The organism is Dehalococcoides mccartyi CG5 (genome assembly GCF_000830885.1).
Taxonomy (GTDB): domain Bacteria; phylum Chloroflexota; class Dehalococcoidia; order Dehalococcoidales; family Dehalococcoidaceae; genus Dehalococcoides; species Dehalococcoides mccartyi_B.
Map to the genome: position 1 here is coordinate 1 of NZ_CP006951.1, position 57,214 is coordinate 57,214.

The 57,214-nt window shown below is 49.2% G+C and carries 57 protein-coding genes and 2 rRNA genes (1 of these 59 cut by a window edge); 31 read left to right on the forward strand and 28 right to left on the reverse strand.

Annotation, left to right across the window (positions count from 1 at the left end):
• Positions 1 to 260: 260 nt before the first annotated feature.
• The 3 genes from dnaA (at position 261) to nadD (ending at position 3,802) form a co-directional block, all read left to right on the forward strand.
• Positions 261 to 1,595 carry a chromosomal replication initiator protein DnaA gene (gene dnaA, locus X794_RS00005; RefSeq protein ID WP_011308639.1) on the forward strand — a complete coding sequence of 445 codons (1,335 nt, stop codon included), beginning with the start codon at positions 261 to 263 and terminating at the stop codon, positions 1,593 to 1,595.
• Positions 1,596 to 1,925: 330 nt separating this feature from the next.
• Positions 1,926 to 3,200, forward strand: a complete 1,275-nt coding sequence (gene obgE / locus X794_RS00010; RefSeq protein ID WP_011308640.1) for a GTPase ObgE — start codon at positions 1,926 to 1,928, stop codon at positions 3,198 to 3,200.
• Complete coding sequence (gene nadD, locus X794_RS00015) at positions 3,188 to 3,802, forward strand: nicotinate-nucleotide adenylyltransferase (RefSeq protein ID WP_011308641.1); 615 nt, start codon at positions 3,188 to 3,190, stop codon at positions 3,800 to 3,802. The genes obgE and nadD overlap by 13 nt, the downstream gene beginning before the upstream one ends.
• Before the next feature lie 81 nt (positions 3,803 to 3,883).
• Here nadD and gyrB read toward each other — a convergent pair whose 3' ends face one another.
• Together gyrB and X794_RS00025 are read right to left on the reverse strand one after the other, a co-directional pair.
• A complete protein-coding gene (gene gyrB / locus X794_RS00020) occupies positions 3,884 to 5,812 on the reverse strand; it encodes a DNA topoisomerase (ATP-hydrolyzing) subunit B (RefSeq protein WP_011308642.1) in 1,929 nt (642 codons plus the stop codon).
• Positions 5,813 to 6,016: 204 nt separating this feature from the next.
• Positions 6,017 to 8,203, reverse strand: a complete 2,187-nt coding sequence (locus X794_RS00025) for a RelA/SpoT family protein (protein WP_034376967.1) — start codon at positions 8,201 to 8,203, stop codon at positions 6,017 to 6,019.
• Between the two features lie 127 nt (positions 8,204 to 8,330).
• Here X794_RS00025 and hisS point away from each other — a divergent pair, with 127 nt between their 5' ends.
• Together hisS and X794_RS00035 are read left to right on the forward strand one after the other, a co-directional pair.
• Positions 8,331 to 9,587 (forward strand): histidine--tRNA ligase, encoded by a 1,257-nt coding sequence (hisS, locus tag X794_RS00030; protein ID WP_034376966.1) that lies wholly within the window; start codon positions 8,331 to 8,333, stop codon positions 9,585 to 9,587.
• On the forward strand, positions 9,584 to 10,747 hold the full coding sequence (locus tag X794_RS00035; RefSeq protein ID WP_015407362.1) for a saccharopine dehydrogenase NADP-binding domain-containing protein: 1,164 nt from the start codon (positions 9,584 to 9,586) through the stop codon (positions 10,745 to 10,747). Before hisS ends, X794_RS00035 begins: the two co-directional genes overlap by 4 nt.
• Here the strand turns inward: X794_RS00035 and X794_RS00040 are convergent.
• The 5 genes from X794_RS00040 to pyrF all read right to left on the reverse strand — a co-directional run bounded on the left by X794_RS00040 (position 10,744) and on the right by pyrF (position 14,717).
• Complete coding sequence (locus X794_RS00040; RefSeq protein ID WP_080510965.1) at positions 10,744 to 11,367, reverse strand: glycerol-3-phosphate acyltransferase; 624 nt, start codon at positions 11,365 to 11,367, stop codon at positions 10,744 to 10,746. The two genes, X794_RS00035 and X794_RS00040, sit on opposite strands and share 4 nt — an antisense overlap.
• 32 nt (positions 11,368 to 11,399) lie before the next feature.
• Positions 11,400 to 12,320, reverse strand: a complete 921-nt coding sequence (locus X794_RS00045; RefSeq protein WP_011308647.1) for a branched-chain amino acid transaminase — start codon at positions 12,318 to 12,320, stop codon at positions 11,400 to 11,402.
• A gap of 153 nt (positions 12,321 to 12,473) precedes the next feature.
• Positions 12,474 to 13,646 (reverse strand): DNA polymerase IV, encoded by a 1,173-nt coding sequence (dinB, locus tag X794_RS00050; RefSeq protein WP_015407363.1) that lies wholly within the window; start codon positions 13,644 to 13,646, stop codon positions 12,474 to 12,476.
• Positions 13,646 to 13,834 (reverse strand): DUF951 domain-containing protein, encoded by a 189-nt coding sequence (locus X794_RS00055; protein ID WP_011928553.1) that lies wholly within the window; start codon positions 13,832 to 13,834, stop codon positions 13,646 to 13,648. The genes dinB and X794_RS00055 overlap by 1 nt, the downstream gene beginning before the upstream one ends.
• Before the next feature lie 70 nt (positions 13,835 to 13,904).
• Positions 13,905 to 14,717: an orotidine-5'-phosphate decarboxylase gene (gene pyrF / locus X794_RS00060; RefSeq protein ID WP_034376963.1), complete on the reverse strand. Its 813-nt coding sequence runs from the start codon at positions 14,715 to 14,717 to the stop codon at positions 13,905 to 13,907.
• Positions 14,718 to 14,864: 147 nt separating this feature from the next.
• On the opposite strand from pyrF, the gene X794_RS00065 reads away from it, so the two are divergent.
• The 3 genes from X794_RS00065 to X794_RS00075 are packed head-to-tail and all read left to right on the forward strand — an operon-like array spanning position 14,865 to position 17,755.
• Complete coding sequence (locus X794_RS00065) at positions 14,865 to 15,560, forward strand: GIN domain-containing protein (RefSeq protein ID WP_034376961.1); 696 nt, start codon at positions 14,865 to 14,867, stop codon at positions 15,558 to 15,560.
• Positions 15,561 to 15,598: 38 nt separating this feature from the next.
• Positions 15,599 to 16,393: a GIN domain-containing protein gene (locus X794_RS00070; protein WP_034376960.1), complete on the forward strand. Its 795-nt coding sequence runs from the start codon at positions 15,599 to 15,601 to the stop codon at positions 16,391 to 16,393.
• 45 nt (positions 16,394 to 16,438) lie between these two features.
• On the forward strand, positions 16,439 to 17,755 hold the full coding sequence (locus X794_RS00075; protein WP_011928557.1) for a bifunctional folylpolyglutamate synthase/dihydrofolate synthase: 1,317 nt from the start codon (positions 16,439 to 16,441) through the stop codon (positions 17,753 to 17,755).
• Here the strand turns inward: X794_RS00075 and X794_RS00080 are convergent.
• The gene (locus tag X794_RS00080) at positions 17,738 to 17,953 is read right to left on the reverse strand and encodes a hypothetical protein (protein ID WP_011928558.1); all 216 of its coding nucleotides are present in this window, start codon (positions 17,951 to 17,953) and stop codon (positions 17,738 to 17,740) included. The genes X794_RS00075 and X794_RS00080 overlap by 18 nt on opposite strands.
• 13 nt (positions 17,954 to 17,966) lie before the next feature.
• Positions 17,967 to 18,230, reverse strand: coding sequence for a hypothetical protein (locus X794_RS00085; RefSeq protein ID WP_011308655.1), 264 nt, complete (start codon positions 18,228 to 18,230; stop codon positions 17,967 to 17,969).
• A gap of 302 nt (positions 18,231 to 18,532) precedes the next feature.
• On the opposite strand from X794_RS00085, the gene dtd reads away from it, so the two are divergent.
• Both dtd and X794_RS00095 read left to right on the forward strand, forming a co-directional pair.
• Complete coding sequence (gene dtd, locus X794_RS00090) at positions 18,533 to 18,994, forward strand: D-aminoacyl-tRNA deacylase (RefSeq protein WP_011308656.1); 462 nt, start codon at positions 18,533 to 18,535, stop codon at positions 18,992 to 18,994.
• Between the two features lie 51 nt (positions 18,995 to 19,045).
• The gene (locus tag X794_RS00095; protein WP_034376958.1) at positions 19,046 to 19,474 is read left to right on the forward strand and encodes a Fur family transcriptional regulator; all 429 of its coding nucleotides are present in this window, start codon (positions 19,046 to 19,048) and stop codon (positions 19,472 to 19,474) included.
• 64 nt (positions 19,475 to 19,538) lie between these two features.
• Here the strand turns inward: X794_RS00095 and X794_RS00100 are convergent, their stop codons facing one another.
• Both X794_RS00100 and X794_RS00105 read right to left on the reverse strand, forming a co-directional pair.
• The gene (locus X794_RS00100; RefSeq protein WP_034376957.1) at positions 19,539 to 19,859 is read right to left on the reverse strand and encodes a hypothetical protein; all 321 of its coding nucleotides are present in this window, start codon (positions 19,857 to 19,859) and stop codon (positions 19,539 to 19,541) included.
• Positions 19,860 to 19,863: 4 nt separating this feature from the next.
• Positions 19,864 to 20,616, reverse strand: a complete 753-nt coding sequence (locus tag X794_RS00105; RefSeq protein WP_041344414.1) for a hypothetical protein — start codon at positions 20,614 to 20,616, stop codon at positions 19,864 to 19,866.
• A 103-nt stretch (positions 20,617 to 20,719) separates the two neighbouring features.
• Between X794_RS00105 and X794_RS00110 the strand changes: the two genes are divergently transcribed.
• Positions 20,720 to 21,106, forward strand: coding sequence for a PH domain-containing protein (locus tag X794_RS00110; RefSeq protein ID WP_041344415.1), 387 nt, complete (start codon positions 20,720 to 20,722; stop codon positions 21,104 to 21,106).
• A gap of 81 nt (positions 21,107 to 21,187) precedes the next feature.
• Here X794_RS00110 and X794_RS07360 read toward each other — a convergent pair whose 3' ends face one another.
• The 9 genes from X794_RS07360 to X794_RS00150 form a co-directional block, all read right to left on the reverse strand.
• Complete coding sequence (locus X794_RS07360; RefSeq protein WP_011308660.1) at positions 21,188 to 21,328, reverse strand: hypothetical protein; 141 nt, start codon at positions 21,326 to 21,328, stop codon at positions 21,188 to 21,190.
• A gap of 56 nt (positions 21,329 to 21,384) precedes the next feature.
• Positions 21,385 to 23,775, reverse strand: a complete 2,391-nt coding sequence (locus X794_RS00115; protein WP_041344417.1) for a DNA internalization-related competence protein ComEC/Rec2 — start codon at positions 23,773 to 23,775, stop codon at positions 21,385 to 21,387.
• On the reverse strand, positions 23,772 to 24,272 hold the full coding sequence (locus tag X794_RS00120; protein WP_011928563.1) for a helix-hairpin-helix domain-containing protein: 501 nt from the start codon (positions 24,270 to 24,272) through the stop codon (positions 23,772 to 23,774). The genes X794_RS00115 and X794_RS00120 overlap by 4 nt, the downstream gene beginning before the upstream one ends.
• Positions 24,273 to 24,449: 177 nt before the next feature.
• Positions 24,450 to 25,115: a potassium channel family protein gene (locus X794_RS00125; RefSeq protein WP_011308663.1), complete on the reverse strand. Its 666-nt coding sequence runs from the start codon at positions 25,113 to 25,115 to the stop codon at positions 24,450 to 24,452.
• A gap of 4 nt (positions 25,116 to 25,119) precedes the next feature.
• Positions 25,120 to 25,524, reverse strand: a complete 405-nt coding sequence (locus X794_RS00130; RefSeq protein ID WP_011308664.1) for a potassium channel family protein — start codon at positions 25,522 to 25,524, stop codon at positions 25,120 to 25,122.
• Between the two features lie 3 nt (positions 25,525 to 25,527).
• On the reverse strand, positions 25,528 to 25,956 hold the full coding sequence (locus X794_RS00135; protein WP_011308665.1) for a universal stress protein: 429 nt from the start codon (positions 25,954 to 25,956) through the stop codon (positions 25,528 to 25,530).
• 76 nt (positions 25,957 to 26,032) lie between these two features.
• Entirely contained in the window at positions 26,033 to 27,478 is a 1,446-nt protein-coding gene (locus X794_RS00140) for a TrkH family potassium uptake protein (protein ID WP_011308666.1), read from the reverse strand.
• Between the two features lie 3 nt (positions 27,479 to 27,481).
• A complete protein-coding gene (gene trkA, locus X794_RS00145) occupies positions 27,482 to 28,846 on the reverse strand; it encodes a Trk system potassium transporter TrkA (RefSeq protein WP_011308667.1) in 1,365 nt (454 codons plus the stop codon).
• Between the two features lie 287 nt (positions 28,847 to 29,133).
• Positions 29,134 to 30,084, reverse strand: coding sequence for a cation diffusion facilitator family transporter (locus tag X794_RS00150; RefSeq protein ID WP_011308669.1), 951 nt, complete (start codon positions 30,082 to 30,084; stop codon positions 29,134 to 29,136).
• A gap of 143 nt (positions 30,085 to 30,227) precedes the next feature.
• On the opposite strand from X794_RS00150, the gene X794_RS00155 reads away from it, so the two are divergent.
• Together X794_RS00155 and X794_RS00160 are read left to right on the forward strand one after the other, a co-directional pair.
• Positions 30,228 to 30,857: a DUF47 domain-containing protein gene (locus X794_RS00155; RefSeq protein ID WP_011308670.1), complete on the forward strand. Its 630-nt coding sequence runs from the start codon at positions 30,228 to 30,230 to the stop codon at positions 30,855 to 30,857.
• Positions 30,850 to 31,851, forward strand: coding sequence for an inorganic phosphate transporter (locus X794_RS00160; RefSeq protein ID WP_011308671.1), 1,002 nt, complete (start codon positions 30,850 to 30,852; stop codon positions 31,849 to 31,851). The genes X794_RS00155 and X794_RS00160 overlap by 8 nt, the downstream gene beginning before the upstream one ends.
• Here X794_RS00160 and X794_RS00165 read toward each other — a convergent pair.
• Together X794_RS00165 and X794_RS00170 are read right to left on the reverse strand one after the other, a co-directional pair.
• Positions 31,848 to 32,465, reverse strand: coding sequence for a guanylate kinase (locus X794_RS00165; protein WP_015406708.1), 618 nt, complete (start codon positions 32,463 to 32,465; stop codon positions 31,848 to 31,850). The genes X794_RS00160 and X794_RS00165 overlap by 4 nt on opposite strands.
• Complete coding sequence (locus X794_RS00170; protein ID WP_010935846.1) at positions 32,446 to 32,736, reverse strand: DUF370 domain-containing protein; 291 nt, start codon at positions 32,734 to 32,736, stop codon at positions 32,446 to 32,448. Before X794_RS00170 ends, X794_RS00165 begins: the two co-directional genes overlap by 20 nt.
• Before the next feature lie 208 nt (positions 32,737 to 32,944).
• Here X794_RS00170 and X794_RS00175 point away from each other — a divergent pair, with 208 nt between their 5' ends.
• Together X794_RS00175 and gltA are read left to right on the forward strand one after the other, a co-directional pair.
• Entirely contained in the window at positions 32,945 to 33,793 is an 849-nt protein-coding gene (locus tag X794_RS00175; RefSeq protein ID WP_011308673.1) for a sulfide/dihydroorotate dehydrogenase-like FAD/NAD-binding protein, read from the forward strand.
• Complete coding sequence (gene gltA / locus X794_RS00180; RefSeq protein WP_011308674.1) at positions 33,786 to 35,183, forward strand: NADPH-dependent glutamate synthase; 1,398 nt, start codon at positions 33,786 to 33,788, stop codon at positions 35,181 to 35,183. Before X794_RS00175 ends, gltA begins: the two co-directional genes overlap by 8 nt.
• Here gltA and X794_RS00185 read toward each other — a convergent pair.
• The 4 genes from X794_RS00185 to X794_RS00200 form a co-directional block, all read right to left on the reverse strand.
• Positions 35,180 to 35,392, reverse strand: a complete 213-nt coding sequence (locus X794_RS00185) for a hypothetical protein (protein ID WP_011308675.1) — start codon at positions 35,390 to 35,392, stop codon at positions 35,180 to 35,182. The genes gltA and X794_RS00185 overlap by 4 nt on opposite strands.
• A gap of 109 nt (positions 35,393 to 35,501) precedes the next feature.
• Entirely contained in the window at positions 35,502 to 36,035 is a 534-nt protein-coding gene (locus X794_RS00190) for a nuclear transport factor 2 family protein (protein ID WP_011308676.1), read from the reverse strand.
• Between the two features lie 70 nt (positions 36,036 to 36,105).
• Positions 36,106 to 36,714, reverse strand: coding sequence for a class I SAM-dependent methyltransferase (locus tag X794_RS00195; RefSeq protein ID WP_011308677.1), 609 nt, complete (start codon positions 36,712 to 36,714; stop codon positions 36,106 to 36,108).
• Positions 36,715 to 36,724: 10 nt separating this feature from the next.
• Positions 36,725 to 36,919: a superinfection immunity protein gene (locus X794_RS00200; protein ID WP_011308678.1), complete on the reverse strand. Its 195-nt coding sequence runs from the start codon at positions 36,917 to 36,919 to the stop codon at positions 36,725 to 36,727.
• Positions 36,920 to 37,060: 141 nt separating this feature from the next.
• On the opposite strand from X794_RS00200, the gene X794_RS00205 reads away from it, so the two are divergent.
• Positions 37,061 to 37,432 (forward strand): metallopeptidase family protein, encoded by a 372-nt coding sequence (locus tag X794_RS00205; RefSeq protein ID WP_034377047.1) that lies wholly within the window; start codon positions 37,061 to 37,063, stop codon positions 37,430 to 37,432.
• Positions 37,433 to 37,567: 135 nt separating this feature from the next.
• On the forward strand, positions 37,568 to 38,014 hold the full coding sequence (locus X794_RS00210; protein ID WP_011308680.1) for a C-GCAxxG-C-C family protein: 447 nt from the start codon (positions 37,568 to 37,570) through the stop codon (positions 38,012 to 38,014).
• Here the strand turns inward: X794_RS00210 and ychF are convergent.
• Together ychF and X794_RS00220 are read right to left on the reverse strand one after the other, a co-directional pair.
• Complete coding sequence (gene ychF / locus X794_RS00215) at positions 38,011 to 39,114, reverse strand: redox-regulated ATPase YchF (RefSeq protein WP_011308681.1); 1,104 nt, start codon at positions 39,112 to 39,114, stop codon at positions 38,011 to 38,013. The two genes, X794_RS00210 and ychF, sit on opposite strands and share 4 nt — an antisense overlap.
• Positions 39,115 to 39,135: 21 nt before the next feature.
• On the reverse strand, positions 39,136 to 39,378 hold the full coding sequence (locus tag X794_RS00220; protein ID WP_011308682.1) for a hypothetical protein: 243 nt from the start codon (positions 39,376 to 39,378) through the stop codon (positions 39,136 to 39,138).
• 127 nt (positions 39,379 to 39,505) lie between these two features.
• On the opposite strand from X794_RS00220, the gene holA reads away from it, so the two are divergent.
• From holA to cysS, 14 genes are all read left to right on the forward strand, one after another.
• Positions 39,506 to 40,534, forward strand: coding sequence for a DNA polymerase III subunit delta (gene holA / locus X794_RS00225; RefSeq protein WP_034377046.1), 1,029 nt, complete (start codon positions 39,506 to 39,508; stop codon positions 40,532 to 40,534).
• Between the two features lies 1 nt (position 40,535).
• Positions 40,536 to 41,147 carry a VTT domain-containing protein gene (locus X794_RS00230; protein WP_011308684.1) on the forward strand — a complete coding sequence of 204 codons (612 nt, stop codon included), beginning with the start codon at positions 40,536 to 40,538 and terminating at the stop codon, positions 41,145 to 41,147.
• Positions 41,148 to 41,181: 34 nt separating this feature from the next.
• Entirely contained in the window at positions 41,182 to 42,189 is a 1,008-nt protein-coding gene (locus tag X794_RS00235; protein ID WP_015407373.1) for an ROK family protein, read from the forward strand.
• A gap of 113 nt (positions 42,190 to 42,302) precedes the next feature.
• Positions 42,303 to 44,918 (forward strand): alanine--tRNA ligase, encoded by a 2,616-nt coding sequence (gene alaS / locus X794_RS00240; protein ID WP_034376947.1) that lies wholly within the window; start codon positions 42,303 to 42,305, stop codon positions 44,916 to 44,918.
• A gap of 40 nt (positions 44,919 to 44,958) precedes the next feature.
• On the forward strand, positions 44,959 to 45,366 hold the full coding sequence (gene ruvX / locus X794_RS00245; RefSeq protein ID WP_078983047.1) for a Holliday junction resolvase RuvX: 408 nt from the start codon (positions 44,959 to 44,961) through the stop codon (positions 45,364 to 45,366).
• 21 nt (positions 45,367 to 45,387) lie between these two features.
• Entirely contained in the window at positions 45,388 to 46,566 is a 1,179-nt protein-coding gene (gene tgt, locus X794_RS00250; RefSeq protein ID WP_034376945.1) for a tRNA guanosine(34) transglycosylase Tgt, read from the forward strand.
• Between the two features lie 94 nt (positions 46,567 to 46,660).
• Complete coding sequence (locus X794_RS00255) at positions 46,661 to 47,803, forward strand: iron-containing alcohol dehydrogenase (RefSeq protein ID WP_034377044.1); 1,143 nt, start codon at positions 46,661 to 46,663, stop codon at positions 47,801 to 47,803.
• A 264-nt stretch (positions 47,804 to 48,067) separates the two neighbouring features.
• Positions 48,068 to 51,018, forward strand: a 23S ribosomal RNA gene (locus tag X794_RS00260).
• A 100-nt stretch (positions 51,019 to 51,118) separates the two neighbouring features.
• A 5S ribosomal RNA gene (gene rrf / locus X794_RS00265) occupies positions 51,119 to 51,236 on the forward strand.
• A 179-nt stretch (positions 51,237 to 51,415) separates the two neighbouring features.
• A complete protein-coding gene (locus tag X794_RS00270; RefSeq protein WP_041344420.1) occupies positions 51,416 to 53,890 on the forward strand; it encodes an ATP-dependent Clp protease ATP-binding subunit in 2,475 nt (824 codons plus the stop codon).
• Between the two features lie 446 nt (positions 53,891 to 54,336).
• A complete protein-coding gene (radA, locus tag X794_RS00275) occupies positions 54,337 to 55,731 on the forward strand; it encodes a DNA repair protein RadA (protein WP_034376942.1) in 1,395 nt (464 codons plus the stop codon).
• Positions 55,718 to 56,401 (forward strand): 2-C-methyl-D-erythritol 4-phosphate cytidylyltransferase, encoded by a 684-nt coding sequence (locus X794_RS00280; protein WP_011308692.1) that lies wholly within the window; start codon positions 55,718 to 55,720, stop codon positions 56,399 to 56,401. Before radA ends, X794_RS00280 begins: the two co-directional genes overlap by 14 nt.
• A 5-nt stretch (positions 56,402 to 56,406) precedes the next feature.
• Positions 56,407 to 56,880, forward strand: coding sequence for a 2-C-methyl-D-erythritol 2,4-cyclodiphosphate synthase (ispF, locus tag X794_RS00285; protein ID WP_011308693.1), 474 nt, complete (start codon positions 56,407 to 56,409; stop codon positions 56,878 to 56,880).
• A gap of 3 nt (positions 56,881 to 56,883) precedes the next feature.
• Positions 56,884 to 57,214 carry the 5' portion of a cysteine--tRNA ligase gene (gene cysS / locus X794_RS00290; RefSeq protein WP_011308694.1) on the forward strand. The gene runs 1,043 nt beyond the window's last position, so only the first 331 of its 1,374 coding nucleotides appear in the window; its start codon is at positions 56,884 to 56,886; its stop codon lies off the right edge, out of view.

The following is a 57,214-nucleotide window of genomic DNA, read 5'->3' on the forward strand; positions in this document are numbered from 1 at the left end:
ACAACTTTATTTTAATTTATGTATCTAGGAGGGCTAAAAGAGGCTAAAATCAAGCCTGCCAGAGAGATTTGGAGAGTAACAGAGTGTCAAGTGACCTTCTATCCCTATCACAGGCACCTTGCTTGTTGTCAACCGCCATTGTTACTATTTATCTAGTCTTTAACAGATTGGTACTTATTCTTACAGGGGTGGATCATTTTCATGGCAGAGTGTGTACCCCCTTGATTTCAAACACGGTTTAATTACTGGGAGGGATATTTTTGTCTATTCGGCCTGCACAAGAACTATGGGAAACAGCCCTGGGGGAGATTGAACTTCAGGTAAACAAGCCCAATTTCCGTACCTGGTTTGCCAAAACTGTCGGCCTTAAATACGACGGCAGTGAATTTGTTATAGGCGTTCCCAATACTTTTGTGGCCGAATATCTGGAGCTTAATCAGCGTTCGCTGATTGAAAAAACCCTGATAAATACTACCCACAGTCCGGTAGAGCTCTGTTTTCAGCTTATCCAGTCCGGGCAGGTACCGGCTGCTGTTCCTCAGACAAACAAACAGAAACAGGAATCTCCCTTTAATCCCCGTTATACCTTTGAATCTTTCATAGTGGGGTCATGCAACCGCATGGCTCACGCTGCCTCGCTGGCAGCCGCCCAGAATCCCGGAAAGAGTTATAACCCTCTTTATATTTATGCAGAGGCTGGTTTAGGCAAAACCCATCTCCTGCAGGCCATCGGACATCTGGCAAACCTGAACCGCCGCAAGGCTCTGTATGTCAGCGGAGAACAGTTTACCACTGACTTTATATCTTCTATCCGAAACGGCCAAACTGAAGAATTCCGTTCCCGTTACCGGGATGTAGACCTATTGCTTTTGGATGATGTCCAGTTTATTGGCGGTAAGGAACAGACTGAAGAATGTTTATTCCATACCTTTAATGATCTGCATAATTCCAACCGCCAGATAGTTATTTCGGCAGATTCCCCACCCAAGTCACTGCCCCAGCTGGCCGAAAGATTACGGTCACGCTTTGAGTGGGGGCTCACTATTGAGATTGAACCGCCGGATGAAAAAACCCGTCTTGAGCTTCTGCAGCTTAAAGCTGAGCAATCCGGTACAGAACTGAATATGGATACTCTGGAATATCTGGCACAGGCAGTGAAGCACAATATCCGCGAACTGGAAGGCAGCCTTAACCGGGTGCTGGCGTATGCCCGTTTGCTAAGGGCTGCCATTACCCCCGACCTGGCTGCCAGAGCCCTTTCGGACATTGGCTCCCGTCCGGTCAGGGAAAACAGCCCCCTTCGTCCGGGTAATATAATTTCAGCCGTATCCCAGGTATTTCAGATACCGACAACCGAACTTTTGGGTGCCGCCCGTGACAAAGATACTGCTCTGGCCCGCCAGTTTGCCATGTTTATACTCAAACAACAAAATTCTGCCTCTCTGGTAGAGATAGGTCAGTCTTTAGGCGGAAGAAGTGCTTCTACCGTCAGCCATGCCTGTGATAAAATCCAGCTGGAGCTGGAAAACAGCACCTTTCTGCGTCTGAAAATGACCGAGGTTCAAAACCACCTTTCCCAACAGCGCCTTCCCTGATTCCTTTAACTGCCATTTATTCCTGACATTTCCATGGTTGTTGTTTTTTCTGTAATACTTGGTTGCCCACCGGGGGCATTTACAGGTTTTTTCTATTCCTTTTCGACAGTCTTTCTATAACTTCGGTATATTTTTCGATAACCGGACTAAATTTTAGATAACTTTAAGAAATCTCTGCTTTAAAAAATGGCTTCGTGCTTTAAAATAGCGATTTTATTCGTAAAGTCTTATTATTATTATTTCTGATATACTTAAAAATAAACAAGTTAAAGTTTAAGTGATTTCGATAACCTAAGAATTAGATAACTTTTTAGATAAGGTGTTTTAGAGATGTTTGACAGAGTAGAAATTAATATCAAGGCTGGAGACGGCGGTAGTGGCAAGGTGAGCTTCAGGCGTGAAAAATTCGTTCCTTACGGCGGGCCTGACGGGGGCGACGGCGGAGACGGCGGCAACGTATATCTGGAAGCTGATTCCGGGCTTTACAGCCTTTTAAATTTTAAGCATAAAAGAGTTCATAAAGCCTCTAACGGTGAAGGCGGTATGGGCAGCCGTTGCACTGGCCACAACGGGGCAGACCTGGTGATAAAAGTGCCGGTTGGTACGGTGGCTACTATTCTGGAGGAAAACGGCCAGAAAAGGGTTCTGGCTGATTTGGCGGCCGACGGAGACCGCACCCTGGTAGCTCACGGGGGACAGGGAGGGTTGGGTAATACCCATTTTGTTTCCTCTACCAATCAAGCCCCCATGCTGGCTCAAAAAGGCCAGCCGGGCGGCGAATATGACCTGATACTGGAACTGAAACTTATTGCCGATGTGGCTATTATCGGCTATCCGAATGTGGGCAAGTCTTCACTGCTTTCCCTGCTGACAGCGGCTAAACCCAAAGTAGCCAACTATCCTTTTACTACTCTATCACCGGTAATGGGGGTTATCGAACGTCCGGAGGGTGTCTTTGTCATGGCAGAAGTACCCGGACTTATTGAAAATGCCCATCTGGGCAAGGGTCTCGGGCACGATTTCTTACGCCATATTTCCCGCACCCGTATGGTTATCCACCTGCTGGATGGCACTTCAGAAAACCCTATAGACGATATGATAAAGGTCAACAGCGAGCTGTATCTTTACGATGCCTCTTTGTCCGAACGCCCCCAGGTGGTAGCTATAAACAAGATAGATGATGAGCTGGTACAGCTCAGGCGGGAAGAACTTAAGGAGACTTTTAAAGAAGCCGGGCTGGAGGTATTTTTTATTTCCGCCCTGACAGGCGAAGGGGTGGATGTACTGCTGGCTAAAGTAGCGGAAAAGCTGGACATTCTTAAAGCGGCGGATATATCCGAAACAGCTCCCGACCATGAAGTAAAGATTTTCCGGCCTGCCCCCAAGGGTAAAATGGGTTTTCGTATTACCCGTTTGGAAGATGGCTGGCAGGTGGAAGCCCCTGAGATTGAGCGGATTATTGAGCACTCTGATATTGAAGACCCGGAGGTCAGGCGGCAGGTAATGGTGCTTTTGAAACACCGCAGTGTCCAGCAATCTTTGATAAAGTCCGGGGCAGTTATCGGCCAAAAGATTATAACCGGCAGGATGGAATGGTATCTTTAAAAACAGGCATACTGGGGGGAACTTTTGACCCCATTCATACCGGCCACCTGATACTGGCCGATGAGGTAAAAAACAGGCTGGGGCTGGACGAGGTTATTTTTATACCCACCGGTCAGCCCTATTATAAAGCGGATAAAACTATCAGCCCGGCTGAAGACCGCCTGAATATGGTTAAGCTGGCCATATCGGACAAGCCCTATTTCAGGGTTATGGATATTGAAATAAAAAGAAGCGGTCCCACCTATACGGCTGATACCTTAAACGATCTGAAGACTATTTTGCCCGAAAAGACCGAGCTTTACTTTATGCTGGGCTGGGATAATCTGGAGGCTTTGCCGCGCTGGCACAAGGCTTCTGAAATAATACGGCTTTGCCGGCTGGTAGCCGCACCCCGCATAGGGCAGGTGAAACCGGACGTGGACGAACTGGATGATAAATTGCCCGGTTTACAGCAGAGCCTTATCCTGCTTTCCAAGCCGGAGGTTGATATATCTTCTTCTCTGGTACGGGAAAGAGTAGAAAACGGGCAGGGAGTGGAACATCTGGTGCCGGCGGCAGTTGCTTCGTATATCAAAGAGCACAACCTGTACTGCCGTAAATAAATCCGGTATTAAAACTGTCAGATAAAAATTAAGGGGCGTCTTAGACGCCCCTTAGCTGTTTTCTAAGGCTTTAATAAAGGCTTAGATATCCAGGTTCTTGACGGTGCGGGAGTGAGACTGGATAAAGGCCTTGCGGGGAGCTACTTCACCGCCCATCAGCAGGTTAAAAATCTGGTCAGCCTTGGCGGCATCTTCCACTTTTACTTCAAGCAGGGTGCGGCTGGCCGGGTCCATGGTAGTCCTCCAGAGTTGCTCGGCACTCATTTCACCCAGACCTTTATACCGCTGGATATCTACCTTGGTGCTCTTGGTCTGGGCAAGGATAGCCTCTTTTTCAGCATCATTGTATACCCAGTGCTCGGTACTGCCTATTTTTATCTTGTAGAGAGGCGGCTGGGCAATGAATAAATGGCTTTCGGTAATAAGGCGGGGCATATGGCGGAAGAAAAAGGTTAAAAGGAGTGTCCGTATATGAGAGCCGTCCACATCAGCATCTGTCATGAGTACCAGACGGTTGTAGCGCAGTTTAGAGGGGTCAAAATCATTATCTATACCGGCTGCCAGAGCGGTGATGATGGCCCTGATTTCTTCGTGAGCCAGCATCTTGTCAGGTGAAGCCTTTTCTACGTTCAAAATTTTACCCCGTAACGGGAGTATGGCCTGAAAGCGGCGGTTTCGGCCCTGTTTGGCTGAACCACCGGCTGAATCACCCTCTACCAGAAACAGTTCGCACAGCGAAGCATCACGCTCTGAGCAGTCTGCCAGCTTGCCAGGCAGGGTGCCTGTATCCAGAGCACTCTTGCGGATAATCAGGTCACGGGCCTTGCGGGCGGCTTCACGGGCCTTGGCGGCGGTTATACATTTTTCTAATATGCGTTTGGTATCATCCGGATGTTCTTCCAGATAAAGGGAAAGCTGTTCGGCAACGGCACTTTCCACAAAACTCTTTATTTCAATATTGCCCAGCTTGCCCTTGGTCTGTCCCTCAAACTGGGGTTCGGGCAGTTTGACGCTGACGATGGCTACGATGCCTTCACGTACGTCATCACCCATCAGGTTCGGGTCGGTGTCTTTAAGAAATTTGGACTTGTGGGCGTAGTCATTAAAAGCCCGGGTCAGGGCGGAACGAAAACCGGTCAGGTGGGTACCGCCGTCTACGGTATTTACACAGTTGGCAAAGGTAAGGGTGGAATCCGAGTAGCCGTCATTGTACTGGATAGCTACTTCCAGAATAGTGCTGTCGGATTTTTTGGTTATATAAATAGGCTGGCGGTGGCGTACTTCGCGGTTGCGGTTTAGATGGCGTACAAAGCCGGTAATACCACCCTCAAAGTAATAAGTACGTTCCTGATCAGATTTTTCGTCGTAAATATATACCTCAAGCCCCTTGTTGAGATAGGCTATCTCCCGCAGGCGGTCAGTCAGGGTTTCAAAGTCATATTCCGTGGTGGAAAATATTTGTGAATCAGCCATGAATATAGTGGTGGTACCGGAACCTTCTGATACTCCCACTTCTTCCAGCGGGGTGCTGGGCTTGCCGCGCAGGTAGCTTTGCTGGTAAATTTTGCCGTTGCGCCTGACCTTGACTGTAGTCCATTCGGACAGAGCGTTTACCACTGAAGCACCCACACCATGCAGACCGCCGGATACCTGATAGGTCTTGCCGCCGAATTTGGCACCGGCATGCAGGACGGTCATAACCGTTTCAAGGGCGGAAATCTTGGTAGTAGAGTGAATGTCTACCGGGATACCGCGGCCGTTATCCTCAACGCTGACACTGCCGTCTTTAAACATTATGACCTTAATCCGGTCACATACCCCGGCCATGGCTTCATCTACGCTGTTATAAACAATTTCATAAACCAGGTGATGCAACCCCCGCTGGTCTGTAGAGCCGATATACATGCCCGGCCTTTTGCGGACAGCGGCCAGACCTTCCAGTACCTGGATATCACTGGCTGTATAGGTTTCTGAATTGGCACCCGGTTTGGCTTTATTTGCATCTAACATAATTTCATTTCATCCTGCGGCTTAAAATATATAAATGATAAGAGGCTGAGACAAAGGCTCTTTAAAAAGAGACAAAAAAAGAGAGGTTTCAGAGGTAGATTTTGACAGACTCTAAAAGCTTTCATTAGATATCCAATTATAGCACAGAGGGTTAAAGGGGTAAAGAATTTAGCTATACGCCAGCTTTGGCTGGCAGAAGAAGGATTAGCCGGATCTTGAGCCGTCCGCGCCCACCCGGTTTATGCTTATTATTCCGCGTATACCTTCAAGTTTGGCCATCAATCTGGTCAGCTGGGAAAGGCTTTTTATCTGGGTAGTCATGGCCAGTGTGGTGGTTTTATCGTCATTTTCGGTTACAGTCATGGAGAGGATACTGATTTTTTCTTCAGCTACCACGGTGGAAACATCCCGTACCAGACCCACCCTGTCCCATGCCTGAATGCGGATAGATGCCGGGTAAAGTTCTTCTTTTGGCATACCCCAGTCTACGCTCACCAGTCTCTCCCTTTCTTCCTCGTGCAGAATATTGTGGCAGTCTTGGCGGTGTACCGTAACGCCCCGGTTACGGGTGACATAACCTATAATATCGTCCCCGGGTACCGGGTTGCAGCACTTGGCAATATTGGTTAAAAGAGAACCGGTGCCCATCACCGAAACACTGCTCTGGGAGGTAGGTTTGGTGGTTTGAGTGGGGGGAGTGACCACCCGCGGCTGTTCCTGCTGGCTGAGGAGTTTCATGGATACCTGATGAACTGAAACTGCCCCGTAACCTATTGCCATCAGAAATTCATCTGTGTTTTCATATTTAAAGGTTTTGGCCAAAGCATCACGGTCAACTGTTTTGATGCCGATATGCTTAAGCTCTTTTTCAAGCAGTTCCCGTCCGCGGTCCAGATTTTCGGTTCGTTCCTGCTTCTTGAACCAGGCCAGTATCTTTTCGCGGGCGTGATGGGTTTTGATATAACCCATATTGACATTCAGCCAGTCACGGCTGGGCCCGCGGTCTTTCTTGGTGGTGACTATTTCTACCACCTCGCCGTTTTTTAGCTGGTAATCCAGCGGTACCAGCCTGCCGTTAGCTTTTGCACCTATACAGCGGTTGCCCAGTTCGGTATGAATGCGGTAAGCGAAATCTATGGGGGTAGCCCCCTTGGCCAAATCCTTTATTTCTCCTTTGGGGGTAAAGACAAAGACCTGGTCATTGAAAATATCGGTCTTGACAGATTCCAGAAATTCTTCGGCACCGCGCATATCCCGGTGCCACTCTATAAGCTGTCTTAACCAGCCTATGCGGTCTTCAAAGTTTACGTCTTCTTTACCGGCGGTTTTATAACGCCAGTGGGCGGCTACGCCGTATTCGGCAATATGGTGCATCTGGTAGGTGCGTACCTGAACCTCAAGCGGGGTAGTGCCCAAGCTCATAACGGCGGTATGGAGGGATTGGTAGCCGTTTGGTTTGGGGTTGGCGATATAATCATCAAAAGCACCCGGTATGGGGTGCCACAGACTGTGGACAATGCCTACCGCATGGTAACAGTCCGGTATGTCATTTACCAGCACCCTTAGGGCGAGTACGTCATAAATATCTTCAAATTGTTTGCCCTGCGAGGCATACTTTTCCATTTTCTGATAAATGCTGTAAAGGTGTTTGGGGCGGCCGGAGACTTCAACGTTCAGTCCGTTTTTTTCAAATTCACCTTGCAGAATGGCACTTACGTGTTCAAGATAATTCTGGCGTTGGGCAAGTTTTGAATCTACCAGATTGGCTACCTGCCGGTAATGGCGGGGGTCAAGGTAACGGAAGGCCAGGTCTTCCAGTTGCCATTTCAGTTCCCAGATACCCAGACGGTGGGCCAGCGGGGCATATATCTCCATGGTTTCCTTGGCTATACTGCGGCGTTTTTCGGGTGAGAGTGCCTGAAGGGTGCGCATATTGTGAAAGCGGTCTGCCAGCTTTATAAAAACTACCCGCAAATCCTCGGCCATGGCCACCAGCATTTTACGCAGGTTTTCGGCCTGACGGAGGCTGGCATTGCCGCCGGGGCGTCGGGCATCTTCTATGGCCGGACCAAGTGCCAGTTTGCTTAGTTTGGTTACCCCGTCTACCAGTTTGGCCACATCTGCCCCGAATTTTTTGTCTATCTGCTCCAGGCTGATATTGGCATCTTCGGGTACATCATGGAGCAGGGCAGCCGAAAGTGTGGCGGCGTCCAGCTGGAGGTCAGCCAAAGTCATGGCCACGTTTAAGGGGTGTTCAATAAATGGTTCGCCGGATTTTCGCATCTGGCCGGCATGGGCTGCGGCGGCATAGTTATATGCCTCCTCCAGAAGCGTCAGTTTTTCCGGGGGGAGGTATTTGGAGGCCTTTTCTTTAAGATCGGCGAATTCCATTTTGAAATACCGCCCTTGATTTAATAACTAAAAGTATAGCGCACTGACAGCAGTGTGTACAAAATCTGGCGTCAGGCGCAACTAAGGTCTATAATAGAGACCACTTCCAGTTAAAGGAGATACCAGCTTGTACCAGTCACCCAGAGGTACAGAAGATATATTGCCTGAAGACCAGCCTTACTGGCATTTCGTCAGGCAACAAGCCGCCCGTATAGCCGCCCTGTATGGTTACCAGAGAACAGATACCCCTGTATTTGAGGATGCCGGGCTGTTTGTACGCAGTGTGGGTGAAGGGACAGATATTGTCTCCAAAGAAATGTATACGTTTGAAGACCGGGGCGGAGATAAACTGACCTTGCGCCCTGAGGGGACTGCACCTGTCTGCCGGGCGTACCTGGAGCATGGCATGCAGACCCGTACCAAGCCGGTCAAGCTTTATTACCTGAGCTCTATTTTCCGTTATGACCGCCCTCAGGCCGGGCGTTACCGCCAGCACCATCAGTTTGGTTTTGAAGCTATTGGCGAGGCTGATGCTTCGCTGGATGCCGAGATAATAGAAATGGCCTGGAGTTTTTACAATCTGCTGGGCATTACTGACCTTTCGCTGGAATTGAACAGCATAGGTTGCCGGCAGTGCCGCCCGAATTATATTTCGGCACTTAAAGATTACTACCAGCAACATTCGGGCAAACTCTGCCCTGACTGTAATACCCGTCTGGATAAAAATACTCTGCGCCTGCTGGACTGTAAACGGGCGGAATGCCAAGCTGTGGCTGGAAATGCCCCTAGAAGTGCAGATTACCTTTGCCCGGACTGCCTTGCCCACTATAGCCGCCTGAAAGAGTGTCTGACAATTTTAGACCTGCCCTTCCATGAGAATTTCCGTCTGGTAAGGGGTCTTGATTATTACAGCCGCACGGTTTTTGAAATTCAGCCCATGGCAGAGGGTGCCCAGAGCACCATTGGCGGCGGCGGACGCTATGACGGGCTGATAGAACAGCTTGGCGGAGAGGCTACCCCGGCTATGGGGTTTGCTACCGGTATTGAGCGGATTATTTTAAACCTGAAGCGTCAGGGCATTGTGCCTTCTCCCTTGCCGTCTCCCGCTGTTTTTCTGGCCTATATGGGAGAGACAGCGGCTTTGGCTTCATTTGCTTTGGCATCAGACCTGCGTAAAGCAGGCATAGGGATATACCAGACATATGCCCAGAAAAGCATCAAGGCTCAGCTCAGGCAGGCTAACAGTTTGGGGGTAGACTGGGTGGTAATACTGGGTGAAGAAGAACTGAAGCAGGGCTGTGCCGTTCTTCGGAATATGAAGGAAGCCGGGCAGGCAAATATACCTCTTGACCAACTTATATGTGAGATAAAGAAGCAGATATGACAAAAAATATATTGATTATCGGCGGTTATGGCAATGCCGGCAGTTGTATAGCTATGCTGCTGATGCAGGAAACAGATGCCCGTATATTTCTGGGCGGCAGGAGTCTGGAGAAAGCCAAATATGTGGCCGAAGGCTTAAACCGGCTGGAAAATATCCAGCGGGTGGAGGGTGTGCGGCTGAATGTAGAAGACCCCCAGAGCCTGAAAGAAGCTTTTAGCGGCATGGATATAGTAGTGGTGGCTTCCAATACACCTGAATATGCCCGCCAGATTGCCGTTGCCGCTTTGGAAGCCAAAGTGGATTATATTGATATCCAGTATTCAGACCGCAAACTTCATCAGCTGAAACTGCTCTCCCAGAAGATAAATAACGCTAATTTGTGCTTTATAACCGAGGCCGGCTCTTTACCGGGACTGCCTTCGGCGCTGGTTCATTTAGTTCATCAGGATTTCACCACTCTGGAAAGGGTTTCGGTGGGAGCCATTATCTGCCAGAACTGGAAATCAGCCATATCTGAAGAGCGTACCAACGAGGTTATGCGTCAGCTTTCTGATTACCAACCCTATGTTTACAAAAATTATCATTGGAAGCGTCTGGGCTGGTTTCACCCCGGCACTTCGCGCACTTTTAATTTCGGATCTTTCGGCCGTTTATCCTGCGGCCCTATGACCCTTGAAGAGATGCGTCCGCTGCCCGGCATGTATACTACTCTCAAAGAACTGGGTTTTTATATGGGCGGGTTTAACTGGTTTACCAACTGGATAAGCATACCCCTTTTAAACCTTGGGCTGCGCTTTTTTGGTAAAGAAGCCAAACGTTCTTTGGGTAAACTGCTTGTCTGGGGGCTTCGCAATTTTGACAACCAGCCTTATGGAATGGCGATTAAAGTTTCCGCCAGAGGCGAACGGGGTGGGATAAGGGAGAGGCAGGATATACTTCTTTCCCATAAAGATGCTTATATGTTTACGGCTATACCTCTAGTAGCCTGTTTGAAACAGTATTTAGACGGCTCTGCCCGCCGCTCCGGTTTGTATTATATGGGGCATCTGGTAGATTCAAAGCGGCTGGTGGGAGATATGGAAAAAATGGGTATGACCATCCGTTTCCAAACCCAGCTGGTGGATAAACCTCCGGTAGCGCGCCCCCGCATAGAGGATTAGCCCTTATCCGGCCGTTTCCAGTGGTCAACTATCAGGTTGCGTCGGTTAGCCGGGTCACGCAGGCTTTTCCTGTTGTCCAGTACGAACTTGCCCCCTATCATTAAAAAGAGCAAAACTGATATCAGGGTGGCAAATTCGGAATGGCTGCCGTACCAGACTAAAAAGGGCAGGCTGAAAAGGGCAATCCCGGTGGCTAGGGCTATATTTCGGGTAAGGGCTAAAGGTATAAAAACCAGCAGTGCCAGTATACCCAGCTGTTGGGGAAGACCGTAAACAGGCAGCAAGAACAGCATTGCCCCGAATGCCGGCCCCAGCCCTTTGCCGCCTTTGAAATCCAGCCAGACAGACCAGTTATGCCCGATTACGGCCATGAAACCGGTCAGAATAACCCACTGGGCATTTTGGGTAAGCAGATAATAGGAAACAGAAACTGCCAGAGCGCCTTTAACCAGATCTATAAAGGCTACGCTGATGCCTGCCCCCGTACCTACTTCACGGAAGGTATTTAATCCCCCCACATTCCCCCCGCCCATCTGGCGTATGTCCCGCCCGATAAGGCGGCGGGTGACCAGATAAGCTGAGGGGATAGAACCCAGCAAATATCCTGTCAGGAGCGACAGTAAAGTATATATAATGCCCTCCTACGGATCATTTACAGGTTATAAACCGGGGTACACCAGTTTTCATACTTGGTGATGTTGCCTTTGATGGCTTCAAAATACAAATCTTTCAGTTTAGCGGTTAACGGCCCAATCTCGCCGTTGCCCACCTTGCGGTGGTCAATTTCAGAAACAGGAGTCAGATGGGCGGCTGTGCCGGTCAGGAAACATTCTTCGGCCATATAAAGCTCCACCCGGTCAATGCTTCTTTCAACCACCTGCAGGCCAAGCTCTTTTTCGGCCAGCTCCATAACCGAGTTACGGGTAATGCCGTCCAGTATGCTGTCGCAAATGGGAGGGGTAATAAGCTTCCCCTTGCGGACCAAAAACAGGTTTTCACCGCTGCCTTCAGAGACATGCCCGTCCGGGGTCAGCATAATGCCTTCGTCAAAGCCATTTTCAACTGCTTCGGTCTTGGTAAAGGCATTATTCAGGTAAATGCCGGTGGACTTCAGCTGGGGAGGCATAACGTTGTCGTCAGGGCGGCGCCAAGTGGAAACACAGCAGTGGCAGGTATCTTTATCTATATATCTGCCCCAGGGTATGGCCACAATCAGCAAATCACATTCCAGATTGTGCAGTCTGACCCCGAAGCTCTCGGAACTTTTATAAGCTAGGGGTCGGATATATATATCCTCCTTAAAACCGCACTTGCGGACCAGCTCAATTGTAATTTTACAAAGCTCATCCACCGTGTAGGGGAGGTCCATTTTGAGCACTTTGGCACCGGAAAGCAGCCGGGTATAGTGCTCCTTCAGGCGGAATACGTACATCTGCTTCTTTTCATCATTCCAGTTGCCGCGAATGCCTTCAAATACCCCGGTACCATAGTGCAGGGCATGGGTCATTACCCCAATCTTGGCATCCTCCAGCGGTATTATCTGTTTTTTAAAGTAAGCATATGACGTTCCCATCTTGCGGACTCCTTTCTTTGAAGATAGATTATAGTCCGCCGGGTATTAAAGGACAAGCCGAGATTGGGTAGGGGATTAATCTGAAGAAGACTATTTTGGGTTAAGAGGGAGGGGGTAAGAGGTAAATGCCCAATCTTGTAAATAAAATACTGCCTAAAACATATCCTTCAGCCTGTATGTCCGCCCGGTTTGGACTGAACTGAAACCGTACTTCTGGCGGATTTTATCCAGAGAGGCGTCCAGTTTTTCCAGCCGTGCTTTGGCTGGGTCTATTTCCAGCTGTTTTTCCGGGCCGCAGAAATCGCTTATGCCTACCCCCAGCAGTCTGACGGTTTGGCGGTCTGAATCCAGTATGCCGTTCATCAGACTAAGGGCTGTCTGGAATATCTCGCGGTTGCCGGAGGCAGGTTGTCCAAGGTGCTTCTGGCGGGTCAGGGTGGTAAAGTCTGCAAAGCGTATTTTTATCTGGACTACCCGAGCCTGTTTGCCCCGTTTGCGGAGGGTGGCGGTAATTTTTTCGGAGAGATAACTTAGCTTAGCTTCCAGAAAAGTCTGGTTTCGGGTGTCTGTCTCAAAGGTGGTTTCGCGGCTGATAGACTTGGCTTCAGAGGGCATTTCAACCGGGCGGTTGTCTATTCCCATGGCGGCATTTGAAAGGTACGGGGCATATGCCCCCAAACGGCTTTTTAGAAATGAAGCAGGCAGGGCAGCCAGCTTGCCCAGAGTATCTATCCCAAGTGATTTCAGGTGCTGTTCGGTTTTTTTGCCTATACCCGGCATTACGGCTATATCCAAAGGGGCTAAAAAGGAGGCTTCTTCACCCGCAGGTACTTCGCACTGGCCATTGGGTTTGGCCCGTTCGGTAGCTATCTTGGCTGCTACTTTGGAATTGGCAATGCCGATACTGGCGTTTATACCCAGTTCGGCAGTGATGCGGCGGCGGATTTTAGAGGCCATTTCGGCAATGCTGCCGTGCAGGGATTCAAAGCCGGTTACTTCCAGATAGGCTTCATCCAGACCCATGGGTTCAAGGAAGGGTGAGAAATCTGAGAGTATAAGCATAAATTTTTCGGAATACTCACGGTAAAGCTGGTGATTGCCTTCAATAAATATAGCTTGAGGGCAGAGATTTTTGGCGGTGATAAGCGGCATGCCGGAGTGGATACCGAATTTGCGGGCTTCGTATGAGGCGGCGGCTACTACGCCCCGCCGTTCGGGTTTGCCCCCTACTATAACCGGTTTGTCTTTGAGTTCAGGGCGGACTGCCTGTTCTACCGAAACAAAAAAGGCATCCAAGTCTACGTGCATTACCCGTCTGATACTCATTACTCGCCGGGCTTTATCAGGCATTTAACCTTTTTCTCAAACAGGGGTCGGGATAGTAGCAGGTGGTGACCGCAACGCAGGCAGGTAATGCCTATATCTGACCCCGCAAAGTCCACCTTCCAGTCTGTACCGCCGCAGGGGTGGGGTTTACGCAGCTTGTATACATCTCCGGGGTTTATTTCTGGCATTTTACTTCCGTATGGCGTGTGCGTTTATCCGAAATGTGCCGGATATAAAAGCAGCAGCCTTTTCCGTATATTAAAAACGTTTTCGGTAATGGTTTATGGCGTCCCGCATCTGTTCGGCGGCTTCGGCTGCCCCTTGGGCAAATTCACTGCCGCTACGGGCGTAAAGTATGCCGCGGGAAGCGCATATAATAGCCAGTTCACCGTTGGGGTTAGTCCCGTTTTCTATGGTAGCCTTCAGGTCTCCGCCCTGAGCGCCTATACCCGGAATAAGAAAAGGTAGTTTGGGGTAGCTGAGGCGGAGTTTTTTAAGCTCTTCCTGCTGGGTAGCACCCACCACCAGCCCAATATTCTCATAACGGTTCCAAAGGGAAGCCTTGTCTGCCACCACTTCATACAGAAAGCGTTTTTGCCCCAGATATTCGGTCTTCAGCATCTGGAAATCTGTTGAGCCCTGATTGGAGGTGCGGCAGAGGATAAATATACCCTTGTCCTGATACTCAATAAAGGGTTCAAGAGAGTCATAACCCAGATACGGGCTGACAGTTACGCCATCACAATCCAGTTCGTCTAATATGGCTCTGGCATAGGCTTTTGATGTATTGCCTATATCTCCCCTTTTGGCATCCGCTATGGTTATGAGTTCACGGGGAATAAGCTCACAGGTTTCAGATAAAATTTCCCAGCCCTGTTTGCCCAAAGCTTCGTAAAAGGCCAGATTTATTTTGTATCCGCAGACAAAAGGTGCGGTGGCTTCTATAATTTCGCGGTTAAATTCCAGTGCGCTCATGCCCACCAGCATAAGTTTCGGGTCGGGGTCCAGCCCTACGCAAAGCAGGCTTTTGTTTCTGTTGCCGGCCTGTTTTAGTTTTTCTAAAAACTTCATGTGTGTAATCCTCTGGAAAGGATATTAGCAACTGTAATGCCTTCCAGTCAAGAGAATAAAATCAGGAAATATGGAGGGCAGTATATTTAAATGCTTTATTTCAGGTGGTAACATAAAGCGGGAGAATAAACATGGAGGAATGTGTCCATGAAGAAAGAATTTCCGAATAAAAATTTTCAACGGATAGAGGCCGGGCATGGTTTTGAGATAAGCCTGATACGGTCAGATAGTTTTGAAGTAACTGTAGATGCATCTGAAGACGGGTTTAGAAATATTGAAATAAAGCAGGAAGGCGACAAGCTGTGGCTGATGTATAGTCCCAGTATTTTCAGCCTGAAAAACCTGCTGCCGGGCTGGTACTTGCCCAGAGCTACCGTTAAAATGCCCCGGTTGGGCGGACTCTACATAAACGGGGCAACCAGAGCTAAACTGGAAGGTTTTGATTCGAACGGGAAACTGGAAATAAAGCTAAGCGGTGCCAGTCAGCTTGAGGGTGAAGTGAAGGCGGGGGAAGCCGAAATTAAGGCTGAAGCGGCTAGCGAGGTAAGGCTAAAAGGGGTTTTTAAGAAGCTGAAACTGGAACTGGAAAGCGGCAGCAAGGTGCAGTTGGAAGGCTGGACTGAGGAATTGGAAGCCGAGGCAAAAGGCGTAAGCCAGATTGCACTGGATAAAATGGTCTGCAAGCAGGCAAAAGTAAAACTGGAAAATGCCAGTCAGGCGGAACTCCGGGTTGAAGAAGTGCTTAACGTGAAACTGAACGGCGCTTCTGAACTGAAATATGCCGGAAGTCCCTGTTTTAATGAAGTGGAAATAAAAGGTTCTTCCAGCCTGAGCAAAAGCTGATAAAATGGTATAATCAATCCCTTTCAAGGAGGCTTCAGGTGAAAAAGGCAGTTCTTTTGTGTTTATCTATATGCTTTACGGGAATGCTTGTCCTGCTTGGAGGCGGGTGTATCCCGGGGGTTGGCGGGTTTATTACGGGCAGCGGTGAGGTAGAGAGCCAGCCTTTTGATTATGCTGATTTTAACCGGGTGGAGATATCAAATGTTATTACGGCTGACATCTCCCGTGCAGATTCTTTTGAAGTATCTGTTTCTACTAATGAAAATATTTTTGAATATCTGGAACTGGAGAAAAGCGGCCAGACCCTCAAGATTGGGTTAAAAGATAATTACAGCTTTACAAATGTAAAAATAGAGGCCAGTATTCGTCTGCCGGAGCTGGTGGGGCTGGATATTTCTGGCGCTTCCAAAGCTACAGTAAGCGGTTTTAACTCGGTAAATGATTTTACGGCTTTGGTGTCCGGTGCCAGCCGCATTACTCTTTTTAACATGAGGGTCGGGCAAACCCGTCTTTATATAAGCGGTGCCAGTTTCGCTAGCGGAGATTTGATCTGCGGAAATGCCAGTCTAGAAGTGTCCGGGGCTTCCCGTCTGGAACTTTCGGGGCAGGGCGTTGATATAGATGTATTGACTGAAGGTGCCAGTACTGTTAATCTGGAAAAGTTTTTGGCGGCAAGTGCTGAAGTTACGGCTACCGGCGTAAGCAATATCCGGGTATATACAAACGGCGATTTGTATATAACAGCCAGCGGTGTCTCTTCCGTAAAATATTTTGGCAACCCGATTATCAAAGATATAAACATTTCGGATATTTCTTCGGCAGGCAAGGGTTAGGGGGATACTCTGGAAGACAGCTACCAGCAGGCTTTAAACTACATATTGGGGCTGACAGATTATGAATCTGCTACCAGCCGGGCGGCTGCCAATTATGATCTCAGGCGGGTAGTGGAGCTTCTGATGAGGCTCAGAAACCCCCACATGGGTATTCCGGCTGTGCATCTGGCCGGTACCAAGGGCAAAGGCAGTACCGCCTCCCTGATTGCTTCGGTTATGTCTGTGGCCGGTTATCGTACCGGTCTTTATACTTCGCCCCATTTGCTGGATTTCCGCGAACGTATTTGTCTGGATGGCAAGATGATTTCCAAAGACCATCTGGTGCGGCTTATGGCTTCTATCAGGCCTTTGGTAGATGAAATGAATGCCCATGCCTATTTGGGCAAGATAACTTCGTTTGAAGTGATGACTGCTCTGGCTTTTGAATTTTTTCACCGCCAGCAGGCCACTTTTCAGGTGATTGAAACCGGGCTGGGCGGACGGCTGGATGCTACCAATGTTATTACCCCCAACCTTTCGGTGCTTACCCCCATCAGTCTGGACCATACGGAGGTCCTGGGTGACAGTCTGGACAAAATAGCCGCTGAAAAAGCCGGCATTATCAAACAGTCTGTGCCGGTGGTATCTGCCGCCCAAAGGCTGGAAGCTATGGCAGTTATCCGCGAACGTTGCCTTAAGACCCAGTCAAGGCTGATTGAGGTGAGTGACGGGTACAAGGCGGAATTTTTAGGTTATTTAGGCAATGGCCAGTTGGTTAAACTTACCGGCAGGCTGGGTGAATACTGTCTTTGTCTGTCCCTTCTGGGGCATTACCAGCGTCAAAATGCCCTTACCGCTCTGGCATCTTTAGAGGTGCTGATAGAAGCTGGTTTTAAAATAAGCCCTGAAGATATCTGTGAGGGTTTCAGGCAGGCCAGATGGCCGGGACGGTTTGAGGTTATAAAGGGGAATCCGCTCCTGGTTATTGACGGTGCCCATAATGAAGAAGCAGTTGCCGAATTGGTGCTTTCACTTGAAGAATATCCCGCTACCGCCAAAATAGAAAAAGGGGAAAGGGTTTTGGTTTTCGGCACTTCCTTTGATAAAGACGCTCAGGCTATGGCGGCATTGCTTGGGGGGTATTTCGGAACAGTGGTGCTTACCCGCTCCGCTCACCCGCGGGCTATGAAAATGGATTTGCTGAAGCAGGCTTTTGAGGGTAGGGGTTTGCAGGTTCTTGAAGCGGATGGAGTGCCTAAGGCTCTGGAACTGGCAGGGGAAATTAGCCCGGCAGACGGCCTCATATGTGCCACCGGTTCTCTCTTTGTAGCCGCCGAGGCCTTAAAAGGGAAGAGCCAGCCCCGGTCAGGAACTGGCTCTTAGTAATTCTATAAGTTTATTTTTCTTGTCCGGGTAGGGGATAACTTCTTCTTTCAGTTTTTTCCAGGTTTCCGGGCAGCTTTTGTATTCTATTCCCAGAAAACGGTGGATTATTTTATCCAGTTCCCGGCGTTTTTCTCCTTGCGGGTCTACCCCGGCGGCCAGAAAAATATCCCCCATATGCCTGAAATAGCAGGACATTTTGTGCTCCTTGTTAAGGCAGTTCGGCAAATACGTTGCTTAGGGCCTCATCCGGCAGCATATTCTCCAGTACTTTTTCCATAGCCATGGTATGGCTGCACATACCCCAAGCAGCAAAGAAATTACAGGTGCAATGCCATTTGCTGTTTATATATTCGGTGGTGTGGATATCATTTTCACCCCGGAACTGGACAGACAGCTGGTTAAATCTTATGCGGTCTTTCTCTTGAGCATAGCGTTTGGCTTTTTCTATTTTGCCTATCAGGCTAGACTGCATTTCGCCACCTCCTAAAATATTAAAGGCACTGGTCAGCTATGACCGGTGCCTTATACCCAAGGTTCAATTGAGTGATAAAAAATGAGAATTTTCAGCATCTGCTCTCACTCTCGCTTTTACTAATTACATTGTAATCCCTGCTTGTGCCAGAAGTCTAGAGGCAACAACACCAGATGCCGTCTTATAGCAAGTTTATTTGTGCCTGATAAATCTCTGGAAGTAGCTGTATCTCTCTTATGCCTCTCATTTCGTTTTTGCCAGCTACTTGGTTTAAAATAAAACGGTATGGAGGTAAGGAAAGTATGAAAGCGGTAGTCCAAAGGGTTAGCCGGGCGTCTGTCAGGGTAAGCGGAGAGACTGTTGGGGAAATAGGGCCTGGCCTTGCGGTTCTGCTGGGAGTGGCGGAAGGGGATACCGAAGAAGATGCTGAATATCTGGCATCCAAAATAATAAATTTGCGTATCTTTTCTGATGCCGAAGGTAAATTTAATCTTTCTTTAAAAGACCTCTGCCGCGAGATGTTGGTGGTCAGCCAGTTTACCCTTATTGCAGATACCCGCAAGGGGCGCCGCCCCAGTTTTATTGAGGCTGCCCAGCCTCAGGAAGCAGACGGGCTGTACAATGTATTTATCCGTCTTTGCCGTGAGGAAGGTACGCAGGTGGCAACCGGACAGTTCGGGGCTATGATGATGCTGGAAATCTATAATGACGGTCCGGTGACTATTATTCTGGACAGTCGTGATCGTTTGAACCCCCGCCTGTAATAGTAGTTGCAACTATTTGCAATAATGAAAGGCAACTGTTAGACTAACTTTATGCACAAACAAAATTCTATAGCCGGTGAACTGGCAGGTGATGGTTTCCGTCTGACTCCACAAAGGGTGCTTATTCTGGAAGCCTTGGATATGGCTGAAGGGCATATAAGTGCAGAGGATATTTATGCTGAGGTTGGGCAGGAATACCCTAATATAAATATATCCACTGTTTACCGTACACTGGAGCTTCTGAAAGGGCAGGGTCTGGTATTGGAAACAGATATGGGTGACGGGCGGTTACGCTATCATAGCGTCAACAAAGGGTCACACCATTATCTGGTTTGCCGAAAATGCGGCCAAGTAACAGACTTGAGTGAAGATATGGTAAAACAGCTGGAACAGAGTATTTTTAAAACATATGGCTTTGCGGCTGATTTTAAGAATCTGGTAATCTACGGGCAATGCCAAAAGTGTGGTGATTCGGCCTGAGAGAAGGATATTTGGTATCGGATATATATTTTTTGAGAACTAGTGATATATGAGTTGCGTAATACTATTTGTGTAACTTATTCTGTTCGCTTATCGCTATTTCCCTCAGTAATTTAATTATTTTATCATCAAGTTCATCTATTTTTCGTTCAAGATTACTAATGTCGTATTTGGTCGCTGTTATATCACGCGAACCCGTAATGATCCAATAAAACATTAATGCTATTGCCATTATCGTAAACACTATGCCTGTTATGACACAAATGTTTATATCTATATCGCTAATTGCAAAAAATAATGCGGCAGTAGCTAATAGGCTAGTAAAAATACCCCATCTACTTGTTGACGGAGTAGTTGCCCCTTTAATAAACGCTTTGATTTTCATAAGTTTATTCGTGTATAACTGGGTTCGGGTTTGCCTGGAAGGGGTGGGTGCGCAGCACCAGTGAGTACAGATGGGGATACTGGGATTTTAAGTGGATAAGGTATTTTATCCACTGGTTCAGCAGCAGGGCATACATGCGCTTTACGTCATTGGCAATATGGGCTTTATCTGTTTCCGGCAGGTTTTCAAGGCTGGGGCGGGCATCCAGCTCTTCTCCCAGATGGAAACTTGCCCAGAGCAGGTCGGTAAAGTCGTCTTTTTCCAGCAGGTTCGGGTTTTCCAGCAGGGTTAGCATGAAGGAACGTTTGGCAGCCAGCAGGTTTTTAAGATGCTGTAAGTCCAACTTGCCGGGGTTTGGCGTGTGATTGAAATGTGACGAATAAACCAGTGCCTGTTTGAATTCGGGACTTGACCAGTTTTTATTTACTCCCATGTGTGAGTCAATCTGTTCGGGGTTATCAAAGCTACCCAGTATTTTACCCAGCAGGGCATTACCCAGTTCGCTGTAAAAAGACCCCACGACCATATTCATTTTTTGGGAAATGGCGTGCTTTTCTCTGCTGGTAAGTATCCTTTCAATAACCACTACCACCAGAAAAACTTCCAACGGAATAAAAGCTAGGTCTCCCAGCATGTAAATAAATATGTGGTGGCTGTCCTGAAAAATATAGTAATGGAGCAAGTACAGAAGGGCCGAAGCCGCTAGGCTGATTATGGCTACGATGATAATAAAACGGCTTAATTTACGGTTTTCCATAGGGTTATTTAACTTTATAATGGCTTGCTTGTCAATATATACAGGATTGACCGCCTTTATCCCCTCAATTTAAAATATTGACAGATCTAAAAAGGAGGCTGATATGGCAAAGTACGCACCGGATATGGTGGCGGACAAAAAAGACCAGCTGGAGCAGATTGAAGGTATTTGCCTGCCTGATGAGCTTATCCACGCAGTTTTTGACCTGAAAGGGCAGGGTACCGGATTTATCGGACTGACCAACAAACGGATAATTTTCTATGACAAGGAGTTTGCCAAAAAGGCCAAGGCTATTGTCAGTATACCCTACAACCGGGGGGCAACAGTGGGCAGTGAAGACAAAGGGGGACTCATATTCCGTAAGGGTTTTATGGTGAGTGACAAACTCTACGTGGGCGTATCCGGCCAGGCGGTCAAAGAATTTGAGTTTCGGGGTGGTGACAAGGCCCATCAGGCTCATGATATTATTATGACCTACGTGCTTAATTAAAAAATATTGGCAGGGTGAACGTTCACCCTGCCATATAATAAACTTGCCCGCATGCAGGACAAGCAGACCAGGCTAAAGCGGTTATCTTAAGCCGTAATAGTCGGCCTGCAGGCTTGCACGGCTTCTGTTCCAGAGGTAGACATATTTTGCCTTCGGGGGCATAAAAAGCCACTTGAACTGGAAAAAGGTGCGGTCAATTTGCTCAGCAATTCTGTTAGCCATTTCTTTTCTCCTTTCCGGTGTTCGTTACTTAATATAACGCAACCGGCGGGGAAAGGTTATGACTGCAAAATATAAAGGCTCTGGCCGTCGGTGGCAAAATCCAGACTGCCCCATATATCTGTGCGGTAGATGCAGTTTTCAGCCATAACCGAAATCAGGCGGGAAAGGGTTTCGGGATGGGGGTGTCCGTAGCGGTTGTCTGCGCCGACTGAAATAAGCCCGAATTCGGGTGAGGTTACATCTAGAAACCATGCACTTGAAGAATATTTTGAGCCGTGGTGGGATACCTTCAGGACGGTAGTATCTGCAAGCAGGCGTTGGGTTATTAACTGGTATTCAACGGTAGTTTCAATATCGGCACAAAAGAGATAGTTTATTTGCCCGCAGCTTAGATTCAGCACTGTGCTGTGGTTATTGTCCGTATCTGCTGCCTTACTTGAAAGCCCCTCAAACGGGCTTATTACCTCAAGTACTGCCCCGTTTGCCATAGTTATTTGCATACCCGTTTCGGCAATTCTGGCCGGTATGGCCTTTTCCGCTATCAGGTTTTGGTAGCTCTGGTAGAGGCTGTCCTGACTCCGGGTTTGGGGCAAAATCACTTCTTTCACTCTGTAACGTTCCAGTACCTCCAAAAGCCCGTTCAAATGGTCTGAATCCGGGTGGGTCAGGATAACCATTTCTATACTGCGGTCAAAAAATGGCAGGTGCTTGTCCAGTTCGCTGCAGAGTGTCTGGGGGCTGGGACCGCCATCTATCAGGATATCCTGGTTCTGGTACTGGATAAGTATGGCATCACCCTGTCCCACGTTCAGAAAATAAACGTGGAGTTTCTGGTCAGTTGATGGGCTCAGGTTGAAAGAAAAAAACAGCACCGGCACGGCAATACCCGCTAGCAGCCAGCGCAGGTTCAGGGTAGAAGCCGGATTGGTATTGGGGCGGGAAGGGGGCATTTTCAGTATATGTTTATACAGCCAGTAGAGCATTCCCAGCAGGAAATAATAAATGCCCATTAGCATGGCACCGGGGCGTAACCCGGACATCAGCACTCCCGGCACAGAAGCAGTCAGGGATACCACCACCAGCATATACCGGCAGGGCAGCCAGGTCAGGTAGCCCATAAATATTGCCCCAGCCGGAAAAACCAGACCCAGCAAGGCGGTTAAAAATGACAGTACAATGATAAACGGCATGGCAGGCATGGCCAGCAGGGTAGCCACCGGTCCTATCAGAGATATATTTTCAAAGTAATATAGAAGTACCGGCCAGATGCCGGCAATGGCGGCCAGAGAAACCGCCAGACCGTCCAGTACCAATCCCAGAGTTGCTCTGAATATTCCTTCGGCAAGGCCTAAGCGGTCAAGCAGCCTGATGTTTATTTCTTTCAGCATGGGGTAAACCAGTATCAGCCCCAGCATGGACATGAAACTGAGCTGGAAAGAGACAGACCACAAGATAGAGGGTGAAAAGGCCACCATGACTGCCGCCGCCAGACACAAAGCCGGCATAGCATTTTTCTGGCGTCCCAGCAGTTCGGCTGAAAGGAATATACTGGCCATAATCACTGCCCTGACCACCGGCGGGTCAAATCCGCTGAGCAGGGAATATCCCCAGATAAGTATCAGGGTTAGGTATATATAAATGTATCCCCCCTTGCCCAGTATCCAGCCCAGAGCCGCCAGAAGTATGCCTGAGAGTATGCTTAGATTGGCACCGGATATAGCCAGCAGGTGGGTAGTGCCGGATAGACTGAACTCCGTCTGAATATCTTCGGGTATGCCGCTTCGTTCACCCAGCAGTATCCCTTTGGCAAGGGAGGCTTCGGGTTCGGGCATAGCCCTGCTCAGGCTTTCGGACAGGATTTGGCGGAAGCTGAAAATAGCCGTCATCACCGGGTTTCCGTTGCCTTCAGAAAGTAGGGTTGTCTCCGGGTATACCATGACAGAGTATATATGCTGGTTTTCCAGATAGGCTTTGTAATCAAACCCGTCAAAGTTTTCCGGAGTTTTTAGGTATCCGCTTATCCGAATCTGGTCACCGTAACTGTACTCAGGATAACTTGGCAGGGTAAGCAGGACATTTCCGGATACTTCTTGCCAGCCGCTTGATGTGGCAATCCCGCTTGCCTCCAGTAATATCAGGCTGGTGCGGTCGCGTTTGTCAGGGTTTTCGGTTATTATGCCCTGAAGTTCCAGTTTGCCGCTGTCATTATAGTAATCTAGCCGGGAAGGGTCTGAATTTATGGTAATCTGGCTGTTTGCCAGCCACAATCCGCCTGAGAGGGCCAAAAAACCCAGACTTAAGCCCAGTAATAAGCGGGTTTTTTTTCTGAAAATAAACCAGAATACGCCTAGTGCCAGTGCCAAAATAATAAATGGCAAAACAGGTAAACCCAGGCGGCTTAATGCCACTCCGGCAATCAGTCCCAGACTGCACAGGCTGATAATCAAGATATATCCGCCGTTTCAGAAACGCATATCATATCTTTTATCTGGTCATACAGGCTCTGGCTGAAGCCGGGTATCAGCATCAGCTCCAGAGTATTCTTAAACCCCCCGTTCTGGTTGCGATAGCTGACAATGTCGCTCGCCCGTGCTTCACCTATGCCGGGCAGGGCAACCAGCAGCCAGATTTCCGCCCGGTTCAGGTCTATTTTCTGGGCTGAAGAGGCTAATGGGGGCGGGTTGAAACTGAGGTAGATAGTTGTCAGTTCAGAGTTGTCTTTTAACCCGCCTGAGGATTCAAGCAGGCTCTGGAGAGTGTCTTGGGTACCGGCAGGATAAATACCCGGCAAGTTTATATTTCCTGAAATATATATCTCAAGTGGTTTTTCGGTAATTTGAGGAGGGGTGTATACCGCAAGTGGTGTAGTTTCCGAACACCCTTGGGCGGTTATGACCGAAAGAGCAAGTCCCAGCAGCAGACCAAACCTTTTGGAAACCTTCATATGTCCTCCCGAAGCTGTAAAAGGGATGTATAAATGTTTCTAGGCTATACCAAAAGGATTTACCCGTCAATATATATTGGATAGAAGGCTGTAAATAGTCTGACGCGGGCTGAGAGATAAATAAAAAGGGGCGATATAAAAATATTTCAGGCATGGGGGCAAGAGGGTTACCGGGCTTTAAGCGGTGGCGGTCAGGATATCACGTATCTCGGCTTCTTTGGCTGCCGAAGTGACTATCATAAACTGGTCACCGACCTGAACAGTGGTTTCGGGGCGGGGCAGTATCGGTTTGCCGTCCTTGCGTACAATGAGGGAGATAATGGTTTGGGGCGGCAGTACCAGCTCGTGTATCTGCTTGCCTACAGTCAGAGCATTTTCAGGAATGCGTATATCTATAATCTCAAGGTCTTTGCCATGTAATGTCAGCAGGTGGGTCATAGCGTGGCTGGGCACTTCGTGTTCAATATGCTCAAGTATAATATTGGTGGAGTTTACGGTGGAGTCTACCCCCAGTTGCCTGAAGACGGATTCGTTCTTGGGGTTTCTGACCCGGGCAATGGTGCGGGGTACGTTAAACTTGTACTTGGCAACCTGACAGGCTACCAGATTATCTTCGTCATCTCCGGTTACGGCAATAAGCAGGTCAGCTCTGGAAGTGCCGGCTTCGGTCAGAACGGCGGTTTCACAGCCGTCACCATGCAGGCAAACACTGCCCATTTCTTTGTTGATGCCGTCACACAGGGAAGAATTTTTTTCAATAAGAAGCACCTCGTGTCCGTCATTGAGAAGGGCTTTGAGGAGGTAATAACCCAAACGTCCGCCGCCAATTACTACAACATACATAGGTTTATTCCTTGCTCTCTATCTTGTCTTTTAGCATTTGGGCAAAGATAGTAGTGGGGCTTATGGCGTCCAGCCCAAGCAGAGTGTAAAGGTCACGGCGGAGGGGGTCATATATGCGGCAGACCACTTTTGGTACGTTGAAAATCTTTTTGGCTATCTGGGCGGCCATAATATTGCGGTTGTCACCTTGGGTAACGGCTACGAAGGCATCTGCGGTTTCAATACCAGCCTTCTTCAGGGACTCTTCGTCCATGCCGTTGCATAAAAGGGCTGTACCTTTAAAATCTGCCGGCAGGCGGCGGAAGCTATACGCATCTATATCCAGAGAGATAACTTCGTTGCCTTCTTTATCCAGCATGGTGGCCAACTGGGCGCCAACTCTCCCGCAACCCATTATGACTACTTTCATCTTTTACACCTTGCGCTGATGATAAACTATTACCCGGCAGGGGGCGTTTTGGAGTATGTAGGGAAGTACGCCACCCATGCAAAACTCTCCGAAACGGGTTTTATAGCTAAGACCTATAAGTATGAGGTCTATTTCTTTTTCTACAGCTTCGTCAATAATGGCGTTGGCTACTTCGCGTGCCTGCAGAAGGTCTGTTTCCAGTTTGACGCCTTGTTTTTCAGCTATTTCTTCAGCTTTGGCCAGAATGCCTTCGGATTTGTTTATAGCAGATGAAAGCTCTGCGTCAAGAGGCAAAGCCCGTTCAACCGGAATGATATGAACAGCAAATACTCTGGTTTTGCCGGAAACTTTAGATATAGTGCAAGCTAGGCTTATAGCCTCTTCGTCAGTTTCCGTGCCGTCTACAGGTACCAGTATACGTTCAAATTCCATAGCTTATCGGATAGCCCCTCATTTCCACAAAGTCCATTATAAACTGCAGTTTAATACTTTACAACTAAGGGGGTGTTTAACGCCAGCGCCAGAAGGCCGGCACGAATAAAACCAGTAAGGTGAAAAGCTCTATTCTGCCTACCAGCATGGCTATAAGGAGTACCAGTTTGCCTATGCCCGGTATGTCCGCATAACTGGACATGGGGCCGACAGTACCCAGAGCCGGGCCTATGTTTCCCAAACAGGAGGTAATGCTGGATAGGGCAGTAACAAAGTCCAGCCCTATGGCACTCATGATTAGAAAACCTGCCCACAGGGCGGCAAAATAGAGTATAGTCAGGCCTACTGAACGCGAGATAAGCTTGTCGGAAATAACGTTGCCGCCTATTTTTATGGGTATAACTGCGTTGGGGTTGAAAGTCAGGAGTATGCGGCGGTAGGTGTATTTAAACAAAACCAGCAGGCGGATTACTTTCAGACCGCCGCCGGTAGAACCGGCAGATGCACCCACTACCATCAGTACCAGTAAAATAGCCTGTGAGAAGTGCGGCCAGGTGGCAAAATCAGCGGTGGCAAAACCGGTGGTAGTCATAACTGAGGTAGTCTGGAAGCTGGCCTGACGCAAACCCTCAAAAATACCTATGCCGGCATTGGCTACCAGATCCCAGTTTATAAGGAGTATACAGCCTGCCAGAATACCTATATATAACTTGAACTCCGGGTTGCCGAAAAATTTGGCGGGACGGCCTTTCCAGAGCAGGTAGTAATAAAGTCCGAAGTTTACCCCGCTGGCCACCATGAAGAAAATAAGAATAAGTTCAACAGCCAGGTTGTTATATACTCCGATACTGCTTACGGGTGCAAAACCGCCGGTAGGGGTAGTAGCCAAAATGACATTAAAGGCATCAAATCCGGGCAGTCCGGCAATAACAAGGGCTATGAAGCCTGCCACTGTAAAACCCAGATACAGTAGCCACAGGGTTCTGGCGGTATCCCGGATACGTGAGGTCAGCCGTTCCTGCTGACCGGGTGTTTCAGCTTCCATAAGCTGGGAAGCACCAATGCCCAGCATGGGCAGGATGGTGACAAACAGCATAATGATACCCAAGCCGCCTATCCACTGGGTCAGGGAGCGCCAGACAAGTATGCCGTGAGGCAGGTTTTCTACACTGCTGAACACACTGGCACCGGTGGTAGTCAAGCCGCTCATAGCTTCAAAGATACAGTCAATAACACTGGGGAGTACCCCTGAAATGATAAAAGGGAGTGAACCGAACAGGGCGGCCATAATCCAGCTTCCGGCTACAATAGCCAGAGATTCGCGCAGGCTGATACGCCTTTCGGTGATGGGGGTGAAACGCCACAGCAGAAAGCCGGCACTTAAGGTGATGACAATGGAAATGCCAAAGGCCATTTGGTCCGGCTCTGCGTTTATCAGGCTGAAGATAAAGGGGATAAGCATAAAGCCACCCACAATGGCAATAACCAGCCCCAGGTAATGGAGAACGTTATTTATTTTCATGGTTTATTTAAACAGCTTCTCCACGTCATGCAGAACGTTTAGCTGGGAGACCACAATAACATGGTCTCCGGCATGGATAACAGCTTCGTCAGGGGGAATAATAACCTGATTATTCTGGACAACAGCCCCTATGGTGGCTTCCTTGGGGATTTCAATCTGGCTAACCTTTTGGTTTATGATACCGGCTTGCGGGTTGACCACAAATTCCACGGCTTCCAGCTGGCCGCTTTCCAGCAAAGTAGCGGCAATAGCTCCGCCGGAAAGCACAAAGTGAGCTATTTTCCGGGCAGTAATAATAGCCGGAGAACCGGCAACATCTATATCTACAGCTTCGGCCAAGGGTATGTAAGAAGGTTTGTTGATAACCGTCAGGCTACGGTCTACCCCCAGATTTTTGGCTACCAGACAACTTAAAATATTGAATTCGTCATTTTCGGTAGTGGCCACAAAAGCATCAGCCGAAGGTACGCCCTGTTCGGTCAGAAAATCCCGGTCGGTAGGGTCTCCTTTGAGTACCACCGCCTTTTCCAGCCTTACAGCCGCCTTCTGGCTTTTTTCTTCGTCAGGTTCTATCAGCTTTACAACAACGTCATGGTCTGCCAGCCCCTCGGCAACTAGCATTCCTATTTGGGTGCCTCCCAGTATAAAAACGCTGCGGGCAGGGCGTTGGATGGCACTGAACATCCGCCCCAGATAGTCCATATTGTCACGTTCGGCCACCAGATAAAGGGCATCTTCGTTTTCCAAAACCAGGTCAGGCCGGGGTACGAGAAGCTCTTCTTTACGGGCAATAGCGGCCACCACGCAGGGTTTGGCAAAATTTAACTCACTCAGGGTCTTGCCGGCCATGGGTGAGCCTTCAATAGTAAAACTCCGTATTTGGACCAGCCCGTTAGCCAGCTGTTCCACCGGGGTGGAATAAAAACTGGACAGAATGCCCAGTATTTCACGAGCCATCTCTACTTCAGGGTTTATAAATACATCAATACCCAGTGATTTGGGGCGGATAATCCGTCTGGCAGATAGAGTGGACTTGGCGGGAGGTATAAAATAACCGGTATATTCGGAATTGCGGATTCGGGCGGCAGTAGTGGCGGCGCCCATTTCTTTGGCAATAAAACAGATAACCATATTGGTTTCATCACGGTCTGTTACTGCTAAAACCAGATCGGCCCGTTGAACTTCGGCATCGCGCAGTATGCGGGGAATGGCGGCATTACCGAAAATAGTTTTAATGTCCAGCTGTTGGTTAAGGTATTCAACAGCCTTTTCAGACTGCTCAACAACTACCACTTCGTGGTCTTCCACGACCAGCATGGAGGCTATATTGTAGCCTACCGTGCCGCCGCCGGCAATCACAATATACATTTTCTAGTCTCGCTGTTTGCTTATAGAGTTTCTGAATTGCTTCAGCTGGCTCAAAAGCGAACTAATCCGGCTTTTCTGTTTTCTCTCTACCCGAAAGACCTTATGATGGCAGTGCTCGTGATGAGAGATGGGTTTAAGTATTTCTTCTTTTAGCATATTCTCAAAAATATATTTCTATCATGGCACCTAGGCCACCCAATGGTCAAGTGTGTTTTTCAGGCTTAGGCATTTTAGGCAGTTGAAGGGCTGCTGTCAAATAATGGGCATATTTAGCTATGATGGATATTTTAGTGGTGTTTATGGGAGTGAGATTGCCGGCCTATTTCCAACTGGCAGAGAATATCGTTTGCCCGGCAAACCCGGCATTCCATCTGAAGGGTGATATGATTTAGAGCAAAGCCTTCTCTGAGGGAGGTTTCTATTTGCTGGCGGATATAATCAGCTTGGCTTACCGGGCAGTCGTCTATCAGCACGTGGGCGGAAAGGGCGTGGATTTCAGGGCTGATACTCCAGATGTGTATATGGTGAAAGTCTTTTACCCCCGGAATGTTTTTAACTGAAGCAGCCAACTGGCTGATGTTTATATCTTTGGGACTGGCTTCCAGTATTACCCGCAGACCCTGGCGGAAAATATTTATGCCTCCCAGACTGATAATAAGGCCGATAATTACACTGACTATTATGTCCGCCAGATAATTGCCGCTATATATTACCACCACTGCGCTTATAATAACCCCGACTGAAGCCAGCGTATCACCGGCGGCATGCCAGAACGCACTTTTGATATTAAGGTTCTCTTTTTGCTCACTGTGCAGTATCAGGGCAACCGCCAGATTGGTTGCCAACCCCAGCAGGGCTACCGGTAAAACCAGCCAGGCATTTATTTCCGGAGGACTCTGAAAACGCTGGAAAGATTCGTAAAAAATAAAGACTGCAATGCCGATAAGGCTTATAGAGTTTAATATGGCAACCAGAACGCCTATCCGATGGTACCCGAAGGTCATTTTAAAATTGGAAGGGCGTTTGGCCTGCATTAAGGCAAAATAGCTCAGAGAAAGGGCTAAAACATCTGTCAGGACATGCCCGGCATCACTTAACAGAGCCAGACTGTTAGATGCCAGTCCGCCGACGAATTCAGCCAGGAGGATGATGCCGGAAAAAAGGATTCCCAGTTTCAGTTTATTGCTGACCGGCATCTGGTTATCGGGGGCAGTTTTTTTACTTGAGATAAGGGACATAAGTTAATGATAGCACAATTATTATAAATTGATTACGTTTGGCAGGGCTTGAGCTTTTTCTTGATTTTGACCACTCAAGACTCTATCATATATATCGTAATGAAAGAAAAAATAAATGAGATGCCGACGGCATAGGAGGACAGTTGCCTAGAATCAGTATTATCCCAAGGGAGGAAAAGTTCTTTGACCTGCTTGAGATGAGTGCGAAGAACATGGTAATTACCGCCCAGGAATTAGACAAGTTAGTTAATAACTGGGTAAATGTGGATGATCAAGTAGCCCGAATTGCAGATTTGGAACATGAGGGTGATAGTATTGCCCACCAGATTATAAACCTTCTCCACCGTACCTTTGTTACCCCTTTTGACCGCGAAGACATTGCTTTGCTTGCCCACACTATGGATGATGTTACCGACTTTATTCATTCAGCTGCAGATTTTATGTTTATTTACAAAACCGGGCGGCCCGGTGAACGTGCCAAAGAACTGGCCGCCATTATTGTGCTGGCTGCCAAGGAAGTTTCGCTGGCGGTGCCCCATCTTCGGCACAAGTCTGAGATGAAACAGGTTATTTCCCATTGCGTAGAGATAAACCGTCTGGAAAATTTGGCGGACGTGGCTTTCAGAGCGGCTCTGGGTGAGCTTTTTACCGATTCGAAAGACATGGCAAACATCATCAAGTGGCGTGAGATATTTGAACATATGGAAACTGCCACTGACAGGTGCGAAGATGTGGCTAATGTTCTTGAGGGGGTTGCCCTGAAGAATGCCTGATGCCTCGTTTTTACCTTATCTTCTTATTATCCTTTTAGCCATAGGTTTTGCCTTTGTAAACGGTACCAACGACACAGCTAATGCCATTGCCACCGTGGTTGGTACGCGTGTTTTGTCTCCCCGCAAGGCTATAATAATGGCGGCGGTTGCCAATCTTGTGGGTGTTTTTACCGGTACGGCTGTGGCCAGGACTATTGGCAAGGGCATACTGGGACCTGAATCACTTACCTATGAAACAGTTATTGCAGGACTTATAGCTGCAGTTATCTGGTCTGTGGTGGCTACCCGTAAGGGGCTTCCCGTAAGTCTGACGCACTGTCTGGTGGCCGGTCTGGCCATGGCCGGTGTGGCTATGGCGGGGTTTGGATCGGTAGATTGGGGTATTCTTTTAAAGATTATTGCGGCTGTAGGTATTGCCCCTATTATGGGTATGGCAGGTGGTTACCTGCTTATGGTTGCCTTGCTTTGGATATTCAGACGGAGTGTTCCCTCCAAGACTAATGGGCTTTTTTCCCACCTTCAAATATTTTCAGCCGCTTTCATGGCTTTCAGCCACGGGCGGAGTGACGGGCAGATGCCTATGGGTATTATTGCTCTGGGTACAGTGCTTTATACCGGTAATGCCGGTCTCTGGGACGCTATACCGCTTTGGATTATTGTTCTTTCGGCTTTGTCTATCAGCGCAGGGACGGCTATCGGCGGTTGGAGGGTTATCCAGACAGTGGGCGTGCGTATGACTAACCTTAGGCCGATAAATGGTTTTGCGGCTGAAACTGCTGCCGCTACAGTTATCCAGATAGCGGCTTCAATAGGTATTCCTGTGTCAAGCACCCATGCCATTTCTTCGGCTATTATGGGGGTGGGAGCTACCCGCAGGCTTTCTGCAGTACGCTGGGGTGTGGCGGGAAATATTGTGGGGGCGTGGCTGCTCACCTTTCCTATATGCGGTGCGCTGGGTTTTTTGGTGGCTGGTTTGTTTAAACTTATTTTCTAAAGTTCAATTAAACGGGGCTGTATGCGGCAGTGTTCGGCCGCAATAATAGACATAATCTCACGGACAGCATTATCAATCTCCCCCTCTGGGTTGACTACCACGTAGTCAAAGTCGGGGAGTTTTTCTATTTCGAGCGGGGCAGTAGCCAGTCGCCGTCTGAGGGATTCGGGTGATTCGGTCAGGCGGTGTTCCAGACGGCGGGTCAGTTCGTCCATATCCGGGGGCATCAGGAAAATAAATACCGCATTCGGCACTATTTTTTTGATGCTGGCCGCACCCTGAACGTCCACTTTTACAATAACATCTGAACCGCGGGATAAGGCTTGCCTGATAGGCGCTTTGGGGACGCCGTAAAAATTTCCGTAAACGTTAGCCCATTCCAGCAGTTCATTCTGGCTGATAAGCTCTTGAAATTCAGCCGGTCTGATAAAATTATAATCAACTCCCTCGGTTTCGGTTTCCCGTTTGGGGCGGGTGGTGGTGGTGACTATATAGGTCAGGGGCAGTTTGCGCTCTTTCATACGGGCCAGAACTGCATCTTTACCTACGCCGGAAGGACCGGAAACAATCAACAGCAGGGGTTTTTCAGTTTTATTAAAGTTCCAGTTTGTCATCAACCAGCTCAGGTTTTACCGCACCGCCGCGGCTAATAGAAAGTCGTCCGGTAATAGTTTCAGGGGCAAGCGCCGCCAGTACGATATGCCCGCTGTCAGTAAATATAACCGCTTTGGTTTTGCGGCCGTTGGTCATGTCTATCAAAAAGCCTTTAGTCCGGCTTTCCTGTATAATACGTTTAATGGGGGCAGAACTGGGCGGAGAAATGGCAATAACCCGGTTCATGGCCAGAATATTGCCGAAACCAATATGGACAAGTTCAATAAACATGTTGTTTCCTTAATGCTTAATAGACAACCAAGCGGGTTAAAACGCTTAATATATTATAACTTTATCAAGCTAAATTCAACTGGTTATGGTTTGAAGTAAGGCGTCATTTAATGATAAATTATCATAGGTTTTTATATTTACCTGTAAATCGGCACTAATACTCATAGATGCTTCTGGGTTTTGTCCAGCAGTATACGCAAGGAGAGGTATGTATACGATTATTGAGCGGCAGGATTTGTTGCCCAAAGTACACTTGCTGAAGATACAGGCACCTAAAGTAGCGGCTGCGGCGGCTGCCGGACAATTCGTTATCCTCAGGGTTGATACTGAGGGAGAGCGTTTCCCTCTGACTATTGCAGACTGGGACGCTCAAGCAGGAACAGTTACTGTTATCTACATGGAAATAGGTGTTTCCACCCGTAAACTGGCCAAGCTGGGCAAGGGTGATGCTATACTGGATTTTGCAGGTCCTTTGGGTAAGCCTACCGAGATTGAAAATTTCGGGACAGTGGTTTGCGTAAGCGGCGGCTTTGCCATGGCTACCATTGTACCCATTGCCAGAGCTATGAAAGAGGCGGGTAACCGGGTAATAAGTATAGTGGGTGCCCGCAGTAAAGATCTTTTCTTCTGGCATGACCGCCTTACGAAATATTCAGATGAAATGATAGTCTGCACTGATGACGGTTCTGCCGGCATCAAAGGGTTAGTTACCGAACCTTTGCGTGACCTGCTTTCTTCAGATACCAAACTAGACCGGGTAATAGTAATAGGCCCCAGTGTTATGATGAAATTCTGCTCAAAAACCACCCAGCCTTTCGGGGTGAAAACAATTGTCAGCCTTAACCCCATAATGATAGACGGAACCGGAATGTGCGGCTGTTGCCGGGTCAGTCTGGACGGGCAGACCCGTTTTGCCTGTGTGGACGGACCGGAGTTTGACGGGCATAAAGTGGATTGGGACGGGTTGCTGGTACGCCAGAAGTCCTATGTGGCTGAAGAGGCTGTGGCCTCCGAGAGATGCCGCTGCAAGGAAGAGGGGTGCGGAAACCATGGCTAAAGCAGGTCTGAATAGAATTGATATGCCCAAACAGGCGGTTGCCAAAAGGATTCAAAATTTTTCCGAAGTGGCCACCGGCTACACCCCTTCTGATGCCCATATTGAGGCTGCCCGCTGTTTGCAGTGCAAAAAGCGTTATTGCGTAGAGGGTTGTCCGGTAAATATAGATATTCCGGAATTTATTTTGGCCTTAAGGGAAGGCGATATGCCTGAAGCCGCCCGCATACTTAAAAAGACCAACAGCTTGCCGGGGGTTTGCGGAAGGGTATGCCCGCAGGAAACCCAGTGTGAACAGGCCTGCATATTAAATAAAAAAGAAGTCCCCATAGCTATTGGGCGTTTGGAACGTTTCGTGGCGGACTGGGAGCGTGAACATTCTGCCGAGGTTAATCTGCCTAAAAGCCTTAAACCCAAGAGCGGGAAAAAAGCGGCGGTGGTTGGGGCAGGGCCGGCTGGATTGACTGCATCTGCCGAACTGGCTCGTTTGGGCCATGATGTCACCTTGTTTGAGTCTCTGCATACAGCCGGCGGGGTGCTGATGTACGGCATACCCGAATTTCGCCTGCCTAAGGATATAGTGCAGGGTGAAGTGGAATACGTAAAATCACTGGGCGTTAAGATTGAACTCAATGCGGTGGCAGGGAGGCTGTTTTCGCTTGATGACCTTTTCAAGCAAGGCTTTCAGGCTGTTTTTCTGGCAACCGGAGCGGGTTTGCCTCTGTTTTTAAATGTGCAGGGTGAAAACTTGAACGGGGTATATTCAGCTAATGAGTTTCTGACTCGGATAAACCTGATGAAAGCTCACAGTTTCCCTGAATATGATACCCCGGTTAAAAAGGGCAAAAAGGTGGCGGTGATTGGAGGCGGTAATGTAGCTATGGATGCCGCCCGCTGTGCTTTGCGTTTAGGTGCCGAAGAAGTCAGTATTATTTACCGCCGTTCCGAGGTTGAACTGCCGGCCCGAAAGGAAGAAGTGGAAAATGCCCGCGAGGAGGGTATCAAATTTCATTTCCTGACAAGTCCTGTGCGTTTTCTGGCAAATGAACAGGGGAAGGTGCGGGCTATGGATTGCCAAAAGATGGAGCTCGGCGAACCTGATGCCAGCGGCCGCCGCCGTCCCATACCGGTGGATGGCAGTGAATTTGAAATGGACATAGATTTAGCTATTATTGCTCTGGGTACCCGCCCCAATCCCTTGGTTATGCAGTCTGCCCCTGATTTGCAGGTAAACCCCAACGGCACGGTGGCGGCCGGTATCAGCGGGCAAACTTCGCATAAAGCGGTTTGGGCTGGCGGGGATATAGTAACCGGCTCTGATACAGTCATAAGCGCTATGGGAGCGGCCAAACGTTCGGCGCTGGTTATGGACGAATATCTGAGGAGCCTTTAATTCCGGCGGTTCAGCAGCAGTATTATAAATACTGCCAGCACCCACTTCCAAACATATTCCAGAGGGTCAGCTATCAGTTTGATAACCAAGCTCAGATTTTGGTCAAGTGAGCCTGTGACCTGACTGATGAAGCTATGCCAGGCCGGTATAAAACACAGCGCCAGCATGGCAAATACATAAAAGAGCAGGGCAGAGCGAAACACGTTCATACCCCAACCGCCTTTCTTTCGGGCAGAGGCTGTCTGCCTGTCTGCCGCACTTGTTTAAAGAAAAACCCCCGCCTTTGCGACGAGGGTTTTGTAGTCTGCAAAGGTTAGTTTACATATAATTCCATTCGGGAGGGGCATCTTCGCCCTGTTCCGGGTTTGGAGCTTTATTTTCAGTTGTGTATTTTGGTTTTTCCGCCGGTTTTTCAGCCTCAGGTGAGGGAGGCGGTCCTTCGGGAAATTCAAGTTCCGAAGGAGCAGACAAATGCATTTGGCTCCAGCGCCACTCGTTCGTAACCTTTTCCATCACTCCGCTCAGGTAAAAATCAAAATCCTTTTGGTTTTCTCCATTTTTACAGGTATAGGTTACATGGGTATCCAGCCAGACAACCGGACCGTTGCCTTTTATGGTGGTAAACCCTAACTTGAATTTTACTGGGGTAGCTTTGTCCAGCAGGGCTTGCATCCAGCGTCTGAAGCCGTTCTGCCCGAGGCCGACATTGTCCGGGCAGGGACCCACGGTGAGTATATTCGGTTCACTGTCTACCAGTCCCACCAGTGCTTCTATATTCTTGGCCTCAACGGCTTCTTTCATTGCATCCAGCACTTGGTTAATCTCTTTGCGGACTTCAGGTTCTATTTTCATGAAAAGCCTCCTTGGATATTATATGGCTCTAATATTCAGCCATTATTTTTATAGCATTTGGCTGTTTCTGTCAACTTACTTTAGCTTTAGTAACAGTTATCAGGCCGTAACTGGTGGTTTGGGTGCCCTCAGGCTTGATGCCAAGTTCTTCAAACAGGGCGGGTACGCCGCCATGTTTCAGGTAATGGCGGAAATTACGGTAGTGTTCACCGCCGGCTAGGCGTTCTATGGTTCTTATTATCCAGCCGGGAAAACTGGCAGGCAGGGGGCAGGTGTAGTCTGCTATAAGGATATAACCTTCCGGTTTGACCACCCGTTTCATTTCCGCCAGTATCTCCAGACAGGTTTGGGCGGGTTTGTCATGGAGTGCCAGAGTGGTAGAGGTATAGTCAAAACTGGCATCTGCAAATGGCAGATGGCGGGCATCTGCTTCGGTAAAATAACTGTCCGAAGGTAAGGCGGGGTCATACAGGCGGCGGGAGAGGCTGAGCATATCCGGGCTGAGGTCCAGCCCGAAACCCAGAATACCCCGTTTGCGGTATTCGCCTACTTGAGCCCCTGAACCTGAACAGACGTCCAGTACCCGTTCACCCGGTTTTATTCCGCCGAAATCTGGTATAAAACTTCTGATATTCCGCAGAAAAGGGTCTATAGCAGTTGAGTAGTTTATTTCCAGCATAAAGGCAGGGTTACTTTTTCACTGACCAGACAAGAGCGACTACCCAGCCGATAAAAGTCCAGCCGAGGAAGAAGTTCAGCAGGAAAATGGCCAGGGTATTGCGGCGGTGCTTAGCCAGGGCGATTATGGTGGGCAGGAAATAAAATGCCAGGCTAATTGCAAAAGAGATAAGCCCCAAAATTCCGCCAAAGAAAAAGTCAAACACTTTAATACTCCTTGATAATATAAAATAGCTATTATGAAAAGATTAGCCTAAAGACGGGTTATTTACAAGGCAGGGATTTATTGGCAGGCGGGGGATATGTTCGGGCTGTTATTCCGGGCAGATTGGGGATATTATAAAAATATGGATATTGAACAGTTCAAGCAATTAGTGGGAGAGGCGGTGGACAGCCTGCCGGAGGAATTTTTAGCCCTGCTGGATAATGTGGAAATACTGGTGGCTGACCGCCCCAGCCGCGTCCAGCGCCGCAATCTGGATATGCAAGCGGGCGAAGATCTGCTGGGGCTTTACGAAGGTGTTCCCCTGACTGAACGCCATGCTTCTTATGGTATGGTTACTCCTGACCGTATAACTATATTCCGTTTGGCCATACTGGATACGGTTAAGTCTGAAGATGACATAAAAGACGAAGTCCGGCGGGTAGTCAAGCACGAAGTTGCCCACCATTTCGGCATAAGTGATGAACGGCTGGAGGAAATGGGCGGGCCTGTTTAAGTTTCAGCCGGTTGCAAGTACAATAATGCGGTTTAAACCTGCCCGAAGAAGGCGGGTTTTTTAATTTACCTCAAAAATAAGGTATATTTATACTTTAGGCCTCCTTCAGATATATATTTCAGGAGAATGAAATCCATGAGTGATATAGCCGTTTCAGCCCAAATCCTTCATGAGAAGGGTTTCAACTGTGCCCAGTCTTTGCTTGCGGCCTTTGCCCCATCTCTGGGTATTGAAACCGGGACAGCCCTTAAACTGGCTTCAGCTTTTGGCGGAGGCATGGCGGCGCGGGGTGACACTTGCGGGGTAATCAGCGGCGGGTTGATGGTGATAGGTTTGAAATTCGGGCAGGCTTCGGTTGAAGATAAAGCGGCCAGAGAAAAGTGTAACCGCCTTGGCCGCGAGTTTCTAAAGCAGTTTGAAGCTGAATTCGGGGCTACGGCCTGCCGTGACCTAATCAAATGCAATATAGGCACTCCGGAGGGGGCTAAACTGGTAAAAGAAAAAGGTCTCCGGGAAGGCCTTTGTTCAAAACTGGTTTACCGCGGGGCGGAGATACTTTCCGCCCTTATAGAGCAGATTTAGACGTTAAACAGGAAGTTGGCGGTATCTCCGTCCTGTACTATATAGGTTTTGCCTTCCAGCCTCAGCTGACCGCGTTTTCTGACTTCCGCCAGTGAACCGGCGGTAAGCAGGTCACCGACGTGGACAATCTCTGCCCGTATATATCCCCGTTCTATATCGGAGTGGATTTTGCCGGCTGCTTTCTGGGATATAGTACCGCGGGTAATAGTCCAAGCCCGCACTTCGTCCGGCCCTACGGTAAAGAATGAGATAAGGTCTAAAAGGTCATAGGAAGCTCTTATGGTGCGGTCAAGTCCGGTTTCTTTAAGCCCGTAACTTGAGCGGAATTCGGTGGCTTCAGCCTCGTCCATATTTATCAGTTCGGCTTCCAGTTTGCCGCACATTACAATCACCCTGTAGTTTTTGCCGCCGTAGCGGGTATTGAGTTCGGCTTCCATCTCGGCGGCCTTGGGCAGGTCATCTTCGCCGATGTTTATAACCATAAGCACCGGTTTGTTGCTCAGAAACTGGTAACCGGACAGTATTTTGGCCTCTTCCTCATCCACTTCCATATCACGGACGGGAATATCTTTCTCCATGGCTTCTTTGATTCGGGCCATGAGTTCTTTTTCACGTTCCAGAGCGGCTCTCTCCGGGGGTTTGGCACTCTTCATCTGGCTGCCGATGCGGTTAAGCCTTTTTTCAATAATAGTCAGGTCTGAAAAAATAAGCTCGGCATTCATGGTGGTCAGGTCACGTTCGGCGTTGATGCCGCCGGCAGGCAGAGGGATGGCGGTATCTTCAAATGCCCGGATAACATTAAGCAGGGCATCTACGTTTTGCAGTTGGGTCAAAAGTTCACCTGAAAAAGAGCTGTCTTTAGTGCCGCCTTTGAGAGATGCCCCCACGTCAAAATATTTTATTTCGGCCGGGGTGAGTTTCTTGGGGTGGAACATTTCTTCCAGGGGACTCAAACGGGCATCAGGCACCTTTACAATGCCTACGTTGGCCGAACTACTCTGTGAATAAGAGCCGGTGGCGGCGTTACTGCGGGTAGCGGCGTTGAAAATGGTGGTGCGTCCGCTTTTAGCCAGACCTATTATACCTATTGTTACTGCCATATATTACTTTCGCTTTTGCTCCTAGATATCGTTTTTGCGGCTGTTTTTGAGTACGTCTCTGGATACCTTGAGAGCCAGATCACGTTCACCGTAATTTGCCTTGGTATTGCAGGCAATGTCCAGCAGGGCACACAGTGCCTCGTAGGAACCAAAGCGGGCAATATGTTTAATGGTCTTTTCCCTTATTTCAGGGGCTATTTCCATGTCATTGGCAATGGCAATATGTTTGCGGAGTTCGTAGGGCATCACAACTTCTTCGGGCATTGTTTCAAATCCTCCAAGTGTAGCTTACGGGCAGATTGTAACATACTGTAAGGCATTTTTGCACTAAACTTCAAAGGTTACGTACCCGCTTTCTTATGCTACAATATCAGCCGAAGGTGGCTTGAATTTGCTGTATATTTTTACCGGCAGTGATGATTTTTCCCTGAAAGAACGCTTGAAGCAGATAAAACAGGCTTTGGGTGATGAGTCTTTGGCTTCGGCCAATACCACTCTGCTGGAAGCTAAAAACCTGACGGCTGCCGAACTTTTAAATTACGTACAGACTATTCCCTTTTTAGCTCCTGCCCGGCTGGTTATAGTGAACGGACTGCTGGAGAGGTTTGAGGGTGCAAAGGGCAAAACTGCCGCCAAGGATACCGCAAACAAAAACAGCCCTGATGAGTTTGCCCGGGCACTGGATAATCTGCCTCCGACAACTCTGGCGGTGCTTTTGGACTATACTACTGCCAAAGATGGTGACTACCGCGAAAAAGAAAAAGTGTCCGTTTTGGCAACCAACCCCCTTTTCAAAATAATAGGCAGCCGTGCCGAGGTTAAGCATTTTGCACCTCTTTCTGCCCAAAACCTGCCCGGTTGGGTAATGCAGCGTGCCAAACAATCTTCTATCCAGATGTCTGTTCCGGCTGCCCGTTTGCTGGGCCGCTTGGCGGGGCCCGATTTGTGGGCACTTTCTACCGAGATTGAAAAACTGGGATTGTATGCACAGGGGCGGGTGATAGAGGAAGCAGATGTGCAGGCTATGGTGGGCTATGCTCAGGAAGTAAATATATTCTCTCTGGTGGATGCTATACTGGACTGTAAGGTTAAAGAAGCCCAGCAGTCTCTGGCGGCTTTTACTGCTGGCGGCGGGTCACCCGGTTTTCTGCTCTTCATGCTGGTACGCCAGCTTCGGCTGATGGTGCGTTATACTGCCCTTAAAAAACGGGGATTGAAGGAAGCAGAGGTTTTCAAGGTTATGGGCGGTTCGGAATACGCCCTCAGGAAAACGGCCTCTCAGGCTGTATGCCAGAATATGGACAGCCTTAAAAATATTTACACTAAACTGCTTGAGACAGACCTCTATATAAAAACCGGCCGCTTTGAACCGGAGCTGGCCTTGAGTTTGCTGGTTGCCGAACTTTGCGGGAGAAAATAGCTTGGAAGAAAAACAAAAACAGTCTCTCAGGGAACAACTGAAAACAGTAAAATGGGGCAGTCTTTTATTAACCTTTGGGGCTCTTATAGCACTCAGTTTTCTGTTGGCCTGGGGACTTAATTCGCTGGTAGACAGTCTGGATATACCCCTTGATGAATATGCCTGGCTGACGTACCTGCTGGTTTTTGTTATGTCTATACTGGCTAATGCCACGGTTATAGCCCCGGTGCCTTTTGCTATTTCCATTATGGTTGCTGCCGCAACCAATTTTAATCCGGTGCTGGTAGCTCTGTTCGGTGCTCTGGGCGGCAGTCTGGGTGAAATGAGCGGTTATTTTGCCGGCCGGTTAGGTAAAAAACTGGCCATTCCCGAAGGTCTGGTGGGTTACAACCGGGTGGAAATCTGGATACAGAAATACGGTGCTTGGGCTATCGCCTTTCTGGCTGCCCAGCCGATAGTGCCTTTTGATGTGGGAGGGCTGATTGCCGGATTGGCACGCATGCCTGTTCACAAGTTTTTGCCGGCGCTGTTCCTAGGCAAATTCCCCAAATATATTATTCTGATATATGCCGGAATTGGTTTGATGGACTGGCTGCCATTCCTGAAGGCCTAGGGTTATTCACTTTAACTAAAAATAGGGGGCTTTATTGAACCGTAGTAATTCAGAGGTTATGAGCAAGCCCTGTTTGTGTCTGGATATAGGCGGCAGTAAAATCCGTTCGGCGGTGGTCACCCATGACGGACGGGTGGTGGCTTGGGAACAGGAGCCTACCTGTGCCCTCAACGGGGTAACGGGTGTATTTGAGAGCATCTGCCTGGTGCTTGACCGCTTGCTTGAGCGTAACAACCTGAATACCTCACAGTTTGAGGCACTTGCTGCGGCGGTTGCCGGGGGTATAGATATGCCAAACGGGCTGGTTACCCAGTCTCCCCATTTGCCCGACTGGCGGGACGTGCCCCTCAGGGATATGCTTACAGAACGTTATCTCAAGACCTTTATTATAAATGATGCTTCGGCTGCGGCACTGGGTGAACACCGTCTGGGAGTGGGGCTGGGAGTTAAAAATCTGGTTTACCTGACCGTTTCCACCGGTATCGGGGGCGGTATTATTATAAATAACGAGCTGTATCTGGGGCAGAGCGGCTGTGCCGGTGAAATAGGGCATATGTGTCTGGATATAAACGGTAAGGAAGATGTCTGCGGCAACAAAGGCTGTTTAGAAACACTGGCTTCGGGTACGGCTATTGTCAGCAGGGTTCAGACCGAACTTGCTGGGGGTGAATTTTCCATACTGGTAGAACGCTTCAAGGCGGATTATTCGGCTTTGACCGCAGAGGATATAGGCAGGGCGGCTTCAGAGGGTGACAGGCTGTGTCTGGGGATTATCCGTCAGGCAGGGGAATATCTGGGAATCGGGCTGGTGAATATTGCCAATATATTTAACCCGGAGCTTATTATACTGGGGGGCGGGGTTTCCAAGCTGGGAGAGATATTTATTGAGCCTGCCCGCCAAGTGCTTTATAAACGGGCTTTCCGTCTGGCGGGGGATGATGTCCGCCTGATAGTTTCTGTTCTGGGGGATAATGCCGGGGTGATTGGGGCAGCTCTGTATGCCTATGCCTGTCTGGATAGTGCGAACAACCAGCCTCAGTGAACCCTATATATAATATAGAAGACCCGCTGTGGATTATTAAAATTGACAGCTTGATGAGCTTAAACTAAAATCGTATTTATCTTATCTATCTACTTGAAATGGCAGGTGCGGCTTTGTTTAGCAGTGATGAATTACGCGAAAATTATCTGAAATTTTTTGAGGAGAAGGGGCATAAGCGGATTGCCAGTTCTTCCCTGATACCCCACAATGACCCCACCCTTCTTTTAACTACCGCCGGCATGGTGCAGTTCAAGCCCTATTATCTGGGGGTGGCCAAGCCTGAAAATCCTCGTATGGCCTCCTGCCAGAAATGTTTCCGCACTACCGACATTGAATCAGTGGGCGACGCCAGCCACCTGACCTTGTTTGAAATGCTGGGCAACTTCAGCATCGGCAACTACTTTAAAAAAGAAGCTATTGCCTGGGCTTGGGAATATGTAACCCAAAGGCTAAATATACCTGCCGAAAGGCTCTGGATAACAGTCTATCTGGATGATGACGAGGCTATTGCCCTCTGGAAGGAACAGGGAGTACCCGAAAACCGGATAGTCCGGCTGGATGCGGCTGACAACTTCTGGGGACCGGCCGGGGATTCAGGTCCCTGCGGCCCTTGCAGTGAAATCCACTATGATTTCGGGCAGGAAACGGGCTGCGGCAAGGCGGATTGCAACCCCTCCTGCAAGTGCGGCCGTTTCTGTGAAATATGGAATCTGGTATTTGTCCAGTTTAATCAGGACAAGAGCGGCAAGCGTCAAAACCTGCCTGCCCCCAGCATTGATACCGGCATGGGGCTGGAACGCCTGACTATACTGATGCAGTCCAAGAAAAACGTATACGAAACCGATATATTTGCCCCAATTGTGGAAAAAGCCTGCCTGCTTTCGGGCAGGAAATACGGGTGTGATGCCGCAACTGACAGAGCCCTGCGGATAGTATCCGAACACAGCCGGGGCATTACCTTTCTGATTGCTGACGGGGTTATTCCGGACAAGGCGGGGCGGGGCTATGTGCTTCGCCGTCTGCTTCGGCGGGCAGTCCTTTTCGGGCGCAGGCTGGGATTGGAAAGACCCTTCTTGGTGGATATGGCCGGGGCGGTTATTAACCGTATGAGCGGCATTTATCCTGAACTTAAAAAACGGCAAACCTATGTACTGGAGATGATAGCCAGTGAGGAAGCCCGTTTTTCGGAAACGCTGGCTACCGGTCTGGAGCTTCTGGAAGAGATAGTCCGCCAGACCAAAGGAGGGCGGATTTCCGGGCAGGATGCCTTTAAACTGTACGATACTTACGGCTTTCCGGTGGAGATGACTACCGAAATAGCCGCCGAAAAGGGCTTGAGTGTAGACCTTGATGGATTTGAATCCGAAATGGAAATCCAGCGTACCAAAGCCCGTTCCAGCCGTAAGTTCAGCTTTGATGCGGCGGCTACCGCTGAGGCAGTCAAGAATATGCGCCATGCCGAAAAAACCTGTTTTGTGGGATACGAACTTGCCATTCAGAAATCAACTATTAAAGATATTCTGACCGAGGGCGGCACAGTTGACAGTATAGAAGAGGGTGACGAGGCCAGCATAGTGCTGGATGAGAGCCCTTTTTATGCCGAAATGGGCGGACAGGTGGGCGATACCGGTGAGATTATAACCGATGCAGGGCGTTTTGAGGTTAAAAATACCCTCCACCTGCCCAACGGGGTTTTTCTGCATCAGGGGCGAGTGATAAATGGCTGCCTGAAGATATCTGAAGCGGCTACTGCCCATATAAATGAAGAACGCCGGCGGGATATTGCCCGCAACCATACCGCTACCCATATACTCCAGACGGCTCTCAGGGAAGTGCTGGGTGAGCAGGTTCAGCAGAGGGGTTCGGTGGTAACGCCTGACCGCCTCCGATTTGACTTTTCCCATCTGAAACCTATGAGTAAAGATGAAATGCGGCGGGTAGAGGAATTTGTGAATGACAAAATCCGCCGCAATCTGCCGGTTTATGCCGAAGAAATGCCCTACCGCCACGCTCTGGAGGAGGGTGTAACTGCCCTTTTTGGGGAAAAATACGGTGACAGGGTACGGGTGCTCAGGGTGGGGCGTCCAGCGGTTTCAGCTGAACTTTGCGGCGGTACCCATGTGACCGCCAGCGGTGAAATAGCCTTGTTCAAGATAATGAGTGAAAGCAGTGTGGGGGCAGGTCTTCGGCGTATTGAAGCTGTAACCGGGCGGGAGGCTGAGGCTTTCATTAATCTCCAGCAGGACAGTTTGTCCGAACTTTCGGGCATGCTGGAATCTACTGCGGAAGAATCACCGCGCAAACTGGCTGAACTGAAAGAAGAAATAGATACGCTTAAGAAAGCAGTCCAAAATCTGGAACGCCAGATGTCCCGGGGTGAGGCGGAAGAGCTGCTTTCCAAAGCTGAAGATTACAAAGGGGTCAAACTGCTGGTCAGCCGTATGACCTCGGTCAATGCTGATACCCTGCGTGAGACGGCTGATTTCCTGCGGGACAAACTGGGCAGCGGGGTAATAGTGCTGGGTACGGTTACCGAAGACAAGCCGTTCTTCCTGTGCATGGTAACCCCTGATCTGATTGCCAAAGGATATCATGCCGGTAATATTGTTAAGAAACTTTCCCAGATAGCCGGCGGCGGCGGTGGCGGCAAGCCGAATATGGCTCAGGGCGGCGGGCGTGACAAGTCCAAACTGGACGAAGCTCTTCAGGCTGTAAAGGGAATGATATAAAGAACCGTTTTGGAGGGGTAAAATAGGCCGTATACTGGCGCTGGACGTGGGTGACAAGTGGATAGGGGCGGCTTTGAGCGACCCCTTAAGGATACTGGCTTCCCCTTTGGTTATACTTCGGCGTGACGATGATACCAAGACACTGGAAAATATTGAAAGTCTGGTCAAAACCCATCAGCCTGATCTGCTTATTATCGGTCTGCCTATATCTCTAAATGGTACTATCGGCCCGCAGGCGGAGAAGGTTAAAAGTTTCAGTGAACTACTTTCAAGGCATTTAAATATAGAAATTATTTACCGGGATGAACGCTTTTCTACCGACGAAGCCCGCCGCAAAATGAATGACAGCGGTAAGAATAATAAAACCGTCCGGGATGATGCAGCAGCGGCAGCGGTTATTCTGCAGGACTATCTGGACGAAACCAATCCGCCTTGTTGCCAGCCTTAAATATCACAGGAGCATAATCTTTTGGATAAATCTTTCATATTAAACAAAACCAGTTCTCGAAGTTTGGCCCGCCGCGGTCAGCTTTTTACGGCCCATGGCAAAGTTGAAACACCTGTTTTCTGCCCGGTCGGCAGTCAGGCTACGGTTAAAACCCTTACCCCCGAAGACCTAAAATCCGTAAATATAAATATGATACTCTCCAACACCTATCACCTGTACCTTCGCCCTGGCATACCTATCATCAAAGAGATGGGTGGCCTGCACAAATTTATGAACTGGGACGGGGTTATCCTGACTGATAGCGGTGGATACCAGATATTTTCGCTGGCCAATTTGCGCAAGCTGGATGAGGGCGGGGTTAGTTTCCGTTCCCATATAGACGGCAGTACCCGCTATATTACCCCTGAAGATGCGGTCAGCTTCCAGCAGGACCTGGGGTCTGATATTGCCATGGTGCTGGATGAATGCCCCCATTCCGAAGCCTCTGAGAATGAGGTTTTGGCGGCTATGGAACGCACCCATCAGTGGGCAAAACGCTGTCTTGCTGCCCATACCCTAAAAAGCCAGCACCTTTTTGCTATTGTTCAGGGCGGGCTTTCCCCCGAGCTGAGGCGGCAGTCAGCCGAGTATCTGGCTTCACTGGATTTCCCCGGTTATGCGCTGGGCGGACTTTCACTGGGTGAACCAAAGGATATTACATTTGAAACCGTCCGCCATACCCTGCGTTTTCTGCCCGAAAACAAGCCCCGCTACCTGATGGGAGTGGGTGCGCCCGAAGACCTGCTGGAAGGGGTAAGCTGCGGGGTGGATATATTTGACTGCGTATTGCCAACCAGAGTGGCCCGCAACGGGGCTTTTTTCAGCCGCTTGGGCAGGCTTAATATCCGCAATGCCGCTTTTGCCACTCAGAAAGGGCCTATTGACCCGGAGTGTAACTGCTATACCTGCCGCAACTATTCAGCGGCCTACCTGCACCACCTGTTCCGATGTGAAGAAATACTGGCCTACCGGCTGGCTACCATACATAATATAGCCTTCCTGAGCAACTTTATGCAGGAAATACGCACCTCCATAGAAAAAGACTGTTTTGAAGAATTTAAAGCAGATTTTCTGTCCCGCTACCAGCCTACCAATGAAGCTATCCGTATTGAGCAGAAACAGAAGTGGCTCTTTGGCAGGAATGGTGAACCCCCCTCCTAGTTATCACCTGACGAATGTCTGGCGGCTGAAGGTAAAAGACTGGAAGTAAGCAGGGGGCTGTTTTAAAGGCTATGTCTTCTGTTATGATGTGTTTATGATAACAACATTTGACCTTTCTACCCGTATTATATTCGGGGTGGGCAGTATAAGCAGCCTGAATCACGAAGCCTCACTGCTGGGCAGGCATGCTTTGCTGGTCACGGGGAAAGATGCAGTACGCCGTTTAGGCATACTGGAGAGGGCCTTGTTCCTGCTTAAAGAGGCTTGTATACAAACCACTCTGTTTGACCATGTAGAGCCGAATCCCCGTTCATCTACAGTAGATGAGGGTATTAAACTGGCCAGAGCAAAAGGGGTAGACCTGATTATTGCTCTGGGGGGTGGGAGTGCCATGGATGCCGCCAAGGCAATTGCCTTTGGGCTAGCTTGTAACGGACCTGTTTGGGACTATATACAACAGGAAGAATACCCTGAGGGTGATTTATTACCCCTTATAATGATACCTACAGTTGCTGCCAGCGGCTCTGAAGCTAATGGGAATGCAGTCATCTCCAACTGGGAAAAGCATGAGAAAAGGGTTATTTCCGACAACCGCCTTCAGCCCAAAGTGTCTTTGGTAGACCCCTTGCTGACACTCAGCCTGCCTCCCCGCCAGACAGCTCAGGGCGGAGTGGATATTTTCTGCCATATAGCAGAGCCTTATCTGACCGTCGCAGACACCTCTCCTTTGCGGGATGGAATGGCCGAGCTGGCCATGCGGCTGGTGGTGGAGTATTTGCCCAAAGCTGTTCAAACCCCGCATGACCTTCAGTCCCGTACCCAGCTTAGCTGGCTTTCAACTATTGCCTGTTCCCAGTTTATGTCACTGGGAGGCAAGAGCGGCAATATGACTATGCACGGCTTGGAGCATGCCTTAAGCGGTTACTATGATATTGCCCACGCTGATGGTCTGGCCGCCCTTCTACCGGCTTACATGCGAAACCTTTACCCGGTGCGCCGCCATCGGATAGAAATGCTGGGGGAAAAAGTATTCGGGCAGACAGACGGGATTTTGGCAGTAGAAAACTGGCTCAAAAAAAATAATATAAATTTCAGCCTAAAAGACCTTGGGGTTGCTGAAGCTAAAATTGAAGAAATAGCGGCTGCGGCAATCGTAATGTCCCCTTGGGTAAAAAACCACCCCGGCGTTCTTGACAAGAGGGTAGCCACAAGTCTATACTCTACTGCTTTTAATTAAGCACCTTTAAATAGCTTAAAAATCTGAAAAAATCTCCAAGGTTTTTCCCGCTGAACGTGGGGTCGCCCTTGACAGCGGTTGAAGCAATGGGATATAATACCCTTCGCCTCTGAATGAGGCAGAGAGATAAATGATAACAGTAGCCACATAAAAATTCGTTTAAGGTGAATCCAAGCTCGCGGCTTGGTAATGTTACCAAGCCGCTTTATATTTGTTACGCACTTTAAAAACTGAATACTACGGGTTAATATCAATTCCGAAGCAGGTCAAGCAGGTAAGGGCACATGGTGGATGCCTTGGTATCAAGAGCCGATGAAGGACGTGGTAAGACTGCGATAAGCCTCGGTCAGCTGCCTAACAAGCTAAGCCGGGGATTTCCGAATGGGGCAACCCGCTCAGGCAAAACCTGAGTACTCCCAGCTCAACACATAGGCTGGGTAGAGGTAAGTGGGGGAAGTGAAACATCTCAGTACCCCGAGGAAAAGAAATTATTCTCCTAGTAGCGGCGAGCGAACGGGGATGAGCCTAAACCTTGTAATCTTAGTGGTTCTGTAGCCTATGTTTACAAGGGGTTGTAAGAAGAATTTGGTTTGTGCAGAGCAAACCGAGAAGTTACAAACCTAACCCTATTAGAAGGTCCCTGGAACGGGCAACCACAGAGGGTGAGAGTCCCGTAAATTAAAGGGTATAGGCTTCTGATTCTTTCTTAAGTACCACGAGACTCGTGGAATCTCGTGGGAATCCGCCGTGACCACATGGCAAGGCTAAATACTCTTGATGACCGATAGTGAACTAGTACCGTGAGGGAAAGGTGAAAAGCACCCCGAGAGGGGAGTGAAATAGAACTGAAACCGTGTGCCTACAAGCAGTCAGAGGAGCGTAAGCTCTGATGGCGTGACTATTGAAGAATTATCCGACGAGTTACTAAGTGCAGCTGGTTAAGCAATTAAGTTGCGCAGCCGAAGCGAAAGCGAGTCTGAATAGGGCGTTTTAGTTGCACTGAGTAGACCCGAAGCCGGGTGATCTATCCATGGCCAGGGTGAAGTGAAGGTAATACTTCGCGGAGGCCCGAACCAGTCAACGTGGCAAAGTTGTTGGATGAGCTGTGGATAGCGGTTATATGCCAAACGAACCCGGGGATAGCTGGTTCTCCTCGAAATGCATTTAGGTGCAGCCTCAGGTGTTCATTAATGGAGGTAGTGCACTGGATAGACTAGGTGGGAGAGATCCTGTCAACTCTAACCAAACATCGAATGCCATTAATCAAAGCCTGGGAGTGAGACTATGGGGGCTAAGCTCCGTAGTCAAAAGGGAAACAGCCCAGACCATCAGCTAAGGTCCCTAAGCGCAGGCTAAGTGGGAAAGGAAGTAGCATTGCCTAGACATCCAGTAGGTTGGCTTAGAAGCAGCCATCCTTTAAAGAGTGCGTAATAGCTCACTGGTTGAGTGGTGTTGCGCCGACAATCCAACGGGGCTTAAGCCTGTCACCGAAGCTATGGATCTACCTATATGGTAGATGGTAGAGGAGCGTTCCCTCGGCAGTGAAGCAGGAGTGTAAACAACTGTGGAGCTTAGGGAAGTGAGAATGTCGGAATGAGTAGCGCAAGGCGTGTGAGAAACACGCCCACCGTAAACCTAAGGTTTCCTACGCAAGGTTAATCCGCGTAGGGTTAGTCGGACCTAAGCCGAGGCCGAAAGGCGTAGAGCGATGGACAGCAGGTTATTATTCCTGCACCACCGTTGTGGAGGTAAAGGGGGGACACAGGAGGATAGATCAGGCATGCCCATTGGACATGGCGTGTCGCTAAACCCTAGACGTTTCAGGATAGGCAAATCCGTCCTGGAGTTAAGTTGAAGTTTGGTGGAAGGTGCGGAGAGATCCAAGCCAATCTGGTTGAGTCCAAGCTGTCGAGAAAAGCCTCGTTACTGTTGAAGCAATGGTGCCCGTACCGCAAACCGACACTGGTAGGTGGGGGTAAATGTCCCAAGGTGATCGAGATAACCCTCGTTAAGGAACTCGGCAATCTAGCCCCGTAACTTCGGGAGAAGGGGTGCCCTCGCGAGAGGGTTACAATAAAGTGGCTCGAGTGACTGTTTAACAAAGACACAGGTCTCTGCAAAAGCGAAAGCTGAAGTATAGGGGCTGACACCTGCCCAGTGCTGGAAGGTTAAGGGGAGGAGTTAGGGTAACCGAAGCTCTGAACCGAAGCCCCAGTGAACGGCGGCCGTAACTATAACGGTCCTAAGGTAGCGAAATCCCTTGTCGGGTAAGTTCCGACCCGCACGAAAGGTATAACAACTTGAGCGCTGTCTTAACGAGGGACTCGGTGAAATTGAATTACCCGTGAAGATGCGGGTTTCCCGCGACTGGACAAAAAGACCCCGTGGAGCTTTACTATAACTTGCCATTGAGTCTGGGTTTATCATGTGTAGGATAGGTGGGAGGCTGAGAAGCCAGGGCGCTAGCCTTGGTGGAGCCAACGTTGAAATACCACTCTTGATGGATCTAGCCTCTAACTCTAGAACAAGCTAGTGGACAGTGGCTGGTGGATAGTTTGACTGGGGCGGTCGCCTCCTAAATTGTAACGGAGGCGCCCAAAGGTTCCCTCAGGGTGGATGGAAATCACCCTAAGAGTGCATTGGCATAAGGGAGCTTGACTGCGAGACATACAAGTCGAGCAGGGACGAAAGTCGGGCAAAGTGATCCTACGGCACCGAGTGGAAGGGCCGTGGCTTATCGGATAAAAGCTACCCCGGGGATAACAGGCTTATCTTGCCCAAGAGTTCACATCGACGGCAAGGTTTGGCACCTCTATGTCGGCTCGTCGCATCCTGGGGCTGGAGTAGGTCCCAAGGGTCCGGCTGTTCGCCGGTTAAAGCGGCACGCGAGCTGGGTTCAGACCGTCGTGAGACAGGTCGGTCTCTATCCGTCGTGGGCGTCTGGAGATTTGCGAGGGTCTTTCCATAGTACGAGAGGACCTGGAAGGACAGACCAATGGTGTGTCAGTTGTTCTGCCAAGGGCATTGCTGAGTAGCCAAGTCTGGTTTGGATAAGCGCTGAAAGCATCTAAGTGCGAAGCCGGCCTCAAGATTAGATCTCCCATCCCGGGCAACCGGGGGTAAGACCGCAGGTAGACTACCTGCTTGATAGGCTGCGTGTGTAAGTACCGTAAGGTATTAAGCTTAGCAGTACTAATGGTCGAGGGCTTGACCTGTTTCTGAATTGATATAAACCCATGTATTCAGTTAATATAGTGTAAACAAATATCGCTTGGATCAAAGTTAACAAGTGAATTACTAATGTGCATCCGCTCCCCTGGTGGTTAGAGCGGGGTGGTACCACCCGTTCCCGTCCCGAACACGGTCGTGAAACGCCCCAGCGCAGACGATACTTAGGAGGCAACTCCTTGTGGAAAATATGCCACTGCCCGGGGAGCTTTGCTTTTTCATTCACTTGAAAGCAGAGCTCCATTTTCCCTCTGATATTTAATTAAAAACAAGGCCCGTTAAGGGTCTTTTTTTATTTCAAAGCTAATGCCCCCTATTTGCCTTTACACTTTCTTTTTGGCTGAGCTATAATAAGAGTACTAACCGAGTGAAAGTAAAAAAATTATGTCTAGCAGATTTGATAAATTTTCCGAAAGAGCGCGCCGGGTTCTTACCTATGCACAGGAAGAAGCCCAGAGCCTTAACCATAACTACATCGGCACTGAGCATATACTGCTGGGGCTGGTGAGAGAAGAAGAAGGCGTGGCCGCCCGGGTGCTGGTGAATATGGACGTAAACCTGGCCAAGGTACGTTCGACTGTTGAATTTATACTGGGACGGGGTGAACACCCTGCTACCTCTGAAACCGGTCTTACCTCCAGAGCCAAAAAGGTAATCGAGCTGGGTATTGATGAAGCCAGAAATCTGGGCCATAACTACATTGGCACTGAGCATTTGCTTTTAGGCCTTCTGCGTGAAGGTGAAGGGGCGGCTGCCGGTGTGCTTGAGAGTTTTGGGGTTACAGTTGAAAAGGTGCGCACCGAAGTAGGGCGTATCTTGAATCAGGGTTTAAACAAACCTAAAACCAGCCGGACAACCCCCAGCCGAACCCCCCAGCTGGACCAGTTAGGTTTTGACCTGACGGCCGCAGCCAAGGCTGGTAAGCTTGACCCGGTTATCGGGCGTTCCAAAGAAATAGAACGGGTAGTCCAGATTCTTTCCCGCCGTACCAAAAATAACCCTGCGCTTATAGGCGAACCTGGCGTAGGAAAAACCTCCATTGTGGAGGGGCTGGCCCAGCGCATTGTTTCGGGTGACGTACCGGAAACTCTGGAACAGAAGCATATAATCTCACTGGACGTGGCCTCACTGGTGGCCGGTACCAAATACCGGGGTGAATTTGAGGAACGGCTTAAGAAGGTTATTGAGGAGATTAAAAATGCAGGAAACATAATCCTGTTTATAGACGAATTCCACACCATGGTGGGAGCCGGTGCTGCCGAGGGGGCAGTAGATGCCGCCAATATCCTCAAGCCTTCACTGGCCAGAGGTGAGGTGCAGGTTATCGGTGCGACCACTCTGGATGATTTCCGTAAGTATGTTGAGCGTGATGCCGCACTTGAGAGACGCTTCCAGCCGGTACTGGTTGAAGAACCGGCCATAGAAGATACACTGAGCATTCTCAGGGGTATAAAAGAACGCTATGAGGAGCATCATAAGCTTATCATCAGCGATGAAGCTATTATCGCTGCTGCCAATATGGCTGCCAGATATATACCTGACCGCTTTTTGCCGGACAAGGCTATAGATTTGGTTGACGAAGCTGCATCACGGGTGCGGATAAAGAAACGCACCAAGCCGGTCTCTTTGAAAGAGATGAAAGCTATAGAAGACAGCTACCGCCGGGATAAAGAAGCCGCTCTGGCTACCCAGCAGTACGACTATGCTTCCGAACTCCGCGAGCGTGAGCTTCAGATAGCTGAAAAGATACGCCGCATGGAAGATGAATGGCAGACCGAACAGGCTATGGACAAGCCGGTGGTGGGCGAAGAAGATATTGCTCAGGTAGTCAGTATGTGGACAGGTGTCCCTCTGGTACAGCTTACCGGTGACGAAACCGAACGCCTTCTCCATATGGAAGATGCTTTGCACGAGCGGATTATCGGCCAGGAAGAGGCTATTGTTACCATATCCAAGGCTGTCAGGCGGGCACGGGCCGGTCTTAAAGATCCCCGTCACCCCATTGGCAACTTTGTTTTCCTTGGACCTACCGGCGTGGGTAAAACCGAATTGGCACGGGCGCTTGCCCAGTTTATGTTCGGTTCGGAAGACTCTTTGGTTCGGCTGGATATGTCCGAATTTATGGAAAAATTCGCTGTATCCCGTCTGGTGGGTGCACCCCCCGGATATGTGGGCTATGATGAGGGCGGCCAGCTGACGGAAGCTGTTCGCCGCAAGTCATATTGCCTGATACTGCTGGACGAAATAGAAAAAGCTCATCCTGACGTTTTTAATATTCTCCTTCAGATATTTGATGACGGCCACCTGACAGATGCCAAGGGCAGGCGGGTGGACTTCAGGAATACCATTATCATCATGACCTCAAACATTGGGGCTGAACTTATCCGCAAGGGTAGCGGGACTATCGGATTTGCCACTCAGACAGACGAATCAAAGGCCCAGCAGACCAATTTTGAGCACATGAAAGACAAGCTGCTGGGTGAGCTTAAAAAGAGTTTCCGTCCGGAGTTTTTAAACCGTATTGACAGTGTGGTGGTCTTCCACTCGCTAAATAAAGAGCAGATTCGCAGTATTGTTGACCTGATGCTCAAGAGTGTGGTCAAGCAGATGGCTGAAAAGGGCATCGGGCTTGAGGTGACCGAATCTGCTAAGGACTTGCTGGGCAAGAAGGGTTATGATGAGGTTTATGGTGCCAGGCCTCTGCGCCGCACTATCCAGACCATGATAGAAGACCGCTTGTCTGAAGACTTGCTGCGGGCTAAATTTAAAGCCGGGGATAAAGTAATAGTGGATACTGCCGAAGACGAAATAATTGTCCGGCTGGCCGAACCGGCTGAGCTTAGTCAGGCTACTCCTTAAGGGCGGGTACCGGTAACGGATTAGTTTAAGGGGAGTTTTAAGACTCCCCTTTTTGTTTAGGGTAAAATAAAAATGATTAGCTGGGTAAGCCTGTCCTGCCGGGTAAGTAGCAAACGCTGGTTTGTCCGTTAAGCGAAGAGCTAAAAAACAAACTCCGAAATAGTTTACTCCTTATGGGGTGGGCATAGGGGTTACTGTCAGCCTTAGCCTGACGCATGGGCTTATGCTGCCTGCCAGCCTTTGAAAGCGGTCCGCCTATTACCTTTTGCGGGGGGGGTGCTGGCAGCGCCTAGGCAGAGCTTTTACCGGGCGGCATATTTTATCAAGGCGGTTGTCTGGCAGTAATCCTTTTTTACAAAGTGTATATTCGCCGGAATATCTGAGGTAAACTAAGGGGCAGGTACGCCCTTGCTTTAGCGGATTAAATTGTGTAAAGTCTTCTGTATATGGATAAAAGCCGTAATGTTTATATCTGTTCCAACTGCGGACATGAGAGCCTGAAGTGGCTGGGGCGTTGCCCCGGCTGTCAGGAATGGAATACTCTTGAAGAAACAACAATTGCTGCACCTCTCGGGCGTAAAAATGCACCTGCCCGGGTTATCAGCCCGGCAGCCGAGCTTTCCAGTCTGAATGCATCAGATACTACCCGCCGGAGTCTATCTATTTCAGAGTTCAACCGGGTTTTGGGCGGTGGAATAGTGCCGGGTTCACTGATGCTTTTAGGGGGTGAACCGGGTATCGGCAAATCCACGCTCCTTCTTCAGGTGGCTGCCTCGGTAGCCCAGAGCGGCGGCAAAGTGGTATATGTTTCCGGGGAAGAGAACCCCGCCCAGATAAAAATGCGCGCTCAGCGTCTGGGTATCAGCGGCGAGGGGCTTTTCCTTATGGCTGAGACAGACCTTAATGCCATTCTAGCCCAGCTTTCAGTCCTCTGCCCGTCATTGGTTGTTATAGACTCTATCCAGACTGTATTCCTGCCTGAGCTTGAGGCCGCACCCGGTGCTATAAATCAGGTGCGTGAATCAGCCCTCCGCCTGATGCAGTGGGCTAAGAACAGCGGTGCCAGCGTATTTATTGCCGCCCATGTTACCAAAGAGGGCAACATCGCCGGGCCGCGCATACTGGAACATATAGTAGATGTGGTCATGTACTTTGAGGGCGAGTCCCAGAGTGCTTACCGTTTGATACGTTCGGTCAAAAACCGCTTCGGTTCTACCAACGAAGTAGGCATATTTGAAATGAAAAGTGAAGGATTGGTGGAAGTAGCCAATCCCTCGCAGATATTTTTATCTAATCGGCAGGCAAACACTGTTGGTTCAGCTGTAACAGCAGTGCTGGAGGGTAGCCGCCCTTTACTGGTAGAGGTGCAGGCACTCACCAATACCACCAGTTTCGGCCAGCCGCGCCGCACGGCCAACGGGGTAGATTTTAACCGTACTATTATGATAGCCGCTGTTCTTTCCAAACGCCTTTCCATGCGGCTGGGTACCCAGGACATAATAGTAAATGCCACCGGCGGTATTCGTCTGGACGAGCCGGCCGCAGATTTGGCTATTGCTTTGGCCATTGCCTCCAGTTACCGTGATATCGGGGTCTGCCCGGAAACCATAGCACTGGGTGAGATTGGCCTTTCAGGGGAACTGAGGACAATCCCTCATTTGGAAAGACGTCTTTCCGAGGCCAGCCGTTTGGGTTTTACGAGGGCTTTGGTACCTGCCGGTGCTAATTGCCAGAATATAAATATAAATGGTATCCAGATTATTGCGGTTTCAACTGTCAAAGAGGCTATTAAACTGGCGCTTACCGGGGTAAAAACGGAGACCGAAGATGTTTTTGAATGAAAAAGTAGGGGCAGTTATTGTAGCTGCCGGTCAGAGCCGCCGAATGGAGGGGCAGGACAAGATTTTTGCCCTTCTGGCGGGTAAACCTGTTTTGGCTCACACGCTTTCGGTTTTTCAAGAATCCCCGCAGGTAGATGATATTGCTCTGGTTATGGCAGAACACAATATTGAAAAAGCCAAAGAGCTGGTTAAGGAATATAATTTCAGCAAGGTTATAGCCATTTGCTCCGGCGGGACACTCCGCCAGGACTCTGTCCGCTCAGGGCTGTCAGCCCTGTGTGACTGCGGCTGGATACTCATTCATGACGGGGCGCGCCCCCTGCTTGAGCCTGACTCTATACCCGAAGGGTTGGAAGCGGCTAAACTCTGCGGTTCGGCCATCGCGGCAGTACCCCTTAAAGATACCATTAAAGAAATATCCCCGGAAGGGCTGGTGGAAAAAACCCTGCCCAGAGAGAGGCTGATATCCGTCCAGACACCTCAGGTGTTTCGGGCAGATATTATCCAAAAAGCCTACCAGCGGGTGGGTATAATCGCCACTGACGATGCCCAACTGGTAGAAAAACTGAAGCTCCCAGTCAGGATATTCTCCGGCGCATGTGCTAATATAAAGATAACCACACCTGAAGACCTGCTTATGGCAGAAATACTGCTGAAGAAAGGACGGTGAGCATAATGCGTATTGGAAACGGTTATGATGTCCATCGTCTGGCACCGGGGCAGAAACTGGTGCTGGGCGGGGTGGAAATCCCCTTTGAATGCGGGCTTATCGGCTGGAGTGATGCAGATGTGCTTACCCATGCCATTATGGATTCGCTTCTGGGAGCGGCGGCACTGGGGGATATAGGACTCTACTTCCCGCCGGGAGACCCAAAGTACAAAGGCATATCTTCACTCAAACTTCTTGAACAGGTGACAGACTTGCTGGCTAAAAAAGGTTTTGGCATAATAAATGTAGATTCAGTTATAGTAGCGGAGGAACCAAAGCTACGCGGCCATATAGATACCATGCGCAAACACCTTGCCAAGGCCATGGGCATAGACCCCGGGCGGGTGGGGATTAAAGCCAGTACCTCGGAGCAACTCGGCTTTGTCGGCCGGCAGGAGGGAATGGTAGCTTGGGCGGTGGCCCTCGTAGATGAAAAATAGACTATGAAAATATATAACACTTTATCCGGCAAGCTGGAAAAATTCGTCCCTCTGGAAAACGGCAAAGTCAAAATGTATGTCTGCGGCATTACCCCGCAGTCAGAGCCGCATATCGGCCACGCCATGAGCTATATAAACTTTGACGTAATCCGCCGCTACCTTACCTATAAAGGTTATCGGGTAAAATATATCCAGAACTTTACCGATATAGATGATAAAATAATAGCCAAGGCCAATGCCCAAGGCATAGAGCCGTCTACTCTGGCAGAGCGTAATATCGGGGTGTTTCTGGACGCCATGGCTGCACTTAATATAACCCCGGCAGATTATTATC

Excerpts from the sequence above, each read along its gene's own strand:
- trkA (WP_011308667.1), bottom strand. The coding sequence starts at position 28,846 with ATGTATATTGTGATTGCCGGCGGCGGCACGGTAGGCTACAATATAGCC.
- X794_RS07360 (WP_011308660.1), bottom strand. The coding sequence starts at position 21,328 with ATGGCTAACAGAATTGCTGAGCAAATTGACCGCACCTTTTTCCAGTTC.
- X794_RS00170 (WP_010935846.1), bottom strand. The coding sequence starts at position 32,736 with ATGTTTATTGAACTTGTCCATATTGGTTTCGGCAATATTCTGGCCATG.
- gltA (WP_011308674.1), top strand. The coding sequence starts at position 33,786 with ATGGCTAAAGCAGGTCTGAATAGAATTGATATGCCCAAACAGGCGGTT.
- X794_RS00165 (WP_015406708.1), bottom strand. The coding sequence starts at position 32,465 with ATGACAAACTGGAACTTTAATAAAACTGAAAAACCCCTGCTGTTGATT.
- radA (WP_034376942.1), top strand. The coding sequence starts at position 54,337 with ATGGATAAAAGCCGTAATGTTTATATCTGTTCCAACTGCGGACATGAG.
- obgE (WP_011308640.1), top strand. The coding sequence starts at position 1,926 with ATGTTTGACAGAGTAGAAATTAATATCAAGGCTGGAGACGGCGGTAGT.
- X794_RS00140 (WP_011308666.1), bottom strand. The coding sequence starts at position 27,478 with ATGAAAATAAATAACGTTCTCCATTACCTGGGGCTGGTTATTGCCATT.
- pyrF (WP_034376963.1), bottom strand. The coding sequence starts at position 14,717 with ATGAAGTTTTTAGAAAAACTAAAACAGGCCGGCAACAGAAACAAAAGC.
- gyrB (WP_011308642.1), bottom strand. The coding sequence starts at position 5,812 with ATGTTAGATGCAAATAAAGCCAAACCGGGTGCCAATTCAGAAACCTAT.
- X794_RS00195 (WP_011308677.1), bottom strand. The coding sequence starts at position 36,714 with ATGCTGGAAATAAACTACTCAACTGCTATAGACCCTTTTCTGCGGAAT.
- dtd (WP_011308656.1), top strand. The coding sequence starts at position 18,533 with ATGAAAGCGGTAGTCCAAAGGGTTAGCCGGGCGTCTGTCAGGGTAAGC.
- X794_RS00220 (WP_011308682.1), bottom strand. The coding sequence starts at position 39,378 with ATGCCCGAAGAAGTTGTGATGCCCTACGAACTCCGCAAACATATTGCC.
- X794_RS00045 (WP_011308647.1), bottom strand. The coding sequence starts at position 12,320 with ATGGGAACGTCATATGCTTACTTTAAAAAACAGATAATACCGCTGGAG.
- X794_RS00055 (WP_011928553.1), bottom strand. The coding sequence starts at position 13,834 with ATGCCAGAAATAAACCCCGGAGATGTATACAAGCTGCGTAAACCCCAC.
- nadD (WP_011308641.1), top strand. The coding sequence starts at position 3,188 with ATGGTATCTTTAAAAACAGGCATACTGGGGGGAACTTTTGACCCCATT.
- X794_RS00095 (WP_034376958.1), top strand. The coding sequence starts at position 19,046 with ATGCACAAACAAAATTCTATAGCCGGTGAACTGGCAGGTGATGGTTTC.
- X794_RS00125 (WP_011308663.1), bottom strand. The coding sequence starts at position 25,115 with ATGTATGTTGTAGTAATTGGCGGCGGACGTTTGGGTTATTACCTCCTC.
- X794_RS00210 (WP_011308680.1), top strand. The coding sequence starts at position 37,568 with ATGAGTGATATAGCCGTTTCAGCCCAAATCCTTCATGAGAAGGGTTTC.
- X794_RS00185 (WP_011308675.1), bottom strand. The coding sequence starts at position 35,392 with ATGAACGTGTTTCGCTCTGCCCTGCTCTTTTATGTATTTGCCATGCTG.
- ispF (WP_011308693.1), top strand. The coding sequence starts at position 56,407 with ATGCGTATTGGAAACGGTTATGATGTCCATCGTCTGGCACCGGGGCAG.
- X794_RS00160 (WP_011308671.1), top strand. The coding sequence starts at position 30,850 with ATGCCTGATGCCTCGTTTTTACCTTATCTTCTTATTATCCTTTTAGCC.
- X794_RS00255 (WP_034377044.1), top strand. The coding sequence starts at position 46,661 with ATGATAACAACATTTGACCTTTCTACCCGTATTATATTCGGGGTGGGC.
- X794_RS00175 (WP_011308673.1), top strand. The coding sequence starts at position 32,945 with ATGTATACGATTATTGAGCGGCAGGATTTGTTGCCCAAAGTACACTTG.
- ychF (WP_011308681.1), bottom strand. The coding sequence starts at position 39,114 with ATGGCAGTAACAATAGGTATAATAGGTCTGGCTAAAAGCGGACGCACC.
- X794_RS00120 (WP_011928563.1), bottom strand. The coding sequence starts at position 24,272 with ATGAAGGTTTCCAAAAGGTTTGGTCTGCTGCTGGGACTTGCTCTTTCG.
- X794_RS00270 (WP_041344420.1), top strand. The coding sequence starts at position 51,416 with ATGTCTAGCAGATTTGATAAATTTTCCGAAAGAGCGCGCCGGGTTCTT.
- X794_RS00085 (WP_011308655.1), bottom strand. The coding sequence starts at position 18,230 with ATGCAGTCTAGCCTGATAGGCAAAATAGAAAAAGCCAAACGCTATGCT.
- X794_RS00110 (WP_041344415.1), top strand. The coding sequence starts at position 20,720 with ATGGCAAAGTACGCACCGGATATGGTGGCGGACAAAAAAGACCAGCTG.
- dinB (WP_015407363.1), bottom strand. The coding sequence starts at position 13,646 with ATGAGTATCAGACGGGTAATGCACGTAGACTTGGATGCCTTTTTTGTT.
- X794_RS00100 (WP_034376957.1), bottom strand. The coding sequence starts at position 19,859 with ATGAAAATCAAAGCGTTTATTAAAGGGGCAACTACTCCGTCAACAAGT.
- X794_RS00135 (WP_011308665.1), bottom strand. The coding sequence starts at position 25,956 with ATGGAATTTGAACGTATACTGGTACCTGTAGACGGCACGGAAACTGAC.
- X794_RS00065 (WP_034376961.1), top strand. The coding sequence starts at position 14,865 with ATGAAGAAAGAATTTCCGAATAAAAATTTTCAACGGATAGAGGCCGGG.
- X794_RS00035 (WP_015407362.1), top strand. The coding sequence starts at position 9,584 with ATGACAAAAAATATATTGATTATCGGCGGTTATGGCAATGCCGGCAGT.
- X794_RS00025 (WP_034376967.1), bottom strand. The coding sequence starts at position 8,203 with ATGGAATTCGCCGATCTTAAAGAAAAGGCCTCCAAATACCTCCCCCCG.
- X794_RS00190 (WP_011308676.1), bottom strand. The coding sequence starts at position 36,035 with ATGAAAATAGAACCTGAAGTCCGCAAAGAGATTAACCAAGTGCTGGAT.
- X794_RS00105 (WP_041344414.1), bottom strand. The coding sequence starts at position 20,616 with ATGGAAAACCGTAAATTAAGCCGTTTTATTATCATCGTAGCCATAATC.
- X794_RS00080 (WP_011928558.1), bottom strand. The coding sequence starts at position 17,953 with ATGTCCTGCTATTTCAGGCATATGGGGGATATTTTTCTGGCCGCCGGG.
- X794_RS00150 (WP_011308669.1), bottom strand. The coding sequence starts at position 30,084 with ATGTCCCTTATCTCAAGTAAAAAAACTGCCCCCGATAACCAGATGCCG.
- X794_RS00280 (WP_011308692.1), top strand. The coding sequence starts at position 55,718 with ATGTTTTTGAATGAAAAAGTAGGGGCAGTTATTGTAGCTGCCGGTCAG.
- X794_RS00205 (WP_034377047.1), top strand. The coding sequence starts at position 37,061 with ATGGATATTGAACAGTTCAAGCAATTAGTGGGAGAGGCGGTGGACAGC.
- X794_RS00130 (WP_011308664.1), bottom strand. The coding sequence starts at position 25,524 with ATGAAAGTAGTCATAATGGGTTGCGGGAGAGTTGGCGCCCAGTTGGCC.